Origin of the sequence: Pseudomonas helleri (assembly GCF_001043025.1) — a bacterium.
Classification (GTDB): Bacteria; Pseudomonadota; Gammaproteobacteria; order Pseudomonadales; family Pseudomonadaceae; genus Aquipseudomonas; species Aquipseudomonas helleri.
The window spans coordinates 57,672-98,278 of sequence record NZ_JYLD01000020.1; the positions used below are offsets into that span (position 1 = coordinate 57,672).

42 protein-coding genes (1 of these 42 only partly in view) are annotated in these 40,607 nt (G+C 57.4%); 19 read left to right on the plus strand and 23 right to left on the minus strand.

Annotated features, from left to right (window positions below; translation table 11 throughout):
* Nucleotides 1-796, plus strand: the end of a protein-coding gene (locus TU84_RS23385; RefSeq protein ID WP_048373412.1) for a TonB-dependent siderophore receptor. It extends 1,442 nt beyond the left edge of the window; the window shows 796 of its 2,238 coding nt (coding positions 1,443-2,238); its start codon lies off the left edge, out of view; it ends in the stop codon at nucleotides 794-796.
* A gap of 857 nt (nucleotides 797-1,653) precedes the next feature.
* On the opposite strand, the gene TU84_RS23390 is transcribed toward TU84_RS23385, so the two are convergent.
* Nucleotides 1,654-2,499: an SDR family NAD(P)-dependent oxidoreductase gene (locus TU84_RS23390; RefSeq protein ID WP_048373414.1), complete on the minus strand. Its 846-nt coding sequence runs from the start codon at nucleotides 2,497-2,499 to the stop codon at nucleotides 1,654-1,656.
* Between the two features lie 120 nt (nucleotides 2,500-2,619).
* Here TU84_RS23390 and TU84_RS23395 point away from each other — a divergent pair, with 120 nt between their 5' ends.
* Nucleotides 2,620-3,591, plus strand: coding sequence for a LysR family transcriptional regulator (locus tag TU84_RS23395; protein WP_082148798.1), 972 nt, complete (start codon nucleotides 2,620-2,622; stop codon nucleotides 3,589-3,591).
* Here TU84_RS23395 and TU84_RS23400 read toward each other — a convergent pair.
* The 3 genes from TU84_RS23400 to TU84_RS23410 are packed head-to-tail and all read right to left on the minus strand — an operon-like array spanning nucleotide 3,521 to nucleotide 5,864.
* Nucleotides 3,521-4,735 carry a CynX/NimT family MFS transporter gene (locus TU84_RS23400; protein ID WP_048373416.1) on the minus strand — a complete coding sequence of 405 codons (1,215 nt, stop codon included), beginning with the start codon at nucleotides 4,733-4,735 and terminating at the stop codon, nucleotides 3,521-3,523. The genes TU84_RS23395 and TU84_RS23400 overlap by 71 nt on opposite strands.
* The gene (locus tag TU84_RS23405; protein WP_048373417.1) at nucleotides 4,722-5,183 is read right to left on the minus strand and encodes a nucleoside deaminase; all 462 of its coding nucleotides are present in this window, start codon (nucleotides 5,181-5,183) and stop codon (nucleotides 4,722-4,724) included. Before TU84_RS23405 ends, TU84_RS23400 begins: the two co-directional genes overlap by 14 nt.
* Before the next feature lie 21 nt (nucleotides 5,184-5,204).
* A complete protein-coding gene (locus TU84_RS23410) occupies nucleotides 5,205-5,864 on the minus strand; it encodes an ankyrin repeat domain-containing protein (RefSeq protein ID WP_088500418.1) in 660 nt (219 codons plus the stop codon).
* A 110-nt stretch (nucleotides 5,865-5,974) separates the two neighbouring features.
* Here TU84_RS23410 and TU84_RS23415 point away from each other — a divergent pair, with 110 nt between their 5' ends.
* Nucleotides 5,975-6,832, plus strand: a complete 858-nt coding sequence (locus tag TU84_RS23415) for a LysR family transcriptional regulator (RefSeq protein ID WP_048373420.1) — start codon at nucleotides 5,975-5,977, stop codon at nucleotides 6,830-6,832.
* 56 nt (nucleotides 6,833-6,888) lie between these two features.
* Here TU84_RS23415 and TU84_RS23420 read toward each other — a convergent pair whose 3' ends face one another.
* The 5 genes from TU84_RS23420 to TU84_RS26550 form a co-directional block, all read right to left on the minus strand.
* Entirely contained in the window at nucleotides 6,889-7,566 is a 678-nt protein-coding gene (locus TU84_RS23420; RefSeq protein ID WP_048373422.1) for a DUF421 domain-containing protein, read from the minus strand.
* Between the two features lie 76 nt (nucleotides 7,567-7,642).
* Nucleotides 7,643-7,990 (minus strand): hypothetical protein, encoded by a 348-nt coding sequence (locus TU84_RS23425; protein ID WP_048373424.1) that lies wholly within the window; start codon nucleotides 7,988-7,990, stop codon nucleotides 7,643-7,645.
* Between the two features lie 280 nt (nucleotides 7,991-8,270).
* Nucleotides 8,271-8,432 (minus strand): DUF2986 domain-containing protein, encoded by a 162-nt coding sequence (locus TU84_RS25820; RefSeq protein ID WP_082148799.1) that lies wholly within the window; start codon nucleotides 8,430-8,432, stop codon nucleotides 8,271-8,273.
* Nucleotides 8,433-8,540: 108 nt separating this feature from the next.
* The gene (locus tag TU84_RS23430) at nucleotides 8,541-8,897 is read right to left on the minus strand and encodes a VOC family protein (protein ID WP_048373426.1); all 357 of its coding nucleotides are present in this window, start codon (nucleotides 8,895-8,897) and stop codon (nucleotides 8,541-8,543) included.
* Nucleotides 8,898-8,946: 49 nt separating this feature from the next.
* Entirely contained in the window at nucleotides 8,947-9,156 is a 210-nt protein-coding gene (locus TU84_RS26550) for a hypothetical protein (protein WP_048373428.1), read from the minus strand.
* On the opposite strand from TU84_RS26550, the gene TU84_RS26555 reads away from it, so the two are divergent.
* The 6 genes from TU84_RS26555 (at nucleotide 9,148) to TU84_RS23460 (ending at nucleotide 13,090) form a co-directional block, all read left to right on the plus strand.
* Complete coding sequence (locus TU84_RS26555; RefSeq protein ID WP_241486434.1) at nucleotides 9,148-9,231, plus strand: hypothetical protein; 84 nt, start codon at nucleotides 9,148-9,150, stop codon at nucleotides 9,229-9,231. The two genes, TU84_RS26550 and TU84_RS26555, sit on opposite strands and share 9 nt — an antisense overlap.
* Nucleotides 9,232-9,431: 200 nt before the next feature.
* On the plus strand, nucleotides 9,432-9,779 hold the full coding sequence (locus tag TU84_RS23440) for a metalloregulator ArsR/SmtB family transcription factor (protein ID WP_048373430.1): 348 nt from the start codon (nucleotides 9,432-9,434) through the stop codon (nucleotides 9,777-9,779).
* An 18-nt stretch (nucleotides 9,780-9,797) separates the two neighbouring features.
* Entirely contained in the window at nucleotides 9,798-11,081 is a 1,284-nt protein-coding gene (locus TU84_RS23445) for an arsenic transporter (RefSeq protein ID WP_048373433.1), read from the plus strand.
* A gap of 27 nt (nucleotides 11,082-11,108) precedes the next feature.
* Complete coding sequence (locus tag TU84_RS23450; protein WP_048373435.1) at nucleotides 11,109-11,579, plus strand: arsenate reductase ArsC; 471 nt, start codon at nucleotides 11,109-11,111, stop codon at nucleotides 11,577-11,579.
* 11 nt (nucleotides 11,580-11,590) lie between these two features.
* Nucleotides 11,591-12,283 carry an arsenical resistance protein ArsH gene (arsH, locus tag TU84_RS23455; protein ID WP_048373437.1) on the plus strand — a complete coding sequence of 231 codons (693 nt, stop codon included), beginning with the start codon at nucleotides 11,591-11,593 and terminating at the stop codon, nucleotides 12,281-12,283.
* Between the two features lie 111 nt (nucleotides 12,284-12,394).
* Nucleotides 12,395-13,090: a tRNA (adenine(22)-N(1))-methyltransferase gene (locus tag TU84_RS23460; RefSeq protein WP_048373484.1), complete on the plus strand. Its 696-nt coding sequence runs from the start codon at nucleotides 12,395-12,397 to the stop codon at nucleotides 13,088-13,090.
* Between the two features lie 3 nt (nucleotides 13,091-13,093).
* Here the strand turns inward: TU84_RS23460 and yghU are convergent, their stop codons facing one another.
* The 6 genes from yghU to TU84_RS23490 all read right to left on the minus strand — a co-directional run bounded on the left by yghU (nucleotide 13,094) and on the right by TU84_RS23490 (nucleotide 18,711).
* On the minus strand, nucleotides 13,094-13,933 hold the full coding sequence (gene yghU / locus TU84_RS23465; protein WP_048373439.1) for a glutathione-dependent disulfide-bond oxidoreductase: 840 nt from the start codon (nucleotides 13,931-13,933) through the stop codon (nucleotides 13,094-13,096).
* Between the two features lie 130 nt (nucleotides 13,934-14,063).
* Nucleotides 14,064-14,687 carry a His-Xaa-Ser repeat protein HxsA gene (gene hxsA / locus TU84_RS23470; protein WP_048373441.1) on the minus strand — a complete coding sequence of 208 codons (624 nt, stop codon included), beginning with the start codon at nucleotides 14,685-14,687 and terminating at the stop codon, nucleotides 14,064-14,066.
* Complete coding sequence (gene hxsC / locus TU84_RS23475; protein WP_048373443.1) at nucleotides 14,684-15,919, minus strand: His-Xaa-Ser system radical SAM maturase HxsC; 1,236 nt, start codon at nucleotides 15,917-15,919, stop codon at nucleotides 14,684-14,686. Before hxsC ends, hxsA begins: the two co-directional genes overlap by 4 nt.
* A complete protein-coding gene (gene hxsB / locus TU84_RS23480) occupies nucleotides 15,916-17,403 on the minus strand; it encodes a His-Xaa-Ser system radical SAM maturase HxsB (RefSeq protein WP_048373445.1) in 1,488 nt (495 codons plus the stop codon). The genes hxsC and hxsB overlap by 4 nt, the downstream gene beginning before the upstream one ends.
* Entirely contained in the window at nucleotides 17,400-17,699 is a 300-nt protein-coding gene (hxsD, locus tag TU84_RS23485) for a His-Xaa-Ser system protein HxsD (protein ID WP_048373447.1), read from the minus strand. The genes hxsB and hxsD overlap by 4 nt, the downstream gene beginning before the upstream one ends.
* A gap of 124 nt (nucleotides 17,700-17,823) precedes the next feature.
* The gene (locus TU84_RS23490; RefSeq protein ID WP_048373486.1) at nucleotides 17,824-18,711 is read right to left on the minus strand and encodes a serine hydrolase domain-containing protein; all 888 of its coding nucleotides are present in this window, start codon (nucleotides 18,709-18,711) and stop codon (nucleotides 17,824-17,826) included.
* A gap of 256 nt (nucleotides 18,712-18,967) precedes the next feature.
* Between TU84_RS23490 and TU84_RS23495 the strand changes: the two genes are divergently transcribed.
* Both TU84_RS23495 and TU84_RS25825 read left to right on the plus strand, forming a co-directional pair.
* Entirely contained in the window at nucleotides 18,968-20,533 is a 1,566-nt protein-coding gene (locus TU84_RS23495; protein ID WP_048373449.1) for a cryptochrome/photolyase family protein, read from the plus strand.
* The gene (locus TU84_RS25825; protein ID WP_082148800.1) at nucleotides 20,530-20,676 is read left to right on the plus strand and encodes a DUF2256 domain-containing protein; all 147 of its coding nucleotides are present in this window, start codon (nucleotides 20,530-20,532) and stop codon (nucleotides 20,674-20,676) included. The genes TU84_RS23495 and TU84_RS25825 overlap by 4 nt, the downstream gene beginning before the upstream one ends.
* A gap of 101 nt (nucleotides 20,677-20,777) precedes the next feature.
* Here TU84_RS25825 and TU84_RS23500 read toward each other — a convergent pair whose 3' ends face one another.
* A complete protein-coding gene (locus TU84_RS23500) occupies nucleotides 20,778-22,448 on the minus strand; it encodes a M24 family metallopeptidase (RefSeq protein WP_048373451.1) in 1,671 nt (556 codons plus the stop codon).
* 77 nt (nucleotides 22,449-22,525) lie between these two features.
* Between TU84_RS23500 and pdxR the strand changes: the two genes are divergently transcribed.
* The gene (gene pdxR / locus TU84_RS23505) at nucleotides 22,526-24,016 is read left to right on the plus strand and encodes a MocR-like pyridoxine biosynthesis transcription factor PdxR (RefSeq protein ID WP_048373453.1); all 1,491 of its coding nucleotides are present in this window, start codon (nucleotides 22,526-22,528) and stop codon (nucleotides 24,014-24,016) included.
* Nucleotides 24,017-24,023: 7 nt separating this feature from the next.
* Here the strand turns inward: pdxR and TU84_RS23510 are convergent, their stop codons facing one another.
* Entirely contained in the window at nucleotides 24,024-24,473 is a 450-nt protein-coding gene (locus TU84_RS23510; protein ID WP_048373455.1) for a winged helix-turn-helix transcriptional regulator, read from the minus strand.
* A 121-nt stretch (nucleotides 24,474-24,594) separates the two neighbouring features.
* On the opposite strand from TU84_RS23510, the gene TU84_RS23515 reads away from it, so the two are divergent.
* Nucleotides 24,595-25,821 carry an MFS transporter gene (locus TU84_RS23515; protein ID WP_048373456.1) on the plus strand — a complete coding sequence of 409 codons (1,227 nt, stop codon included), beginning with the start codon at nucleotides 24,595-24,597 and terminating at the stop codon, nucleotides 25,819-25,821.
* On the opposite strand, the gene TU84_RS23520 is transcribed toward TU84_RS23515, so the two are convergent.
* From TU84_RS23520 to TU84_RS23545, 6 genes are all read right to left on the minus strand, one after another.
* Nucleotides 25,809-26,351 carry a dihydrofolate reductase family protein gene (locus TU84_RS23520; protein WP_048373459.1) on the minus strand — a complete coding sequence of 181 codons (543 nt, stop codon included), beginning with the start codon at nucleotides 26,349-26,351 and terminating at the stop codon, nucleotides 25,809-25,811. The genes TU84_RS23515 and TU84_RS23520 overlap by 13 nt on opposite strands.
* Nucleotides 26,352-26,436: 85 nt before the next feature.
* Entirely contained in the window at nucleotides 26,437-26,847 is a 411-nt protein-coding gene (locus TU84_RS23525) for a RidA family protein (protein WP_048373461.1), read from the minus strand.
* 64 nt (nucleotides 26,848-26,911) lie between these two features.
* Nucleotides 26,912-27,646 carry an SDR family oxidoreductase gene (locus TU84_RS23530; RefSeq protein WP_048373463.1) on the minus strand — a complete coding sequence of 245 codons (735 nt, stop codon included), beginning with the start codon at nucleotides 27,644-27,646 and terminating at the stop codon, nucleotides 26,912-26,914.
* Between the two features lie 287 nt (nucleotides 27,647-27,933).
* Nucleotides 27,934-28,386, minus strand: coding sequence for a GNAT family N-acetyltransferase (locus TU84_RS23535; protein ID WP_048373465.1), 453 nt, complete (start codon nucleotides 28,384-28,386; stop codon nucleotides 27,934-27,936).
* A 34-nt stretch (nucleotides 28,387-28,420) separates the two neighbouring features.
* On the minus strand, nucleotides 28,421-28,852 hold the full coding sequence (locus tag TU84_RS23540) for an MAPEG family protein (protein WP_048373466.1): 432 nt from the start codon (nucleotides 28,850-28,852) through the stop codon (nucleotides 28,421-28,423).
* Nucleotides 28,849-29,163, minus strand: coding sequence for a hypothetical protein (locus tag TU84_RS23545; protein WP_048373468.1), 315 nt, complete (start codon nucleotides 29,161-29,163; stop codon nucleotides 28,849-28,851). Before TU84_RS23545 ends, TU84_RS23540 begins: the two co-directional genes overlap by 4 nt.
* Nucleotides 29,164-29,283: 120 nt before the next feature.
* Between TU84_RS23545 and TU84_RS23550 the strand changes: the two genes are divergently transcribed.
* The 6 genes from TU84_RS23550 to TU84_RS23575 all read left to right on the plus strand — a co-directional run.
* Nucleotides 29,284-30,090 (plus strand): helix-turn-helix domain-containing protein, encoded by an 807-nt coding sequence (locus tag TU84_RS23550; protein ID WP_048373470.1) that lies wholly within the window; start codon nucleotides 29,284-29,286, stop codon nucleotides 30,088-30,090.
* 279 nt (nucleotides 30,091-30,369) lie between these two features.
* On the plus strand, nucleotides 30,370-32,130 hold the full coding sequence (gene tssF / locus TU84_RS23555) for a type VI secretion system baseplate subunit TssF (RefSeq protein WP_048373471.1): 1,761 nt from the start codon (nucleotides 30,370-30,372) through the stop codon (nucleotides 32,128-32,130).
* A gap of 152 nt (nucleotides 32,131-32,282) precedes the next feature.
* Nucleotides 32,283-34,928, plus strand: a complete 2,646-nt coding sequence (locus TU84_RS23560) for a type VI secretion system Vgr family protein (protein WP_053225298.1) — start codon at nucleotides 32,283-32,285, stop codon at nucleotides 34,926-34,928.
* On the plus strand, nucleotides 34,925-39,448 hold the full coding sequence (locus TU84_RS23565; protein WP_053225299.1) for an RHS repeat-associated core domain-containing protein: 4,524 nt from the start codon (nucleotides 34,925-34,927) through the stop codon (nucleotides 39,446-39,448). The genes TU84_RS23560 and TU84_RS23565 overlap by 4 nt, the downstream gene beginning before the upstream one ends.
* Nucleotides 39,445-39,954 carry a DUF4265 domain-containing protein gene (locus TU84_RS23570; RefSeq protein ID WP_048373473.1) on the plus strand — a complete coding sequence of 170 codons (510 nt, stop codon included), beginning with the start codon at nucleotides 39,445-39,447 and terminating at the stop codon, nucleotides 39,952-39,954. The genes TU84_RS23565 and TU84_RS23570 overlap by 4 nt, the downstream gene beginning before the upstream one ends.
* 307 nt (nucleotides 39,955-40,261) lie before the next feature.
* The coding region (locus tag TU84_RS23575) for a hypothetical protein (RefSeq protein ID WP_048373475.1) at nucleotides 40,262-40,607 on the plus strand (346 nt) is incomplete at its 3' end.

Here is a 40,607-nt window from a genome sequence, read left to right on the forward strand (position 1 = left end):
CTACCAAAAAGCCGTGCAGACCCACAACGACATGATCACCCCCTATGCCGGCTTGCTGTACGACTTCACTGAAGAGTTAACGGCCTATGTCAGCTACACCGACATTTTCAAGCCTTCAACTGATAAAGATGTCAGTGGCTCGTACCTCAAGCCGGTGGTCGGCAGCGTCTATGAGGTGGGGCTCAAAGGTAGCTTCCTGGAGGAACGTTTGAACCTGACGAGCGCGGTGTTCTGGAGCAAACAGGACAACGTGCCAGAAATCGACGACTCCGTTCCGCGCGGCCCGAATGGTGAGGAATATTACAAATCCGGTGGCAAGGGCAACAAAATCAAAGGTTTTGAAGTTGAGTTGGCCGGTGAAGTGATGCGCGGCTGGAACATGATGGCGGGCTACACCTACACCCACTCGCTTAACGCCGACGGCAAGCGCATCAATACGGCCTCACCGTTGAACCTGGTCAAGGTATCGACTACCTACAAACTCCCGGGTGAATGGAGCGCGATGACCGTGGGGGCTGCCGTTAACTGGCAGAGCGATATCTACCGTGCCGCCCGTCGCCCCGACGGGACGACAGATGCAAAAGGCAATCCGAACACCTTCAAGGAAAACATTACCCAGAAGTCCTACACCCTCCTCGACCTGATGGCACGCTACGAGTTTGATACCCACGTCTCGGCAACGTTGAACGTCAAAAACGTGCTGGACCAGAAGTACTACGACAACGTCGGCTTCTATAACGGCGTGTTCTGGGGCGAGCCAAGAACCGTCAGCCTGGGTCTGGAGTGGAAGCTGTAACACCAACCATCCAGCCTGTAGGAGCGAGCTTGCCTCGCGATCTTTTGATCTGTTGAACAAAACATATGATCAAAAGATCGTGAGACAAGCTCGCTCCTATCAAACATGAAATAACCCATTGTTTTTTAAGTAAAAAATATTGGTGCGCGAGTTGTACGGTGGCGAAAGGGTTCACTCTCCTATACGTGGTCACGGCAAGCCGTGCCGACAATGGCTCCACGCCGATACCGTACGGACCACTCTCTTATTCGGGTGCAAACACACCAGTGCAGGCTACGGTCTCTGCCTCACGCAAATATAAGAGTAGACACATAACAGTTTGCTGCGCGACAGCGCGGCGTCGAAGACGGGGCGGCCCCTCTTATCAAACATAAAATAAGTAATTGATTTTAAAGGCTTTGTAGGAGCGAGCTTGCTCGCGATCTTTTGATCTAGATCTTGCTTTTGATCTTGATCTAAAAGGCCCCATTAAACCACGCTGGCCGAACGCAGGTTTTGCGCAGTGGGTAACCCGGCAGGACGCCGGGTTAGCCGCGACACGGCCATGGATGGCCGATCGCGGCGGGCCTACGGAGCAAGGCCTGTGGTGAGGGCATGCCGAGCCAAAGCGAGGCACCGAGGGGTAGGGGCAAAAGCGTTTTGGTTACTTTGCCGCTTTTGCAAAGTGACGCGGCGTAAGGCCGAAACCCTAAGTGGCCGTTGCCGCAGCAACGGATATGTACTCAAGTCAAGAGCCCCCTCACCCTAGCCCACTCCCGAAGGAGAGGGAACCGATTGGGGGATGCTGAAGATACTCGGCGGCCTGTTTGCTGCGCGACAGCGCGGCGTCGAAGACGGGGCGGCCCCTCCTACACTAATCAACATTCTTTGATCTGTTCCCACAACTGCGCCACCTGCTCGGCACTGCTGGCCTTGACCCGCGCCAGGTCGACGGGATAATCGACGCCAGGGTTTTCAACGAAACGGGTGGCGGTGAACTGACCATTGCTGGCCCGTACGATGTAGCCGGTGTCGCGGCACTGCTCCGAAGCCAGAAACACCACGCCGGGTGTGACCCACTCCGGCTTGAGGTTGACCGGTGCTTCGGTCACGCCCCACATTCTTGTTTTTGCCACCGGCGATACAGCGTTAACCAAAATCCCGTCGGCCATTCCCTCCATGCTCAGGGCATTCATGATGCCCAGTTGCGCCATTTTGCCTGCCGCGTAGGCCACCAGCCCCGGCTGTGCATAGGACTGGTACATGGCCCGGTCCGACGTGGTCAGGACAACCCGCGCGGCTGGCGATTGCCGCAGGTGTTGCCAGGCATATTTGCACAACCAGACAGGCGCGTAGACATTGATATCCAGTGCCCGTTCGATAAAAGCCACCTCGGCCTCTTCTATCCGCTGATAACCGACCCAACCTGCGTTGTGAATCACGATATCCAGTTGCCCAAACGCCTCGACCGCCGCCGCGACCAATTGCTCGCACCCGCGCTCGCTCGCAAGGTCGGTGTGGTGACCCAGCACGCTGTAACCTTCGGCCTCAAGCGCACGTGCCGCCTCGTGGGCAATCGAAGCATCGGCACCTTCGCCCAGCGTATCCGCGCCAATATCGCTGATCACCACATTGGCGCCCAACCTTGCCAGTTCGCGGGCGTAGCTCAGCCCTAGGCCTTGGCCAGCGCCCGTTACAATTGCGATTTTGCCTGCAAAGTCCACAGTTGACTCCTCTTGATGACTGTCCTCACCTTAACCCTGCGTTTCGGGCTTGTTTAATACTGTTCAAGCGCGAAGTTGATACGCTGCGCCTATCACAGTTCAAAGGAAGGAACGGACACCATGATCGAGACCCGTCTGCTCAAGCAGTTCATTGCCGTTGCCGAAGAATTGCACTTCCACAACGCCGCCAAGCGCCTGCACATGGCCCAGCCTGCACTCAGTCAGGCGATTAACCGCCTGGAAGACAAACTGGGGATCAGCCTGCTGACACGCAGCAAACGTGAAGTGCGACTGACGCCTGCGGGTAGCGCCTTTCTGGACACGGCCTACAGTACCCTCAACACGCTGGAATCCGGTGCCGAGCATGCGCGCCTGGTGGCACAAGGCATCGCTGGCAAACTCACGGTCACCACCGTGTCCATCGCCCACTACACGCCGCTGCTCAATGCACTGCGAGCGTTTCGCGATAGCTTCCCCAACGTTCAGTTGACCCTCAAGGAGATGCCCTCAGCCAGCCAGGCCCAAGCGATCTCGCACGCTGAAGCGGACATCGCCTTTATGCGTAAACTGCCTTTTGACACGCCCAATTTGCAGTCGCGCTTGCTGTTTGAAGAGGCAATCGTCATGGCCTTACCCGCCGATCACGCCAAAGCCCATGCCGCCGACATCAACCTGCGTGACTTCACAGATGAAGCGTTTGTCTTCACCCCCGAAGTGCTGGGCAGCGGTTATCACCGACAACTGATTGCACTATGCGACGCCGCGGGTTTTTACCCGAAGGTGGTGCAGGAAGCAGCACAACTCCACACCGTTATCGGCCTGGTTGCCTGTGGCTTCGGTGTGGCGTTGGTGCCAGCCTCCATTGCCCGTTCGTTTACGCAGGACAACGTGGTGTTTCGGCGCATTTTGCCGGTGGCGGAATCAGGCAACCCCGCCATTGGCCTCTATGTGGGCTGGCATGCCCACAACGTTTCACCGCTGGTTGAGCGCATTATGTCGATACTGGATCTGAATGTAGCGTTCAAGGATGTGTCGACAGCGCCGCAGAGCCTTGCGGTTCAGCAAACGAGTACCGATAACTCGCCGGGCTGAAAATACGGGTTAACAGCAGCATCGCCACAACCCCGACAATCAGCACCCACCAGGCGCTGACAAAGCTGCCCGTGAGCTCTCGCAACCAGCCGGTCAACCAGGGCGAGACGGCGTTGATGAGAAATCCCACCCCTTGCACAAACGCCGCCAACTGCCCGGCTGCACGAGGTTCTCGGATATGATCGAGGGTCAGGATCAGGCTGAGGGCAAAACAAGCGCCCAGACCAAAGCCGATCAACGCCACCCAGATATGCGGCGATTCAAGCGGCCACATCACCAGACCGAAAAACCCAAATGCCTGCGCAGCAAGGCTGAGGGCCAAAAACGGGCGTCTGTCGCGACTGCGCTGCGCCAGAGCAGGCATCACCAACGCGGCCAGCACCTGAAACACGGTCATGAACGCCAGCAGCGAACCGCTTTGGGTCGCGCTCCAGTCCATTTGCAAGTAATACGCCGGCAGCCAGGCAACCATGCTCATGTAACCGCAATTAACCAGCCCGAAGTACAGCGCCAACAGCCAGGCCCTGCGTTTGCGCCATGGCTGCGCAGACGCGCCGTGAGTGCGCGCAGTCAGCCCGGCAAAGGGCATAAGCCACCACATCAACAATGCCGCCAGCGCGGGCAACAACCACACGCCGAGCCCGGCCTGCCACTGGCTGAAATGCCCGGCCACCACCGGGCTGAGCAATGCCGCCAAGCCGCCACCGCCCATCAATGAGGCCGAATACACCCCCAAAGCCAGCGCCACTTGCCCCTGAAATTGGCGCTTGATCAGCGCCGGCACCAATGCCTGAATCAGCGCTACACCGGCGCCGCCCAGCAAGGCCGTGATAAGCAACACTTCAGCCTGATGCCCCAGCAGGCGCCATAAGCACGCGCCCAGAATCATCAGCAGACCCAACGCCACGCCCCGTCGCTCGCCCAAACGGGCTTCTATGCGCACCCCGAGCAAGGCCACCAGCCCCATGCAAATCACCGGCAGGCTGGTAAGCCAGGCGCTGCTTTGAAAGCTCATGCCGGTGTCGCCACGAATCTGCATCAACAATGGGCTGATGGAACTCAAAATCGGCCGCAAGTTAAGCCCCAATGCGATGATCAGGGCCCAACTTGCCAGGCTGCGCAGACGGGTTTTAGTGAGCGGCATGGCGCGCCTGCCAGTTTTCATAGACCTCAACCATTGCGGGCTGCGGCAGATGTTGCACGTTGAGGCGCTGCTCGCTCAAGGGCAACGCCAGTTGCTGGTAGATCGCCGCCGTAGACAAACCAAACGCTTCACCCAGTTCGTTTGCTGCGCCATACACGGCACGGCTGACGCCGCACAGGTACATGGCCGCAAGGCACATCGGGCACGGCTGACCACTGGCATAGATCACGCACCCGTCCAGACGCGAGCCCAAATGCTGGCTGGCACGGCGGATGGTCAGCAGTTCCGCGTGGGCGGTAGGGTCCTGGTTGAGATGAATTTCGTTAACCGCCTCAACAATCACTTGGCCGGCCTTGACCAGTACTGCGCCAAAAGGCCGTCCCCCCTCGGCAACGTTGATGCGCGCCAGTTCCACCGCGCGTTGCAGATAATCTTGATCGTTATTCATGAACACTCCCGTGCAGGTCATTCACTGGGCGCCAGCGTCACGCAGCAACTTGGCCGTTGCGCTCTGACCGCGCTGCTCTGCCTGATACAACGGGCTGTGACCCTGGTTGTCCGGCAGGTTGAGGTCTGCGCCCGCCTGGATCAGTTGGGCAACAATCTGCTGATGCGCCGGGCCACCATCGGACAGCACGATGGCTTCCATCAAACAGGTCCAGCCCAGTCGATTGACATGGTTAACGTCGACCCCGGCGGCAATCAACAAACGCACGGTTTCAACATGGCCGCGCTCACACGCGGGAATCAATGCGGTGCCGCCATAACGGTTAGTGCTTTTCAGGTCCGCGCCATGGGCCAGCGTCAACTTGAGGATGTCGTTGTAACCACTGGCACCCGCCAGCAAATAGGCGCTGTCGTGCATCAGGTTTTTCTGATTGACGTCGGCGCCCGCCGTTATCAAGGCGCGGGCGATCTCAATGTTGTTGCGCTGGGTCGCGAGCAGCAGCGCGCTACTGCCGTCCGGCGCCTGTGCCTTCAGGTCCGCACCGCTGGTGATCAATTGCTGCACGTGGGTCACTTCGCCACTACGCACCGCATCCAACAGACTTTTCTCGTTAGCCATCACTCCTCCCATCATTAATAGCCCGGCCGCTAGAAGGCCGGATTTAAACGTCAGGCGACTCATGGTCATTTTCTCTCTGCAGATTCAATGAAGAACGAGTATGGTCAGCCAGACAGGTATTCTGAAATTAAATATAACCATGCCTTTCAGTGGCAATTCGAATGGTGACGTGTATGTTCGATCCCGTGTTGTTGCGCAGTTTTGTTGCCGTGGTGGAGTGCGCCAATTTCACACGGGCAGCGCAGCGGCTGCATTTGACTCAGTCCACGGTCAGCCAGCAGATTCGTCGCCTTGAAGATAACCTTGGCTGCACACTGCTCGATCGTGATCAACGCCACGTTATTGCCACGGCTGAGGGCGAGCGCTTGCTGGCCTATGCGCGGCGCATTCTTACGCTCCATGAAGAAGCCCGTGAGGCCATGTTCAACCAACAAAGCGAAGGCGTATTGCGTTTGGGGGTGCCGGAAGATTTCGCCGCAGACCGTTTGATGCCGTTGCTGTCGAGCTTCGGTCTGGAGCATCCGGGTGTGCGTCTGGAAGTCACCAGCGGCTTGGGCCCCGACTTGCAGCGGCTGTTTCGCCGGGGTGAGTTTGAGGTGTTGCTGGTCAAGCAGATGGGCCAGAACGATGATTGCCTGGCGAGTTGGCCAGAACCTTTGTGCTGGGTCGACAGCCGCTCCCAGCCAGCGCTGGGGCGTGATCCGTTGCCGCTGGTGACCTTCCCCGCAGGCGGCTTGTACCGCAATGAAATGCTCAACCACCTGGAAATGGGCGGCTGGCACTGGCGCATCAGCTATTCGAGCGCCAGCCTGGCCAGTGTTTGCTCAGCAGTGGCCGCTGGTTTGGGCGTCAGTTTGCTACCACGGCGGGTCATCACCGCAGGGCATCAAGTGCTCGACGCCAGCAGCGGCCTGCCGGATATCCAGGGCGTGTATTTGGCGCTCTATGCGCAGGGCGGACTGAGCTACGCAGGCAAAGTGTTGCAGGAGCAGTTGCTTAATCTGTGCGCAGGTTTGGGGCAGACAGGGTGACAGCAGGCTCGGGCTATTAGGCGATCCTTCGGCTCGCATCGCAGCCTCGTGCCTCGTCAGCGACTACGAGCGGCCTGGGGGGCGGGGCTTATCACGCTGCCATCGCGAGCGGTGATGCATAATTCCCCGCGCCAAAACTCAGCGAGAAAGACTTCTTCGGTTTCAAGACCCAGTTCTTTGATTTTGTTGTCCAGCCATTGCGGATCATGGCCGATGGAGGTCAGTTGATCGAGTCGCGCCTCGCCGTTAAACATGACAATCACCGACGGCATGTCGCGTTCATCACAAATGACCGTCAGCTCGCCACCCGGCTCAATTTGCGCGTAGTAGACCTGCTGGAAAGCACACGCTCCCTGAGCATGTAACTGCGAGGCCACCCGCAAGATGTCTATCTTGTGTTTATTATCGACCAGATTCTCAACAATGAACTTTCCATTCTTGATGATCGGTATAGGGCTACCGATCGCAAAACCACGCAGCACCTGAATATGTTTAGTGGCGGTGTTAAGTATGTAGATCAACAACACACCTAATAACAAAACCAGCAAATACTGTTTAAAGGGAATGGTGTCGCTATAAATAACACCCCCAATAATTCCGCCCAGAATAAAGTTGCCAATCAGGTCAATCGCTGTCATTTGCGACAGTTGGGTTCGGCCTGACATATACATGTGAGTTGCAATAATCGCGAACCCCGCCACGAATTTCGCCAGTACCCATAGGTAATACTCCATACCACTCCCTTATCAATCCCGTTGCGCAATGTCCAATGCGCACCAGCGTAGCAGGTTTGAAATCAAGGAGACAAAATCAATAGCCTTGCGCCTGCCGGGCATCCTTACAGGCCGTGAGCTGGTAATTAATCAGGCTGTACAACGTATGGGTGTCGGAGGACTGCACCGTTTGTGTCTCGGCATAATCCACTTGTATGGCATCCATCTTGGCTTTGTTTTCGGACATCTGCACGATGCAACGATTGACGTTATCAGAGCGTAGAGGCTGTGAACTTGAAATATCGACGTATTCCAGAGTGCGCGTGGCAATCACTTGTTTAATCGCCTCAACTTTTCCCCGTGCAACTTTATCTTTATCAGCCTCACACCCGACCAACACTAAAACTGACAAAAATCCCACTGCACAATGCTTGATCACCGTCATACCCTGAATTCCTTAAGGGAACTGATCTTCATTTTTTGTACCGTTTGAACCGCCACGCCCGGTATAAAACATTCCCAACCTTGCGCTTACTGCCTCAATTTAGAGCACTTAGATGACACTATTGCCTTCACTCGACCTTAACCACGCTCCTTCAGAGCCTTGGTCTCCAGGAAGGTGTCGCAAGACCCGGCATTAAGCGCCGGGCCATGCAAACAAAAAGCAAAGGCTGTGCCATTCAACCGCCCATCTACAGCGGGGGATTGTGACTGAGCGCTATCAATCAGCTTTCAGATACAACGGTTGAGGCCTCTGCCGATTCAGTCGCCAACTTCAATCGATCAGCCTTGCTAACGTAAGTGGACTTTTTTTTCGGTGCCAATTTGGCACTGGCCTTCTTGGCATGCGCCTTTAAAAGCTGCTGGATCTTTTTACGACGATTCATCTTGGGTCACTCGGTTTGTAAGCGCTTGAATCATATCAGTTAAAAGAAGCAGCCCGGTCACCCGAACACGTACTGTCAAAGTAGGCGAGTAGACCGCGAGAGTGAAATCTACTCCTGGCGCGTCCAAACCGCCAGTTCATAACCGTCAGGATCGACAAAATGAAAGCGGCGCCCACCGGGGAAAGAAAAGGTCTCACGGCTGATCACGGCGCCCAAGCTTTTGATGCGTGCCTGAGTGGCCTCAAGATCGTCGGCGTACACAATCACTAATGGGCCGCCAGGCCGCACCGGTTCACCCGTGGTGAAACCACCCGTCAAGCGGCCATCAGTGAACTCTGTGTACGCAGGACCGTAATCGACGAATGTCCAGCCGAATGCACTGCCATAGAAGGCTTTGCTCCGGCTGATATCACCCACATTCAATTCAATATTGTCGATCTGCCGATCGTTGCCGTTAGCACTCATGTGAACCTCCCGCCTGTCGTGAAAAGAGGTTCATCATAGTGTTATTTGGCTACCACTGCGCAGTGTCAGAGCCGAGTTCATGGGCCGGTAATGCCCACCAGGCCGGGCAGCCTGCGATCTGAACAGGCCATTGGATGCGTTGCGCATCGCCCCAGGCGGTGTGCTCGATGGCTGAGTCTTTATCGGCTTCGGTTTCCTCTGCGATTTGCAGCCACCTGCCCTCTTTACCTTGGCGCGCTCCGTCGGCTGGGTGGCGCATGCGCTGGAACAAAAAGCCACAGGTCAACTGATCCGGCCCCGCGCGAACTATGTGGGTGAAGCGGTGCAGGCTTGAGACCTCACCCCCGCTTTCTTGTAGTCGCTGACGAGGTACGAGGCTGCGATGCGGGCCGCAGGACCGCCAGCCGGGGTCGCTGCGCAACCCATCGCAGCCTCGTACCTCGACAGCGACTACAGGTGTCTATTAAATTCAGGCTTGTTTGAAACATATGGATAAACGTATATTCGGATAAACATATGCACAGAGGCAAACCCATGCTCAATCCAGCCGCCATTTTCAAATGCCTGGCCGACGAAACCCGGGCCAGAGCCACCTTGCTGATCACCCGTGAAGGTGAGCTATGCGTGTGCGAGCTGGTCTGTGCTCTGGACGAAAGCCAGCCGAAAATATCCCGGCACCTCGCACAATTGCGCAGTTGCGGGTTGCTGCTTGATCGTCGCCAGGGTCAATGGGTGTATTACCGCTTGAACCCGGAACTACCCGCCTGGGTGCGTGAAGTACTGGAAACCACCCTGAATGCCAATTCCGAGTGGCTTGCGTCAAACACTCGCCGCCTCAGCACCATGGATGGCCGCCCTCTCAACACAACAGCGTGCTGCTGATCAAAGGACGAGACGTTTATGCTCACCGCCTCCGCCATTTTTTTGTTCACCCTGGTCTTGGTCATCTGGCAACCCAGAGGTCTGGGCATCGGCTGGAGTGCCACATTGGGCGCTGCGCTGGCCCTGATTACAGGGATTGTGAAGCTGGATGATATCCCTCTGGTCTGGGACATTATCTGGAACGCCACGGCCACCTTTATCGCGGTCATTATCATCAGCCTGCTACTGGATGAAGCTGGTTTTTTTCAGTGGGCGGCCCTGCATGTAGCGCGCCTGGCCAATGGCAAGGGGCGGCGCCTTTTTGCTTTTACCGTGCTGCTGGGTGCCGCCGTGTCGGCCCTGTTTGCCAATGACGGCGCGGCCCTTATTCTCACACCCATCGTGATGTCGATACTGCTCGCCTTACGCTTTTCGCCCGCCTCAACCCTGGCGTTTGTCATGGCCGCCGGGTTTATTGCCGATACCGCCAGCTTGCCTCTGGTGGTCTCAAACCTGGTCAATATCGTTTCGGCGGACTACTTCGGGCTGAGTTATAGCGCGTACGCCTCGATCATGGTGCCGGTGAACATCGTGGCAGTCGCCGCCACCCTCGCGGTGTTGTACGGGTTTTACCGCCGCGACATCCCGCACAGCTATTCACAAGACGACTTGCAAGCACCTCGGCAGGCCGTGCGCGACGTCATGACCTTTCGTGCAGGCTGGGGGGTGCTGATCTTGTTGCTGGTGGGCCTGTTTGTACTGGAACCCATCGGCATTCCCATCAGTGCCATTGCTGCCGTGTGCGCCGTTATTTTGCTGGCGGTTGCAGCCCGCGGGCACATCATTTCGACCCGCCGCGTGGTTCGCGAAGCCCCTTGGCAGATCGTTCTTTTCTCGCTGGGTATGTATCTGGTGGTCTACGGGTTGAAAAACGCTGGCCTGACAGACTATCTGACCCTGGCCCTTAATTATCTGCTCGACTCCAATCTGTGGCTGGTCACGCTGGGCACGGGGTTTCTCTCGGCGTTTCTGTCATCGGCCATGAACAACTTGCCTGCTGTATTGATTGGCGCCCTGTCGATTCACGCCAGTGAGGCCAGCGGTGTCATGCGTGAAGCCATGATCTATGCCAACGTCATCGGCGCCGATCTGGGCCCGAAAATAACCCCTATCGGCAGCCTGGCGACACTGTTGTGGCTGCACGTTTTGCAGCGCAAAGGCATTCGCATCACCTGGGGTTACTACTTCAAGACAGGCGTGATTCTGACCCTGCCGATTCTGTTCATCACCTTGTCGGCCCTGGCCTTGCGCCTGAGCCTTTAACCCTCTGACCCACCAGTGAGCAACCTTATGCGGATCCTGTTTATGTGCACGGCCAACAGCTGTCGGAGCATTTTGTCCGAGGCCATGTTTAACCACCTCGCCCCTGAAGGCGTTCAAGCCTTCAGTGCCGGGAGCTTTCCCAAAGGCCAGGTTCTGCCGCGCAGTTTGAGCACACTGCAACAAGCTGGTATCAGCATCGCGGGCTTGAGCAGCAAGGGCAATGAAGCCTTCGAAAGCAACCCGCCCGACATCGTGATTACCGTCTGCGACAAAGCAGCGGGCGAAGCCTGCCCTGTGTACTTTGGTCCAGCGATCAAAGCCCACTGGGGGCTTGAGGATCCATCAGAAGTGGTTGGCGATGAAGCAACAATCTCGGCGGCTTTCCACGCGACCCTGGCGCTTATTGAAAAACGTTGCCGCGCCCTGCTGGCCCTGCCTCTTGCCCAGCTCGACAGTGCAAGCCTGAAGCAGCACCTGGACCGCATCAGCACCCTCTAACCGGAGTTCACATGACCGATCAACTGCCTAATCTCGACACCTCATTAACCACCGGCACGCTGGTCGATGCCGACGTTCATAAACCCCGGATCCTGCTGTTATACGGCTCGACCCGCGAACGCTCGTTCAGCCGTTTATTGGTTGAAGAGGCAGCTAGATTGCTGGAGCATTTCGGCGCCGAAACCCGGATTTTCAACCCCAGCGGCTTGCCTTTGCCGGACGATGCACCCGTCGATCACCCAAAAGTGCAGGAACTGCTAGAACTGATGCAGTGGTCTGAAGGCCAGGTCTGGTGCTCCCCGGAACGCCATGGCGCCATGTCTGCGGTGTTCAAGGCGCAAATTGACTGGGTGCCTCTGGCCTTGGGGGCCGTGCGCCCCACTCAGGGTAAAACCTTGGCGGTGATGCAGATCTGTGGCGGCTCGCAATCATTCAACGTGGTTAACCAACTGCGAGTGCTGGGGCGCTGGATGCGGATGTTCACTATCCCTAACCAGTCGTCAGTCCCAAAGGCCTACCTTGAATTTGATCAACACAACCGTATGCAACCCTCTGCCCTGTATGACCGGGTAGTGGACGTGATGGAAGAACTGGTCAGGTTCACGCTGCTGCTCAGAGAACGCCCTGACCTGGTTGACCGCTACTCGGAGCGCAAGGAATCAGCTGAAGCACTCACTCAACGGGTTAATCAACGCTCCATTTAGTCTTCAGCGCCACACCGCAGACCCGATATGCCAAAATCGCCCTTTTGCCCAGAACGAGCGTTTGATTGACTCACGTGAGTGCCGCGCATTCGGGCTGACAAGGAACTGCAGTTGAACGAACACACATTGTCCATGCGCCTGGAACGGGTGGCGGCGCACGTGCCCGCCGGGGCCCGATTGGCAGATATTGGCTCGGATCACGGTTATCTACCGGTAGCGCTCGTACACCGTGGCACCCTCTGCGCGGCAGTCGCAGGTGAGGTGGCCTTAACGCCCTTCCATGCTGCACAACGTACCGTGCGCGAGAACCAGCTTGAACAGCAGATAACTGTGCGCCTGGCCAACGGCCTGGCAGCCATTGAACCGTCCGACGGCATCACCGCCGTCAGCCTGTGCGGCATGGGTGGTGAGACCATCCGCGACATTCTCGACAGTGGCAAGGCGCACCTGCGCGGTGAGGAACGCCTGATCCTGCAACCCAATGGCGGCGAACAACCACTGCGCCAATGGCTGATGGACAACCACTACCGCATCGTCGCTGAAGAGGTGCTGCAAGAAAACCGCTTCTACTACGAAATCATCGTCGCTGAACGCAGCGGGCCCGTGACTTACAGCGCCGAAGCACTGTATTTCGGGCCGCTGCACTTAGAGGCCCGTAGCCCGGTATTCCTGGCCAAATGGCAGCGTATCCTGGGCGAGCGGCAAAAAACCTTGGAGCAATTCGCCCGTGCACGGCACGCCGTACCCGAGCACAAATTGCAAGACATCGGCCAACAGATACGCTGGATCACCGAACTGCTGGCCTGACGGTTAATCCAGGTCAGACGCCTCATGCCGCTCAGGCACCTGGCTCGCCTCATCGCCCCACGTCCGGTTAACCCGCAGCCCGCGAACTACCGCCGGGCGATTGGCAATTTCTTCAGCCCAACGCTGCACATGGGTGTATTCGTGGGCCGACAGGAACTCAGCCGCCGAGTACACCGTGTTGCGCACCAGTTGACCGTACCAGGACCAGACCGCGATATCGGCGATGGTGTAGGTATCGCCCGCCAGATACGGGGTTTCAGCCAGACGACGGTCCAGCACATCCAGTTGCCGCTTGACCTCCATGGTGAAGCGATTGATCGGGTACTCGAGCTTTTCTGGCGCATACGCATAGAAATGCCCAAACCCGCCGCCCAGATAAGGCGCAGCACCCATTTGCCAAAACAGCCAGTTGAGGGTTTCGGTACGCCCGGCGAGATCAGTCGGGATAAACGCGTCGAACTTCTGCGCGAGATACAGCAGGATCGAACCCGACTCAAACACCCGAATGGCAGGCTCTACGCTGCGGTCCAGCAGGGCTGGAATCTTGGAATTCGGATTGACCTCAACAAACCCGCTGGAAAACTGATCACCCTCGCCGATACGGATCAACCAGGCATCATACTCAGCCCCGGAGTACCCCGCTGCCAGCAACTCCTCCAGCAGAATCGTCACCTTTACCCCATTGGGCGTGGCCAGCGAATACAACTGCAAAGGATGCTTGCCAACCGGCAATTCCTTGTCATGTGTGGGGCCTGCAACCGGGCGATTGATACTCGCAAAATGGCCGCCAGACGGAGCGTTGTTTGTCCAGACTTTAGGCGGAACGTACGGTGTATTGCTCAAGAGACGGACCTCATCGGTAGAGTGCTGAGAAGGCATGAGCCTGAAAAATCATGACCGGGCTCAATGGGCACAGCACACCATAGTCGGCAAGGGAATGCTACAGCGGCGTGTCTGGGGCGTGGGTCCAGGGTTATGGAATACGAATACCCAAGGCATTCAAGGTCTGAGTGTCCATTGCGCCATTGACCGTCAGTGCATTGTCCATCTGAAACGACATCAACGCGCCACGCGTCCCTTTGCCCATCACTCCGTCAATTTTGCCGAAGTAGTACTTGCGCACCATCAGCGCCGTTTGCACACGCATCACCAGATTGTTTTTCTGCGCTTCGCTAGGGCGAGTTCGGGTCGTGCTCGCGCTGTTGGCCGGGCCTGAAGGCCCATAAAGCGAATTAGACGTCGAAGATCCAGCAGAACCACTTGAACTGCTGTGTGTCGAGCTTGGCGCTGTATAACTGCGAGTACTGGCAGGCGGCGGGCTGTAATAGCGAGGCGCGCTATAGCCGCCTGAACCGCTGTAATGAGAACTGTGGGAGCTGTGCGAACGGTGAGAACTGTGTGAGCGATGCGCGGCATACATGTTGATTGCATCCGGGGCATTGAGCGTGTCCGCGAAAACAGGTGACTGGCCGTTGCCCCTTGGCTCCCAGCTCGCATCAGCGAGTGGTAGCGAGTTCGCCTGTGCAAAGGCAGTACCCGCGACGGGAAGTAAAGTGATCCCCCCAAGCAAAATTTTCCAGCGATCAAGCAGTTTCACTGTGCGCTCCTTGCATAGGCACTGAATGCCTCGGTAGAAAGTGGTTGCACACCACGGCTTTGCCAGCGCGCGGAGTGAGATTTAAAGAAACCGGAACACTGTTTATTCGCAACGCATTGTTGGCAGGCATCGATAAACAGATTCTTCCAGTCGGATATGCTCTGCCGGGTGAAACGCCACAAATGTTCAGGCACCAGGCATAACGGCAGGTTATATAGGGAGACAGGCAAGCCACGGTTATGCAGAAAATAGACTGCCTGAGTGAGCGAATCCTGATAGTCCATCGGGTCTATCCAGAGCGCCTCATAATGCTTTCTGGCGAGCCCGGTGCTTTCGATCCCCATCAATGCAACATGCCGAACAAACGGTAAATTACGGAAGATGTAGTGCGCGAGCTCTGGCAATCTTGGCGTCGTCAATTGGCTCAGCACCACGCGGATCTCAACAATCTGGTTGGCACGCGCAAGGTTGTACAGCCCTTGCAGGGTTTCACTGAATGCACCGGGCGCCTGCACAACGTGGTCGTGGTCACTGGCGTTATCGGCATACAGCGGTATGCCCCAACTGAGCTGGGGGTGATCAATGGATGTGAGTGATTCGATCCAGTCCGGGTCTTTGAACAGTCGGCCATTGCTCAACACATGAATGGATTTAAGCGCCAGCACGGCTTTGCACTTGGCCAGGATTTCCAGCAAACCGTCACGATAAAGCGTCGGCTCCCCGCCACTGATACCGAGGTTTTCTTCGCCTGGATCCATCAAATCAATGAGGCGAAGGTTTTCCTCAATATGCCATCGATCATCAATGTCTTTGGGTGGCTGAGAACACATCAGGCACAGACTGTTGCACCGGTCTGTCATGAACAACAAATTGCTGTCAGAACCGCGCCGATACAGGACGCGCACCAGCGAATTACCGGGCGTCAGTGCAATCACATCACCTGGGCGAACAACATCCGGGTCTTTGGGCGAGTGAATCAACAACCTGTCGACGCCTGCGTGACCGTCCCATTGTTCAGGAATGAGAAAACCTGCAACTGGCAGCGATAGCAGTTGCGGATTGCGTTGCAACTCGACCGCAGGTGACCACAACAAAAGATCATCAAAGCCCACATCTCCCGCACACACAGCGGTGCCCTTCTCAATGAGTTCTTCGAGAGAGATGACCTTAAGCAATCTGGGTTCGGTTAAATGCTGAATCTCAACATGAGTGTCTTTACGCAGCATCATCAACCCCGATAGCCAGCCAAACCGACATCGGCATAGCTGCGTCGGTTGAGCCAGGAAAGCAGGACACGCTGAACGTCATCATCGGCATCTCGCAGCAACTCAAAAAGATGCTTTAGCAGCCCCATATTTTTCTTGCAGAAACTGCTAAAACTGCGATGCCCGACGGGATCGCCCTGACGTGCAAAGTGTTCCACGGGATCTGCACCGCAATACGCAACAAGCGCGCAGTCTGAACAGCCCGGAAGGGTTTCAGCGACGCCACTGCTTAACAGAGCCTCCATAACCGGAGAACGCAGCAGCTCAGACAACGGTTGATGCACGCTGCCCAGGCGCAACCCCTCCTCGCCCATTTCCAACAGCATTCGTGCTTCGTCAGAGGGGTACACATAGCCGTCGTAGTTGTACACCAGCGCCGCAGTCCCCGCGCCCGTGGGCGAACGCAGATCCACATAGCCCGATGAAAATGGCGTCAAGATATTCTTCAGCAACAAACTCGCATAGCTTTCTGACAGGTACACGCCCTGCTGATTAAGCTCCAGCAGATAAGCCAGAGCCTCCTTGTAAAACGCCACATAGCGCTCTATCGGGTAATCCAGCCGCTGCGCGCTTCTTGAAGCAAAACCATAAGGACTCAAGGGTCGTAATGAGATGCTTGAGAAGCCCTGCTTAACGTACTCATCAATGATGGCCCGTGGTTGCTCGAGGCTTCTGGCCGTCAAGGTGGTCAGTGCCGACACAGCGTCGTGCCCCAAGTGCTCACGAACACGGCGGATACCTTCAAGCGTTCGCTCGAACGAGTTTCGGGTCGGCGTCGGGCGATTAGCGTTGTGTAAAGACGCTGGCCCATCGAGCGACGTTGAAAACTGGATTCGATGGAGCTTGGCGAAATCGAGAATATCGTCAGTCAAGTGATAAAGCGTCGTCGTAATCACGAACTGAATATCTCGTTGCTCCAGCACGTTTCGTTCAACCACCCACTCAACAATTTGCCGGACACGCTCGAAGGCCAGCAGCGGTTCCCCACCCTGAAACTCAACAGTGAGTACGCGAGAGTTCGATTCAAACATGCGCTCAACAGCAGCCCGTGCATCTGCTTCAGACAAGTCGTGCCCTGAACCGCCCAGAGGGGCGCGAGAAACCTGACAGTACTGGCACGTGTGATTGCAGCGCAAAGTCACCACAAACAGATGCAGCGCCGGGCCCTGAAAGAGAAAATCCTTGCGACTGCGGTACTGCGCGGCCATCTGTGGCAAGGGATCATGCCTGCCGGGCTCGTAAATGAAATGCCGGGCAAGCAGATTCCTGTAAAACGCAGAGCCCGGTTGCAAACGCTTAAAGCCGAGGTCCTGGAGCTGTGGGTCAGAGACCCAAAGGTACTCACCCGTTTCAGAGGTGATCAACACATCCCGGTCACTTTCGGCCTGCATACGCATAAAGCGAAATGGCAGCAGACGATAACTGCTGGTATCAGAAGCGATCAGCGTCATTGAGGCAGCCCGCACCCAGTCAATGCCGCACGCGCCAGCACCTCTCGCAACCCGGCAGTTTCGCGGTTGATATGGTTACGCAGGGCAAAATCATTCAAATGCTGCAACACCAGCGGCCGTACGCGTGCGCTGGGCAAGGTGAGCTGATCTTGAGACGGGAAAATCGACAGCTTGACCTGACCGGTCTCAACAGAGACTTCAATAGCCAATGTATCCGCCAGACTATAAGCCGCCCGCTGCACCACCCCAAGCGGGTAAGCCGCCTCGCAGACGTGCATGATTACCGGCCAATTCATCGAGATCGATCCTTGAAGACGCTGAAAAAGGTGCGGATTCTGACAAGAGAGAAGGCAATTGGCTAGTATCCAATTGTTTAATTGAAGGAATCGTGAAATCGACGCCTGAAACACTTGAAAGCCTTCAACTCTCCGGCCGCAAAACTTGCATCATCTGCTCAACAACGACGGCTTCGACAGCGCCATGACTGGCGCCTTGCTCTAAAGCAGCGCAACACACCGTTGTGTCGCCGTCGCTTATACGGTAAACGGCGATGACACTGCCTGGCCCGCAGCCTGTGTGCCCTGTCAGGGTATATCCACCCGCAATTGCTCCCTGCATCACCCCCAGCCCATAGCCCGGTGTGATCCAGGGTCGTCCGGGAATCGGGCCACCGACTATTCGTGCTTTCTGCATGTCCTGAAGCAAGGCTGTAGGGAGCAAGTCTGTGCAGAAGAGTCGATTGAGAAATAGCGCCGCTTGCGAGACAGGGCCGATTAACAAACCGTGATACACCCAGGCGTGATCATAAGTTGAGGCGCTTCCAGGAATGGAGGCTGGCAAGTCTGATCGTGCCTTGGCAAAGCGAACGTTTGACAGACCCAGAGGAGCAAGCGCCCGCTGCATCACCGCGTCATCAAGCGCCAGACCCGTCAGGCGCTCAATTAGCGTGCCGATATGCCAGTAGCCCACATTCGAATACCGCCAACCGACTCCGGGACTGTATCGAAGTCGGGCACCGTCGAGGCGTTGCATCATTTCATCAGCAGACCAGGCTGGTTCGCCGTTGCTAACGGCTGTGTGATAGTCAACAAGTTCACCATAATCAGCCAGGCCCGCCTCATGCCGCAGTAGCTGGCGTAATGTGAACGGCTGATCAAGTATTGGCTCATCCAGGCTGACCAGCCTGTCACGTACTAACGTCAGAGCCGTCGCAGCCAGGACTGTTTTAGTAAAGCTCCACCAAGGGACCATCAGATCTGACTGGTCTGGCGATTGTGGCTGACCGTTTGATATGAGTGAACTGAGCATGGGCGTCCTTGGCGAGTTGAGCGGATCGACACGATATCCCATTCACTCTTCCTGGACGTAGCCTCGCCAAGCTCGGCAACTGCTACGACGATCAATACAATCCGTAGGAGCGAGCTCGCCTCGCGATCTTTTGATCTTAAAGGCAACGCCGTTACGCCACGATCGGTTAAGCGAGACATGCCTTCACATTAAACTTGTACAAATTATTTATTTTGTACAAGAATCCGCACTCAACCTCCTTGAGTGCATTCTGCAGATGAGAGCCACACCGCCATCGGACCATAACGCCAAGCCTGGCCGGTTATGCCTGGTCCTGGGCGACCAATTATCTTTCGACCTGGCCTCACTGCAGGGGCTGGATAAAGAGCGCGATACAGTGCTGCTGGTCGAGGTGATGGAGGAAGCCAGCCATGTTCCTCACCACCCACAAAAAATCACCCTGATTTTCAGTGCGATGCGTCACTTTGCTGAAGCCTTGCGGCAGAGGGACATCAAGGTGCATTACGTGAAGCTGGATGATCCGGACAATACCGGTTCAGTGCCCAGCGAGTTGCATCGCTGGCAAGCACAGCTTCAACCGTATGAAATCCACCTGACAGAATGCGGCGACTGGCGTCTGGAGCAATCCATCAAGGATTGCGGCTTGGTTGTTCAGTGGCATTGCGATGATCGCTTTCTGTGCTCTCGTGCCGAGTTCTCTCGCTGGGCTCAGGGTAAAAAGCAGCTGCGCATGGAGTTCTTTTACCGCGAGATGCGTCGCAAGAGCCGGTTGTTGCTCAACGGTGACGGCAGCCCGGTTGGCGGCGCCTGGAACTTTGATGCAGAAAACCGCAAGGCATTGCCCAAGGGCGTCAGGCCTCCTTCGCCCGCCCGTTTCACCCCGGATGCAATCACCCAGGAGGTGCTGGCGCTGGTCGCAAAACACTTCTCGGATCACTATGGTGCCCTCGACACGTTCGATTATCCGGTGACTCACGCAGAAGCTCAGGCCCTTTGGGACTACTTCCTGGATTGGGGTTTGGCAGCTTTTGGCGACTATCAAGACGCCATGGCCAGCGATGAGCCTTTTCTGTTCCATGCCCGTATCAGCGCGGCGCTGAATATTGGCTTGCTGGATCTTCGTCAGCTGTGCAGCGATGTGGAGTCGGCGTACTGGGCCGGCAATATTGCGCTCAACGCCGCCGAAGGTTTTATTCGGCAATTGATCGGCTGGCGTGAGTATGTGCGGGGCGTCTACTGGCTGAAGATGCCTGACTATGCACACGGCAATGCTTTCGGTAATACCAGGCCGCTGCCAGAGTTCTACTGGACAGGCAACACGCAAATGAACTGCATGCGCCAGGCCATCAACCAGAGCCTTGAACACGCCTACGCTCACCACATCCAACGGCTGATGGTCACCGGTAATTTCGCCCTGCTCGCCGGGATTGCCCCGAGCGCAATCTGCGAGTGGTATCTGGCGATCTATATGGACGCCTTCGACTGGGTGGAGCTGCCCAACACGCTGGGTATGGTCATGCACGCTGATGGCGGCTATCTGGGTTCCAAACCCTATTGCGCGAGCGGCCAGTACATCAAGCGCATGTCTGACTATTGCCGTGGCTGCGCCTACAAAGTGAGTGAAAGCACCACAGACGACGCCTGCCCGTTCAACGCGCTCTATTGGCACTTTTTGATGCGTCACGGCGACCGCCTGCGCGGCAATCAACGCATGGGCATGATCTACAAAAACCTCGACCGCATGCCTGAAGCCAAACAACAGGCGCTGTGGGATCGCGGCCAGTTGTTGCTCACTGCCTTGGACAACGGTGAGTCGTTGTGAAAAAAAGTGAGCTGCCAGTCAAAACCTGCGCCACCTGCGGGCTGCTGTTTACCTGGCGCAAGAAATGGGCTCGCTGCTGGGAGGATGTGCGCTACTGCTCGGAGCGTTGTCGACGGAGCAAGAAGAAGCCCGACAGCCTTTGACATGCGAAAAACAGGCAGGAGCTGGCAATCTTGTGGTCTTGGGGATTCGCCGCTCACCTGAGCGGCGCTCCTGCGGCCCGCATTGCAGCTTGCGATCCTTGTCAGCGACTACGTTGCTCGCCAATCAGGATGTCTTCAAAAAATGCCCCGACCGGTTCTGTGGGGTGACACAGCTGAATTTCCAGCACCCAGACCATTTCGCTCGGGACGATCTCGACCTCTGCCAGCTTGTCCTGCCCGAACAGGGCATGGGGGAAGTCGGCAATGCGGTGCCCGGCCAGGTTGCGTTCAAGGCGCCAGCCTTTGGTATGGGCACTTTGCTCTGCGAAATCATACAGCTCGCGCCCGGTTAGCCCGCGGTGCCAGGCGTCGCGGGTTTCGTCGAACACTTGGTGCAGCGCCTTGACGCAGTCCTCATACAGCCGGTGCTCACCGAAGACAAACGTGTCGCCATAATCACCTTCATAGCCGTCCCACACCGGGCCAAGGTCGACCACCGCGATGTCGGTGGCGCGCAGCTTGCGCTGTGGGTCAATGCCTTGGCGCGGGGTGCGGATGGTGTCGTCGCCAAAACGTATATAGGTCGGGTGCCAGGTGTGGGATGCCCCCATGCTCTGCAAGGTCTGACTGGCCATGTCTAGGGCTTGCGCGGTGGTCATGCCGACTTTTAATTGCTCGGCAATAGCAGCTAACGCCCGTACCGTTTGCTCGCGGGCTGCGAGCATGCCATCCAGTGAGTAGCGCGGACCGACTTTTTCCAGCACCGGGTCCAATGCCTTCAATGATGAAGCTGGCGGTAATGCCCCGCTGGGGACGAAAGCTTCAGCGACAAAACGATGGGCCTGTACACCCGAAGCCAGGCAGGTTTCACGCACCTGATTGATCATCGCGCTATTGCCACAGGCATAGATTTGGCTATCGGACCAGTTGTGCGGTTGTGCCTGCGCGACCTGCTGTACGCGGGCGTCTGCCGACAGCACCCGATGCCACTTAAAACGTGGATGGGCGCGGCTGGCCTCATCCAGAAACTCAGTATCGTAGAAGTCTTCTGGCGCTGAATTACCCCAATACAAGGTAACTTCGGCATCACGGTCCAACGCCGTTAGCAGCATCGGCTTGATGCCGGCATACCCGGTCCCGGTGGCAAACAACACAACCGGACGCTCATCCTCATGCTGCCAGGTGCACGCGCCGACAGGACCTTCCAGGGTGAGCACATCGCCCACTTGCAGGGCTGCCAGAATACCCTCGGAAAACAGTCCACCACTGACCTGACGCATATGAAACACACACTGACCCTGGTCCTGTGCAGGCAGATTGGCCACGGAGAAACAGCGGCTATCGCCATCGTCGAGGCGAAATCTGACGTACTGGCCGGCGCGTACCTCAAGGGGCTGAGCGGGCAGCAAAACCAGTTCGACAACATCCACGCTCAGTGCCCGCTTGCTGATCACCTGTGCGCTGACGTCCCGCACCGGCGCGTCCAACGACCAACCGGGTATTTCCAGGCGCATGTCACTGCAGGCATGGCTCTGGCACAGCAACATCTCGTCCGCCGCCAGCGGGTAGCAAGGGGCTGGCGCGTCTGGCGCGAGCTGCTTTGCGCGGTAGTGACCTGAGACCACCTTGACCTTGCACGACCCGCAAGCGCCGCGCCTGCAAGAAAACGGCACCGCGAGACCGCTGGCGAGCATGGCGTCGAGGAGTAATTGATCAGCGGCTTGAAACGATTTGCCCGAGGGCAACAACTCTACGACATGGCGGTTCTGCATAAACACCTCAGGGCAATTGAGGTTCGATTGTTGCGTTAGACTAGGACCCCAAGAACCTCCAGTTTTGGATAATTCATATGGTCCAGCTTCGTAAATGGCGCCCGCTGCTCAAACTCGATGGCGCGCAGCCGCAAGCGTCATACAGAAAGATCATCGAAGGGTTAGTGAGCGCGATTGTCGAAGGCCGCCTGCGCCCCGGAACGCTGTTGCCCGGTACGCGGGAAATGGCCCGCCTGCTGGACGTCAATCGCAAAACTGTGATCCTTGCCTACGAAGAGGCAGTGACTAAAGGCTGGTTGGTCAGCCTTCAACGTCGCGGCACGTTCGTCAGCACACTATTGGCGCCGGGAAAAGTTGCGGCCCCCAGTGCACCCACATCATTTGCCCTGGCGCTCAAGCCAACCCCTGCCGCGATCTATTTCGACCCGGGCGAGCAGGTCATCGCGTTGCAACATCAGGCCGGGGCGCTGTTTTTCGATAATGGCGCCTCTGACCATCGCTTGCTGCCCCAAGCAGTGCTGCACCGTTACTACCGCAACGCTTTGCGCAACAGTTTCACCACCAACACCGTGCGCCATGGCAGCGAGAGCAGCAGCCAGTACCTGCGCAACGCCCTGGCCGAAATGCTGCGCCATAATCGCGGCCTGGCGGTGGACGCGCAGCAGATTTGCCTGACCCAGGGTGTGCAGATGTCTCTGTACCTGACGGCCAGCGTGATGCTAAAACCCGGCGATGTGGTGGTGGTCGAACGCCTGAGCTACCCCCCGGCCTGGGAAATTTTCCGCCAGTTGGGCGCGCGATTGGTCACCGTGGATCTGGACGATGAAGGTTGCCGAATCGATCAGCTCGCAGACTTGTGCCGGCTGCACAGCGTGCGGATGGTCTATCTCACCCCTCACCACCAGTTCCCTACCACCGTCAGCCTGCGTGCCGGGCGTCGTCAGCAACTCCTGGAATTGGCCCGGCTGCATGATTTCTGCATCATCGAAGAAGACTATGACCATGAGTATCACTTTGCCGGCCGCCCCTATTTGCCTCTGGCCAGCGACAGCGCGCAGCGGCATGTGATCTACATCGGCTCGCTGTCCAAATCGTTGGGCAGCACGTTTCGTTGCAGCTACATCGTTGCTCCGCCGAATCTCATCCAGGCCCTTGAGCGCACCGCCGCGGTGACCTTGGGCCAGGGCGATGCCGTCATGCAGCGAATGCTGGGGGACTTGATCAATGACGGCGAACTGAAGAAGCATCTGCGCCGGGTCTCCAGAGAATACCGCCAGCGCCGGGACACGCTGCTCAGTTGTCTGCAAGAAGCGTTTGCCGAGCAGATATCCGTGCAGGAACCGGAAGGAGGACTGGCGCTGTGGGTGAGGTTCGCTGACTCAATCGACGTCAACCAACTGGTGGAAAAAGCCCTGGAGCTTGATCTGGTGATACGCAACGCTCGCCAGTTTTCACCCGACGGTCACCCTGAAAATGCCCTGCGCCTGGGCTTTGCCTCGCTCAACCAGGAAGAAATCCGCAGCGCTACCCAGCGCCTGGCCCAGGCGGCGCAGGCGATCAAGCGGTAAAACTCATTTACAACACCTCTTTATCGACCCGGGTTTGCTCCGCAGCAATCACCCGACCGTCCGCCGCCACTGGCTGCATGAGCGGCAGCGGTTGCTGTGTCACGGTATCCAGCAGTCGTGAATGGGCTTCGTGCGGCTCGAACAAGTGCTGCTCCCCCCATTGGCGCAGCGCTACTACCAAGGTAAACAGGCTCTCGCCCTTGGCTGTCAGCACGTACTCCTGATACGACGTGCCATCGGATGCCGGACGCACCTGCAAAATATCCGCTTCAACCAGCGCCTTGAGGCGCTGGGTCAGAACACTGCGGGCCACCCCCAGGCCACTTTGAAAATCGCCAAACCGGCGCACGCCATCGAAGGCGTCCCGCACGATCAATAATGACCAGCGATCTCCAATCAAGTCGACCGTTCGTGCCACAGGGCAGGTTTGCGCTGAAGGGTTGTGGGTTTTGCTCATGCCGGTTCCTTGGTGTGTGTCGGACATCAGATCGAATCAAAAAAGCAGTTTCATTTTAAGACTGAAAGACCTAGAATCAAATCGGTCTTTTTTTGAGACTGGATTAAAAAAAGGTTCTACTATGTCCATTGATCAATGCCTGTCCACCCGCCTCTTGACGCCTGAACCCGCGAATACGCCCATGCCGCGCAGCCTGGTGGGGCTGTTTGCCTGCGCGAGCGGGTTGAGCGTCGCTAACGTCTATTATGCCCAACCGCTACTGGATCAAGTGGCCACCGATTTTGCCATTAGCCAGGCTGCGGTTGGCGGAGTTATCACTGCTACTCAGGTCGGCAGCGTACTCGCGTTGCTGCTGATTGTGCCGCTGGGCGACCAGATGGACCGTCGTTCCTTGATGTTGATGCAGATTGTCGCCCTGATCGGCGCACTGTTCTGTGTAGGCATGACGCACTCCCCGACGGTGATGTTAGTCAGCATGCTGGCCATCGGTCTTATGGGCACGGCCATGACCCAAGGCCTGATTGCCTATGCCGCGACGGCCTGTTTGCCGCAAGAGCGCGGGCGCGTAGTGGGGACAGTTCAAGGCGGGGTCGTTATCGGTCTGCTGCTGTCACGGCTGGCCGCCGGATTGATCGCGGACATGGCCGGTTGGCGCTGGGTGTATCTGGGCGCGGCGCTGGTGATGGTGGCGCTGGCGGTTACGCTCTGCAGATCGCTGGTTTCGCAGCGTCCTTCTACGCCTCCCATGCCCTACCCGAAGCTGGTGTTTTCAATGTTCACGCTATTGAAAAACGATCGCGTCCTGCAAATCCGCGGCATGCTTGCGCTGTTTATATTTGCGGTGCTGAGCATTTTCTGGAGCGCATTGGTTTTTCTGCTAACGAGCCCGCCCTACTCCTTTTCGCACACCACCATCGGCACCTTCGGTCTGGTCGGTGTGGTCGGTGCTTTGGCGGCGGCACGTGCAGGCGTGTTGGCGGACAAAGGGCTGGGTCAATGGACCACCGGTTTATCACTGGCGCTGCTAATACTGGCCTGGCTGATGCTTGCGCTCACCCCCTGGTCCATCCTGTGGCTGGTCCTTGGCGTGGTGGTGCTGGACCTTGGCGCCCAGGCCATTCATGTCACCAATCAGAGCATGATTTTCAGTACCAGCACGGGTGCGCACAGCCGGGTGGTTGGCTGCTACATGCTGTTTTATGCCGTGGGCAGCGGCCTCGGCGCACTCGCCTCGACCACCCTCTACACACTGTATGGGTGGACGGGCGTTTGCGCGCTGGGCGCCAGCGTCAGTCTGGCAGCGTTGGTGTTCTGGGGGCTGACGCTAAAAGGCACTCAAAGCACTTGATAGCGACTTTGCACAAAGCCGTTATCGGACATCGCCGAGTCGATCAGGCGTAGTTTCTGTTCGGTGCCCAGCGGGCCAAACAAGGGGATACCCCGGCCCAGCAACACGGGAATGCGGGTGATGACGAGCTCATTGATCAGGCCCGCCGCAAGAAAAGCCTGAACGGTCTGCCCACCGTCGATGTACAGATGCTTCATACCGCGAGCCGCCAACTGCGCCACGATATCGGCCGGCTCGCCTGCCAATACTTCAACCTTGCCTTGCAAGGGTTCAGGCAGGCTCACGCCTAGACGGGAAAGCACGATGACTGCTTTATCCGCATAAGGCCACTCAGGAAATGACAGCACCTTGTCCAGGGTTTTGCGCCCCATGACCAACGCATCGATGCTGCTCATGAAGTCTTCGTAGCTGAGGCCATTCAACGCAGGGCACTCATACTCAGGCGAGTGCAGCCACTCAATATCGCCATCTTCCCGAGCGATAAAACCGTCTACGCTGGCGGCGATAAACACCGAGCATTTGATATCCATAACCTGCAGCTCCTTTTTTTTGGGCGCCGTTTATAGCATGAACTGCACCACGAAAGCTGCGCTGATTAGCGCGATAGCGCTGAGCTTAGTCCCTCGCAGACGCTGATCGCTGCACGGCGATGCACTTGATCTCCACCAGTAGACCGGGCTTGGCCAGTTCACTGACGCCAATACAGGTCCATGCGCAGGTGTTGCGGGGGAACAGGCTGTCTTTCACCTGCCTGAACAACGGCATGTGCTGGTTCATGTCGATGTGATAGGTGGTCATTTCGACCACATCCTCGAAGCCACAGCCACCGGCTGCGAGCACCTGGCGAAGGTTTTCCCAGGCGGCCAGAAACTGTTGTTCGGGGTCTTCTATCACCTGTAAATCAGCCGTGCGCCCGACCTGACCCGCGCAATACAGCGTTGTGCCAACTTTGACCGCAGGCGCATAACCGGCGCGCTCAGCCAGCAATTTCATGGTGTCTGGAACGATGATCTGGCGATCACTCATGGTGGTCACTCCCAACCCACCGCTTTGGTGATGGGCGCAGCTTGCTGGCAAACGTTAACAGGACTCAAGGTTCCTGACGGGTTGGCGCAATGACGATTTCGCGAATACACACGCCTTGCGGCTGTGAATAGGCGTAGCTGATGGCTCTGGCGACATCTTCTGGCGACAGAACAACACCGCCCATGCCTTGCTTCCACTCTTGATAGCCGTCCTTGATGCTTTCGTCAGTGGTGTGGCCCAGCAGCTCGGTTTCAACTGCGCCTGGCGCGATGGTCACGACCCGCACGTTGCTTGGTGAGAGTTCTTCGCGCAGGTTTTCGGACAACCCGTGGACAGCAAATTTGGTGCCCACATAGACGGCATGATTCGGGAAGGTTTTATGCCCGGCCACCGAACCGATGTTGATGATTGTGCCGTGCTTGCGCGCAACCATGCCGCTTGCCACGGCCAGTACGCCGTTGAGCAGGCCGCGTACGTTGACGTCGAGCATCGTGTCCCATTGAGACGGCTCCTGTTCGCTCATGCTGCCCAGCAGCATCACGCCCGCATTGTTGACGATGGCATCCACCGGGCCGAATTGTTCTTCGGCCTGTTTCACCGCGTTAACCACCGCCTCACGGTCGGTCACGTCTACCGACAAGACCAGCGTATTGGGCAGTTGCAACGCCAGCATGGGTTCCAGTCGGCGGGCCAGCAGCAGCAATGGGTGACCTTCGCTCGAGAGCAGACGCGCGGTTGCCAGGCCGATCCCGGAGCTTGCACCCGTGATAACGATCAGAGGTTTTGAAGTAGTAGTCATAGCAGGTGCTGCCCCTCAGGTTTCCAAAAGACCGATGTCTATCAGCGAATCAAGGTCGCCATTTTAGAGACCCAAGATCACAAAAAAAAGTTTTCGTCGCTCTGAACGCAGAGCAATCGACGACACCTTGAACCACTTGGCAAATTGACAACGCGGCCTTAAAACCGATGAACACATACCCGTAGCAGTTGACGAGCTTTGCGAGGCCTCGTCCGGCTGCGCAGCAGTCGTAAAACCATGCTCTGCGGTGTGTCAGTTGAACCTGAGACGTAGCCTCGCAAAGCTCGTCAACTGCTACGAAGGGTTGGGGTGCTCTTTTCAAAGCGGATATCACCCTCGGGCAGATTCTTCACAGGCTGCCAGCCAAGTGCTCGATAAAAGCCATTGGCGCGGCTGGCTTCAGCGGTTTCCAGCCATATCGTGGAGTGCTGTTCAAACAGAAAAGCCTCCGCTTTCGCCATCAACAGGCGACCCAGTCCGAGCCCCTCGTAGTCCGGTAAAACGAATGCTGCAAACACACACGCGTCTTGCAGATCAGCCATGGAAAACCCGACTGGGGTGCCATCGACCTCGGCAACCCAAATGCAGGGTGCGTTCGCAATGACTTCGCGGATAGCCTCTGGCGTTACGCCGATGTCTGCCAATTGCTCACGTGACAAATGGTTTTCCCGAACACGGGTTCGAATTTCAAAAATGGTGTCGATATCGCCGACATTGGCAACTCTTATGGTTTTTTTCATAGCCTGTTAACTCCCTTGCAGGTCATTAATCCCCTCACAGCGTCGCTAGCGCCCTAAGTCCAACCATTGCGCCCAGCCCCGACAGGCAAACAATGCCGACGGCATACGCGACGGTTCGCCAAGGCTGCCACCCTGCCAGATAGCACACGGAGTGCAACACCCGCGCCACGCTGAACACGCAGAATAGCCAAATCGTGACACCACTCGACGTCTCCAATGCACAACACAAACCGCCCAATACAAAGAACAAAGGGATGTTCTCCAGATCGTTAGCCCAGGCTTTAGCGGCGCGAGTGACTTGCGGCAATTCCTGTGGGCTGACCGGGCGGTTGAAGTAACCCGCGTCTTCACGATTGGTAAAGGCCAGAGACTTGATGCGGTAGAAGCCTTGATAGCACGAAAGCGCAAACATCTTCATGCACAGCACTACCACGCAGAGCGCGTAGACACTCAACACGCCGCTCATGGCTGCTCCCTGTATTTAAAGCCATTGACCACGATGTACAGCAGCGGGCCGATGGATACGAATACAGCCGTCAGCAAGAAGTAAGGCAACAGCGAGACCTTAGAGCGGCCCTGCCGTTGCGCATCCCGGTACATCCATACGCACGCCAGGGCGGCCATCAAATAGAGATCAATCACCACTTGGGCGGTGTCCGGGCTGGACATCAGTGCCAGGCCAAACTCAATCAGTGGCTGCTCTGCCAGCCACAGGGTATAGGCCGTGTACACAGAGAAACCCAGTAAAGCGACAAGGGCGAGATACGGTCTTTTCATGTCTTCATCCTGGAAAACAGCAACGGCTGATGGGAGGCCCACGTTAGTGATACTTTTGCCTGCTCAGCAATGACCTCACAGGTCATGGACTAATCCCGTTTGCACTGCCAGAGTTCGCCCATGAGCAGCCCACCGATTCAGCGCACCCCGCCCACGATCACCGCCGGCCCACTGTTGCGTGAGCTTCGCCGCCATGCCCGCTTGAGCCAGCTTGAGCTGTCTCTGATCACCGGGGTTTCCCAGCGCCACCTGAGTTGCATCGAAACCGGGCGGGCCAAGCCGAGCCCCGCCACGCTGCATCATTTACTGATGGCCCTCGAAGCGCCCCTTGAGCAGTGCAACAGTGTTTTTCTGGCGGCGGGTTATGCGCCCCGCTATGAAGCCACCCCGCTGGCCTCTCCCGCCATGGAGGCGGTACGCGAGGCCATCACCCATGTCCTGCACGCCAACAACCCGGCCCCGGCCATTGTGCTGGGCAGCCAATGGGAAGTGCTGGCCGCCAATGCCAGCACTCAAGTGCTGTTCGACCTTGTCGGCCTGCCGAGTGATTCGGCACACGGGTTGAATCTGTTAGTCACCCTGCTACAGCCCGGCGGGCTGGGTGATCATTTGATCAATGCCGACGAAATCCGCCATGTTGCCTGGCAGCGCGCTACCCGCGAAGCATTGAACAACCCCGGTCTGGCCAGAATACTGGAGCGCCTGCCCGCACCAGATGCCCCTGAAACAGGCCCCGGCGAACTCCCCCCGCTGGTGTTGACGCGTATTAAATGCCCACGGGGCGAGCTGAACTTTATGTCCACGTTCACCACCTTCGGCATGCCGCTCGACATCACCGTCACCTCACTGCGCATCGAACATTTGATTCCGGCGGATACACATACCTGGCAAGTCATGACAGCGGCATACGAGCAATCGCGCCTTTAGCCCAACTGTACCTTTGCCCAAACAATGCATATGTAGGAATTAACCGTCAGACAAAAACATCATCACAGGTAAGTTCGCTCCTGATTTTTGCTAGATGGCTGTGACTGCATAGCCCCCTGCCTAGACTCACTTCATGTAGGGATAAGTACTCACTGCACAGTTATTCAACCTGAAACTGTCCACTCATAAAACCTCACACTTGTTAGTTGCAGGAAGTTTCTTACAAATACTTCCTGCAACTAACCGCCCGAACTCAACCCACTATTAAACGGTATCGCCATGTCCTTGAAAGATCGCTTTGCGAAAGAACTTCGCGACCTCCAGGAGTTGGGGCGCGAGTTTGCTGAGGACAACCCGCAACTGGCACCTTTTCTGGGGCCGGGAGCCAGCGACCCGGATGTGGCGCGCTTGATGGAGGGCTTCGCTTTTTTGACCGCCAAGCTGGCGATGAAGATTGAAGATGATCTGCCCGAACTCACTCACCCGCTGCTGCAGATGGTCACCCCGAATGCTCTGCGATCATTGCCCAGCACCACGCTCATGCGCTTTGAACCGGTGCAACATGCGCTCAGCGGCTCGCAGATCATCCCCAAGGGCACACTGTTGCATGCCAAGCCGGTCAATGGTGTGAACTGTACCTTCCGCACCTGTACCGACGTGCACCTGCACCCGATGGTGGTGAGCAGCGCCAGTGTCTCCCACAGCGTGCAAAAGTCCGTTATCAGCCTTGAGCTGCAAGCTCTATCGCAACAGCCCTGGAACCAGATCAACTGCGACCGGCTGGATTTCCACCTCGGCGTCAATAGCGCCAACGCGCTGGTGCTGTGCCAATGGCTCTCACAGCACCTCAAGAGAATCAGCCTGGGCATCGGTGATCATCAACTCAGCTTGCCGCCAAATATCTTGAGTTTTGCCGGCTTCGAACCAGATGACGCACTGCTGCCTGGCTTTGCTCCACACCAGAACGGCTATCGCCTGCTGCAGGAGTATTTCTGTTTTCCCGAGCGTTTCCATGGATTCACGCTCAAAGGCCTGAAGCGCCATTGGCCCGAAAAAACCAGCGAAACCGTGCGCCTGGAGCTGCATTTTTCAAAACCGCTGCCCGCTTCAGTAGAGATCAGCCCCGAGACGTTCTGCCTGTACTGCACCCCAGCCATCAACCTGTTTGAGCACCCGGCCGAGCCAATCCTGCTGGACGGTGCAGAACTTAATCAAATCGTACGCCCGCGCACCCGGCGCCCGGAGGCTTACAGTATTTTCAGCGTTGATCAGGTGAGCGCCCGTCAGCGTGACCCCGAGTCACTACAGCCCGAGCGGCGTTTCGAACCTTACCAATCGCTGGCCCATCGCGTCGAAACCGCCAGCGAACAAGAAGCGGCCTATTACAACCTGGCGATTGAGCCCGAGCTGCTGACGCAACAGGCCAGGCATACCCTCAGCCTGATACATGGCAATCAGCGCCCTTACCTGGGCCAGCGCGAAGAACTCAATATTGCCTTGACCTGCACCAACAATGACGTGCCCCAGCAACTGGAAATCGGCGATATCTGCCTGGTGACCCAAACAACACCGGCCTTTGCCACTTACCGCAACCTGACCCGGCCGACACCTCAATACCCGCCCGTGTTTGACGGTGAAACGCATTGGGCGCTGATCTCCAACCTGTCGCTGAACCGACTGTCTCTGACCTCACCCGCCGCGTTAAAGGCAGTGTTACAGGTCTATGACTTTATCGCTCCCCATGACCTGCAGCATCAGCGGGCCACCCAGCGCCGCTTGAACGGCATCAAAAAGGTCAGCAACCAGCCCATAGACTATGTGTTCAAGGGCATCCCGATGCGGGGCAGCCAAACCACGCTCTGTGTCGATCCGGCAGCCTTCAGTGGCGAGGGCGATTTACAGGTGTTCGGCAGTGTCCTGTCGCACTTTATGGCGTTATACGCCAGCAATCAGTCTTTTCACCTTTTACACATTGTCAATATTGCTCGCGATACCGCGTTCACCTGGCCTGTTCAAACTGGCCAACAAGCCAACATTTAAACGTGTTAACGGGTGTTTATTTATAAATAACAGATCTGACGCATATACAGGCGTACCTACAAACACTTGCACGTTTATTTAACCGTGGGCACTTACATGCCCGAACACTCATTAATTAAACCTGCCCATGCACTTAATATGCGGGAGCCTTCATGCCCTCTTCACAGAATGTGCGGTTTACATTCAGTTCAACAGCAGACATTGCCTTTGAGGTGGTGTCATTTGAACTGAGCGAAGGCATCTCTGAACTTTTCTGTTTAAACGTTGAATTGATCAGTGAATCCGCCAATGCCGATTTCCCCACCCTGCTGGACAAACCCGCCACGCTGACCCTCTTTCAGGGCGACCAGCCCGTACGGTACGTGCACGGGTTGATCAGCCAGTTCGAGCAAGGCAAGACCGGCTTTCGTCGCACCTGGTATCGCGCCCGCATCGAGCCCGAGCTGGCCCGCGCCAACCTGCAATCGGACTGGCGGATTTTCCAGCAGCGCAGCGTGCCGCAGATCCTCCAGCAACTGTTCAAGGATCGCCACTGGGGCGCGTGTACCCAGCGCCTGACCGAACCTCATCAAACACGCGAGTTCTGCGTTCAGGCTGGCGAGCTGGACCTGGCGTTTTATCAGCGCCTGGCCGCCGAAGAAGGCTTGCTGTCGATCTTTCAGCACAGTGAGGCCGGGCATTCGTTGATCCTGGCTGACCACATCGCCACCTTCGGCATTTTGCAGGATGAGCCGTTGGTGTACGCACCCAACCCCGGCGGCGATCCCGCGCAACCGGCACTGCACAGCTTTACCTACCGCGAACAGGTGCGTAGCAGCGAGCAGACTCAGCGCGATTACACCTTCACCCACCCGCGTTACAACCTGGAGCAACAAGAACAGGCGATGCATCTGGACCATCAATCCAACGGCTATGAACGCTACGACTACCCCGGTCGTTACAAACATGACAACGCCGGTAAACCCTTTACCCGCACCCGCCTGCTGGCCTTGCGCAGCGATGCGCGCACGGTTGAAGTGACGGGCGATGATGCGCGGCTGGTGCCGGGTTTGGCCTTTGATCTGGTCGGCCACCCGCGCGACGACATGAACATCGGTTGGCGCGCCGTGCACATCCACCATAGCGGGCAGCAGCACACCGCCCTGGAAGAAGAGTCCGCCGACAGCCGGGTCGGCACTCGCTACAGCCTGACCGCCACCCTGATCCCCGACACCCTGCAATGGCAGGCCCCGCTGCTGCCCAAGCCGTGTATCGAAGGCCCGCAAATCGCCACCGTGGTCGGCCCGGCCAATGAAGAAGTCTATTGCGATGAGCATGCCCGGGTGCGTCTGCAGTTCCCTTGGGACCGCGAAGACCGCAACGATGACCGCAGCTCTTGCTGGGTGCGGGTGTGCCAGAGCTGGGCCGGGGCGGGTTGGGGCCATGTGGCGTTGCCACGCATCGGTCAAGAGGTGCTGGTGGCTTTCCTGCATGGGGACCCCGACCAGCCGATGGTGATTGGCCGCAGTTACCACGCCATCAACCGCACGCCTTACAAACTCCCGGAATTCAAGGCCATTAGCCCGATCCGCAGCAAGGAGCTGCACGGCCAACGCCACAACGAACTGCGCCTTGATGACACCCATGGCCAGATCAGCGCCACGCTGATGACCGACCATCAGCACACAGCGCTGAACACGGGCTTCTTGACCCATCCGCGCCCCGATGGCGGAGCGCCTCGTGGCGAAGGCTTTGAATTGCGTACCGACGCCCACGGTGTGGTGCGGGCGGGCGGCGGCTTGTTGCTTACAACCCAGCTTCGCGCCCGCGCCGTCGCCCATCACACCGATCTGCCCGAATGCGCCGAGCAACTCAGCATTGCGCAGCAACATCACGCCACTTTTTCCCACCTGGCCCGCGACCATCTGGCCCAGGAAAGCGGCGATCAGGATGACGTCGCGCAGGCACTCAGTGACCAGCATGCGGCCATTCGCGGCACAGGCGGCAACCCGAGTGCCAACCAGTTCCCGGAGCTGAGCGAACCCTATCTGGTAATGCACAGCCCTGCCGGAATCGCCAGCAGCACGCCGCAATCCACCCACTTGACCAGCGGCGAACACCTGGCCCTGACCAGTGGCGGCCACACCAGCCTGGCCATCGGCAAACGCCTGCTGATCAGCGCCAGCCGCGGCGTGCGCACTTTCGTCCAAAGTATGGGCTGGCGACTGGTCTCGGCCTCCGGCGACATCGACATTCGCGCCCTCAAAGACAACATCAACCTGCTGGCCAAGCTCAACATCACCGCCACCGCCGAACGCATCACCCTCAGCGCCAAAGAAGAACTGGTGATCAAGGCCGCGGGCAGCACCACCACCTATAACGCCGGTGGCATCACCCACACCACTAGCGGCCAATACATCGCCCATGCCAGCAACTTTGCCTATAAAAACGCGCAAAGCCAGGCCGTGGCGTTTCCCGGTGAGCCGAAGAGCGGCCAGGGCAATCTGGAATTGTTTCAGCACTATGCAAGCCAGCACGCCTTTAAAGGCGCGGCTTATCAAGTAGAGGACGCATCAGGCCAAATCTTCACGGGCACGCTCGACGCGCAGGGCCACGCTGCCGTGGCAGGTCTCGCCCCCGGCCCGGCCAAAGTACAGCTGGGCAAAGACCCCTCAGACACTTGGGCGTTAAGCAGTTATATCGGCAAGCCCCATGCCCCGGACTTCGACTCGACATCTCCGGCATTGCCCGGCAAAGCCGCCACTCAGATTGCGCACACCCTGCTGGCAGCGCACGCCACCCGGGAGCAAGGCCAATGAGTACTCGCCAAGGCCAAGTCGCTGTTGCGCCACTCGACACGATTGGCGTCGAAGACCTGAAAAAAGGCGCAAATAGTGTTGATACCTGGCTGCGAGAAATCAGCGGCGACCGGATCACCCTGCAAGGGCTAAAAACGGTCGCCAACTACATCCCGATCATCAACAACATCATGGCCGCTATTGATGCGGTCAACGACATCATCACCCTTGCCCGCAGCGAAAAACGCCATCTGCTCGACTGGGTCAGCCTGGCCATCAATCTCATCGGAATCATACCGGCCCCGCCCTTCATGGCAGGCGCGCGCACCAGTTTGCGCCCAACGCTTTTTCTCGTACGACAGAAAATCACTCAGAACCCCAAAGCCGTGCTCGGTGACGCACTTATCAGCGTTCTGGTCAGCCACTTGAACGCCACCATCCTTGGCTCGCTTGAAGACTTTGTCGAAAAAGCCCAAGCCCAGCTCGACGACATGCTGAAAAGAGCCGGTGCCAAGGGCCAAGAAATACTGCTCAGCTTCGCGCAGGGCATCGAAGATCTCGTCAACGGCACCCTTCACTACAAGGAGCCGCCCACCAGCGACTCAACTTCACTGCTTAAACTGATCGGTAGCGCCATTACCCACGCGCCGGGTAAAGCAGCTGTAAGCGCCCTGAACAGTGCCAGCGGCTATATCCCTGAAGACATTAAAAGACTTGCTCTCTTCAATGCCGGGCTTCTGCGTCAGCTCGCCAAGGAAGTGAACAGCCAGTTGGCCGCACTGGCAGACGTCAACACCGAACACAGTGTTGGCTACTTGCTCTCAGTACTTAGCAAGGCCACCAAAAAGAAACGCAGAGACCTCAACGCAAACGTTCCGGTCTCTCACTCGGCACACGCCAAAAGCATCAGCGGTCAAGGGAACCTTGGCGCCACTGGCCGCCAGGCCCCTGCGCGCAAAGATGCCCATTGCGCTAAAAATGTCGTCTGCCCGGTCACTGGCCACAGCATCAGCTTCGCCCGTGGCAGCGAATACCTCGCCCACACCGACTTTACGCTTGCGGGACCTTTCCCGATCGAGTGGTCGCGGGCCTATCGCTCAAGCCAGTCAGCGCTTGACAGCGGGATATTCGGTGCACGCTGGACAACCCCTTATTCCATGTTTTTTGAGGTTCGTCACAAAGGGCTGGTCTACCACGCCGACGATGGGCGCAGTCATGACTACCCATTGCCCAAACCGGGCAAGTTTCACCACGACCCGATAGAAAATGTCGTGCTGGTGCGCACCAGCGAGCATGAACTGTCGTTGGCCCGAGGGCATCAAAGCCAGGAACACTACCAGCGCATCGGCAAACACTTCTGCCTCACCGCCATCACCCTGCGCGGCGGCGCCCGCGTCACCCTGCACTATGACCACCTGCACGCAGGCCAGGCGGTGCTGTCGGACCTGATCACCTACCAGGGCGACACCCCGCACCAGCACATCCACACCCAGCTCGACGACCACGGCCGCATCAACGCCCTGTGGCTGATGCACGAAGGCGCGCCCTTGCGCCAACTGGCGGGCTACGACTACGACGAACACGGCGATCTGCGCGCTGCCCGCGACGAACACGCCGCGCAGTGGGCGTATCAATACCAACATCACCTGATCACCCGCTACACCGACCGCACCGGGCGTGGCATGAACCTGCAATGGCAAGGCGACGGCCCGGACGCCAAAGCCGTGCGCGAGTGGGCCGACGACGGCAGCTACGACACCCGCCTGGAATGGGACGCCAATATCCGTCTCACCTACGTCACCGACGCCCTGGGTCAAGAGGCCTGGCACTACTACGACATCCTCGGCTACACCTATCGCATCATTTACCCCGACGGCAACGAAGAATGGCTGTTTCGCGACGCCGCCAAAAACGTCACTCGTCATATCCACACCGATGGCAGCACCGATTCATATGCCTACGATGAGCGCGGCAACCTGCTGCAACACACCCGCGCCGACGGCAGCAGCATTCACCACGCCTACGACGACCAGGACCAGCGCTTCAAGACCCGCGATGCCGAAGGCGGCCTGTGGAAATATGACTACGACCCGCGCGGCAACATCATCGAAACCCTCGACCCGCTGGAGAACACAACCTGCTACGCCTACAACAGCGACAACCTGCCGGTGCTCATCACCGACGCCCTCGGCGGCAGCAAACACCTGGCCTACAACGCCGACGGCCAACTGACCCGCTACACCGACTGCTCGGGCAAAGTCAGCCAGTGGCAATACAACGCCCTCGGCCAGCTCAGCCGGTTTACCGACGCTGCGGGCAACATCACCGCCTACCATTACAGCGCCGGGCAACTGGTGCGCCTGACCCTGCCAGACAATACCGAAGAGCATTTCGAGCGCGACACCGAAGGTCGCCTGCTCAGCCACACCGATGCCCTGCGCCAGCGCACCGTGTGGCACTACAACGAAGCCGGGTTGATCCAGCAACGCCACCAGGCCGACGGCAGCACCCTCGCCTACCGCTGGGACAAGCTCGGCCAATTACTGGAACTGCGTAACGAGAACAACAGCACAGCCACCTTCGCCTACGACCCGGCAGGCAAACTGCTGAGCGAAACCGGCTTCGACCGGCAAACCATTCACTACCAGTACGAGAACGGCAGCCAACAGCCGACCCATCGATCCGACGGCGACCGGGTCTGGCGATACGACTACGACCCACTCGGCCGCCTGAGCGCCCGCCACGCCGCCTACCAGGGTGGCAAGCAATGGCAAACTGAAACCTTTGCCTACGATGGCAACGGCAACCTGCTGCTGGCCACCAACCCGGCCTGCAAACTGCAGTGGTTTTACGATGCAGCGGGCAACAACACCCGCGAACATCAGCACCTGCACCTCTACAAACCCTGCCACGTTGCCATCTGGCAGCACGAGTACGACGCCCTCAACCAACGCATTGCCACCATCCGCCCCGACGGCCACCGGGTCAGTTGGCTGACCTACGGCAGCGGCCACTTGCTGGCAATGAAAGTCGACGACATCGAACTGCTCAGCTACCAGCGCGACGACCTGCACCGCGAAATCGTCCGCCACCAAGGCAACGGCCTGCAACAGCGCCAGAGCTGGACGCCCAACGGCCAGTTACAGGAACAGACCGTAGCCCTTACCGGCTCAAGCACGCGCCTGCTGGTGCGCAACTACCGCTATGACGATGCCGGGCAACTGACCGACCTGCACGACAACCGCCGTGGCGACATCAACTACCGTTACGACCCGCTCGGCCGCCTGCTCGGAGCCAGCAGCCAGTACAAAGAAGAAACCTTCGCCTTCGACCCGGCCAGCAACCTGCTAGACCCCAAGGCCTCGCGCCGGCCCATCCACCACCCGCCGCCCAAGCTCCTCGACAACCTGCTTCGCGACTACGTCGGCCAGCACTACACCTACGACGCCCGTGGCAACCTGCTTGAACGCCTCGACAACGGCAAAAAAGCCCGTTTCACCTGGGACCTCTACGACCGCCTGACCCGCTACGAAGACGACCGCCTCACCGCCGACTTCGCCTACGACGCACTGGGGCGGCGGGTAGCCAAATACTCCAAAGCCCACTGCCCGCCCAGCCCCGGCGCCGGCCCGGCGTGGATCGAGCAGCAACAGCGCACGCTCAACGCCCAATACGACTGCGGCCAAAACATCTACGGCTGGGACGGCGACACCCTCGCCTATGAAACACGCTACAGCGACAACCCTGGCGAACGACGTCTGATCCACTACTTCTACGAACCGGGCAGCTTCATCCCCGTTGCCCAAACCGTCGAAAACCGCAACCTGTCGCTAGTGCGCGAGCCAAGCCATGAAAACGGCTACCACATCGACCGCGACCCGTTATGGCAACACCAGCCCGTGGCAAAACCGTTCAACGCCATCGCCTGGTACCAATGCGACCACCTCGGCACGCCCATGGAACTCACCGACCAACGCGGCGAGATTGCCTGGAGTGCGACGTATCAAGCGTGGGGGTTGGCCAAAGAAAAGCGTACCGACAGCGCAATACGCGAAAACATCCGCAACCCGCTGCGCTTTCAAGGGCAGTACTTCGACACCGAAACCGGGCTGCACTACAACCGCTATCGGTACTATGATCCGCAAGTCGGACGGTTTATCAGCAAGGATCCGATCGGGTTTGCGGGTGGGCTGAATGTCTATGCGTATGCGCCGAATCCGGTGGGGTGGGTTGATCCGTTTGGGTTGGCTCGCATCCCGAAATCAGTTAAACAAAAAATTTCAGACGAAAATAGGGATTTTTTTGGAGTGGAGACATGTGAAAGTTGCATTTCCGCAGTTGTACCAGGACAAAAAAGTACAAAAGGCATTAGCCCGCCATCCAATGAACGCCAGTTTGACCATATCGAAGCCGACTCACGCGGTGGCTCAAATGATGAAAACAATACACAAATTTTATGTAGAAAATGCAACCGGGGCTTCTCAAACAATTCAAAACCAAACTTCAGAATACTAAATCGTATAGACGGCACTCAACAATGACTTCTCAATCGCTCAAAAAAATAATATTCAAATTAAACCAAGACATGGAAGACTATCCACCACTCGAATTCGAATCATTATGGGGAATTCAAATAAAGCCACACACATACAAAGTAGATAATATCCCCTACTACATTTATGGTGTAAGCAAAGGAGATATCATTTTAGCTATAGAAAGCAACAAACAAATCCATGCGTCGTACCTTTTATACAGAGGTGGGCACTCAACGCTACGCGTATTTGCCGAAAACATAAGCGATCGCATTAGAATCATTGACTATGCAAAAAAAAATGGCGCTCAGTGCACTAGTCAAAAAGGGAGCTCGCTACTTGCTATTGACATCCCCCCCAGCATAGATTTCGATAAAATCGATGCTTTCCTTTTAAATCAATCAGACAACAAAACTATTGCCTATGAAGATGCCTGCCTGCAACACACTATAAGTGACATAGGTCGGACTAATGAGTGTTACTCACTCTCAACGATCCCGATCTGGGCAAATTGATATTTACACTGCATTGTGAGTTTATTACTGATGACATTCGGATAGTTCAGTGAACGAATCCATCCTCACACGCAGGCTTCAATATGAAGACAATAACAGACTAAGGTTACCTGGCAACGCATGTCACTTGTACAAGAGGTCATATCCAATATTTATAAAAAAGTAGCTATTCCGTCAGCGACATATGGGTAGCACTGCAAGTTATGAAGATCTTCGCGGTACCGGACTGATCACCAGTGACTCACAAGTATGGTTGCAGCGCTGACCAGAAAGTTCATAGCTCTTTAACAGTCGGGCAACACCGGCATTGGCCTCCCGTTGTCAATGCCTGCAAGCATTAAGACAAACCTTCGCCCTCTACCCTGCCAGCAGACTGTGCTACACCTACGACGCCCGCGGCAACCTGCTTGAACGCCTCGACAGCGGCAAAAAAGCCCGCTTCACCTGGGACCTCTACGACCGCCTGACCCGATACGAAGATGATCGTCTGACCGCCGACTTCGCCTACGACGCACTGGGGCGACGCGTAGCCAAATACTCCAAAGCCCACTGCCCGCCCAGCCCCGGCGCCGGCCCGGCGTGGATCGAGCAGCAACAGCGCACGCTCAACGCCCAATACGACTGCGGCCAAAACATCTACGGCTGGGACGGCG

Excerpts from the sequence above, each read along its gene's own strand:
- TU84_RS23395 (WP_082148798.1), top strand. The coding sequence starts at position 2,620 with ATGATCGAGACCCGTCTGCTCAAGCAGTTCATTGCCGTTGCCGAAGAA.
- TU84_RS23400 (WP_048373416.1), bottom strand. The coding sequence starts at position 4,735 with ATGCCGCTCACTAAAACCCGTCTGCGCAGCCTGGCAAGTTGGGCCCTG.
- TU84_RS23405 (WP_048373417.1), bottom strand. The coding sequence starts at position 5,183 with ATGAATAACGATCAAGATTATCTGCAACGCGCGGTGGAACTGGCGCGC.
- TU84_RS23410 (WP_088500418.1), bottom strand. The coding sequence starts at position 5,864 with ATGAGTCGCCTGACGTTTAAATCCGGCCTTCTAGCGGCCGGGCTATTA.
- TU84_RS23415 (WP_048373420.1), top strand. The coding sequence starts at position 5,975 with ATGTTCGATCCCGTGTTGTTGCGCAGTTTTGTTGCCGTGGTGGAGTGC.
- TU84_RS23420 (WP_048373422.1), bottom strand. The coding sequence starts at position 7,566 with ATGGAGTATTACCTATGGGTACTGGCGAAATTCGTGGCGGGGTTCGCG.
- TU84_RS23425 (WP_048373424.1), bottom strand. The coding sequence starts at position 7,990 with ATGACGGTGATCAAGCATTGTGCAGTGGGATTTTTGTCAGTTTTAGTG.
- TU84_RS25820 (WP_082148799.1), bottom strand. The coding sequence starts at position 8,432 with ATGAATCGTCGTAAAAAGATCCAGCAGCTTTTAAAGGCGCATGCCAAG.
- TU84_RS23430 (WP_048373426.1), bottom strand. The coding sequence starts at position 8,897 with ATGAGTGCTAACGGCAACGATCGGCAGATCGACAATATTGAATTGAAT.
- TU84_RS26550 (WP_048373428.1), bottom strand. The coding sequence starts at position 9,156 with ATGCGCCACCCAGCCGACGGAGCGCGCCAAGGTAAAGAGGGCAGGTGG.
- TU84_RS23440 (WP_048373430.1), top strand. The coding sequence starts at position 9,432 with ATGCTCAATCCAGCCGCCATTTTCAAATGCCTGGCCGACGAAACCCGG.
- TU84_RS23445 (WP_048373433.1), top strand. The coding sequence starts at position 9,798 with ATGCTCACCGCCTCCGCCATTTTTTTGTTCACCCTGGTCTTGGTCATC.
- TU84_RS23450 (WP_048373435.1), top strand. The coding sequence starts at position 11,109 with ATGCGGATCCTGTTTATGTGCACGGCCAACAGCTGTCGGAGCATTTTG.
- arsH (WP_048373437.1), top strand. The coding sequence starts at position 11,591 with ATGACCGATCAACTGCCTAATCTCGACACCTCATTAACCACCGGCACG.
- hxsB (WP_048373445.1), bottom strand. The coding sequence starts at position 17,403 with ATGACGCTGATCGCTTCTGATACCAGCAGTTATCGTCTGCTGCCATTT.
- hxsD (WP_048373447.1), bottom strand. The coding sequence starts at position 17,699 with ATGAATTGGCCGGTAATCATGCACGTCTGCGAGGCGGCTTACCCGCTT.
- TU84_RS23490 (WP_048373486.1), bottom strand. The coding sequence starts at position 18,711 with ATGCTCAGTTCACTCATATCAAACGGTCAGCCACAATCGCCAGACCAG.
- TU84_RS23495 (WP_048373449.1), top strand. The coding sequence starts at position 18,968 with ATGAGAGCCACACCGCCATCGGACCATAACGCCAAGCCTGGCCGGTTA.
- TU84_RS23500 (WP_048373451.1), bottom strand. The coding sequence starts at position 22,448 with ATGCAGAACCGCCATGTCGTAGAGTTGTTGCCCTCGGGCAAATCGTTT.
- pdxR (WP_048373453.1), top strand. The coding sequence starts at position 22,526 with ATGGTCCAGCTTCGTAAATGGCGCCCGCTGCTCAAACTCGATGGCGCG.
- TU84_RS23510 (WP_048373455.1), bottom strand. The coding sequence starts at position 24,473 with ATGAGCAAAACCCACAACCCTTCAGCGCAAACCTGCCCTGTGGCACGA.
- TU84_RS23515 (WP_048373456.1), top strand. The coding sequence starts at position 24,595 with ATGTCCATTGATCAATGCCTGTCCACCCGCCTCTTGACGCCTGAACCC.
- TU84_RS23520 (WP_048373459.1), bottom strand. The coding sequence starts at position 26,351 with ATGGATATCAAATGCTCGGTGTTTATCGCCGCCAGCGTAGACGGTTTT.
- TU84_RS23525 (WP_048373461.1), bottom strand. The coding sequence starts at position 26,847 with ATGAGTGATCGCCAGATCATCGTTCCAGACACCATGAAATTGCTGGCT.
- TU84_RS23530 (WP_048373463.1), bottom strand. The coding sequence starts at position 27,646 with ATGACTACTACTTCAAAACCTCTGATCGTTATCACGGGTGCAAGCTCC.
- TU84_RS23535 (WP_048373465.1), bottom strand. The coding sequence starts at position 28,386 with ATGAAAAAAACCATAAGAGTTGCCAATGTCGGCGATATCGACACCATT.
- TU84_RS23540 (WP_048373466.1), bottom strand. The coding sequence starts at position 28,852 with ATGAGCGGCGTGTTGAGTGTCTACGCGCTCTGCGTGGTAGTGCTGTGC.
- TU84_RS23545 (WP_048373468.1), bottom strand. The coding sequence starts at position 29,163 with ATGAAAAGACCGTATCTCGCCCTTGTCGCTTTACTGGGTTTCTCTGTG.
- TU84_RS23550 (WP_048373470.1), top strand. The coding sequence starts at position 29,284 with ATGAGCAGCCCACCGATTCAGCGCACCCCGCCCACGATCACCGCCGGC.
- tssF (WP_048373471.1), top strand. The coding sequence starts at position 30,370 with ATGTCCTTGAAAGATCGCTTTGCGAAAGAACTTCGCGACCTCCAGGAG.
- TU84_RS23560 (WP_053225298.1), top strand. The coding sequence starts at position 32,283 with ATGCCCTCTTCACAGAATGTGCGGTTTACATTCAGTTCAACAGCAGAC.
- TU84_RS23565 (WP_053225299.1), top strand. The coding sequence starts at position 34,925 with ATGAGTACTCGCCAAGGCCAAGTCGCTGTTGCGCCACTCGACACGATT.
- TU84_RS23570 (WP_048373473.1), top strand. The coding sequence starts at position 39,445 with ATGACTTCTCAATCGCTCAAAAAAATAATATTCAAATTAAACCAAGAC.